This is a genomic window from Arthrobacter sp. 10N43, from assembly GCF_056394525.1.
In genome coordinates this window covers 1-56,482 of record NZ_JBFTIA010000011.1, presented here as the reverse complement: position 1 = coordinate 56,482, position 56,482 = coordinate 1, and the positions used below count along the sequence as shown (strand labels likewise).

The 56,482-nt window shown below is 63.8% G+C and carries 49 protein-coding genes and 1 pseudogene (1 of these 50 cut by a window edge); 27 read left to right on the top strand and 23 right to left on the bottom strand.

Annotation, left to right across the window (positions count from 1 at the left end; all coding sequences use genetic code 11):
* Both AC1DDO_RS18180 and AC1DDO_RS18175 read right to left on the bottom strand, forming a co-directional pair.
* Positions 1 to 832: the 5' portion of an ABC transporter permease gene (locus AC1DDO_RS18180; RefSeq protein WP_476945611.1), read on the bottom strand. Its footprint begins 185 nt before the window's first position; the window shows 832 of its 1,017 coding nt (coding positions 1-832); its start codon is at positions 830 to 832; its stop codon lies off the left edge, out of view.
* A 96-nt stretch (positions 833 to 928) separates the two neighbouring features.
* Positions 929 to 2,329, bottom strand: coding sequence for an ABC transporter substrate-binding protein (locus AC1DDO_RS18175; protein ID WP_476972460.1), 1,401 nt, complete (start codon positions 2,327 to 2,329; stop codon positions 929 to 931).
* Between the two features lie 313 nt (positions 2,330 to 2,642).
* Between AC1DDO_RS18175 and AC1DDO_RS18170 the strand changes: the two genes are divergently transcribed.
* Complete coding sequence (locus AC1DDO_RS18170) at positions 2,643 to 3,515, top strand: LysR family transcriptional regulator (protein ID WP_156945017.1); 873 nt, start codon at positions 2,643 to 2,645, stop codon at positions 3,513 to 3,515.
* A 255-nt stretch (positions 3,516 to 3,770) separates the two neighbouring features.
* On the opposite strand, the gene AC1DDO_RS18165 is transcribed toward AC1DDO_RS18170, so the two are convergent.
* Positions 3,771 to 3,953: a hypothetical protein gene (locus tag AC1DDO_RS18165; protein ID WP_476952663.1), complete on the bottom strand. Its 183-nt coding sequence runs from the start codon at positions 3,951 to 3,953 to the stop codon at positions 3,771 to 3,773.
* Between the two features lie 83 nt (positions 3,954 to 4,036).
* The gene (locus AC1DDO_RS18160; RefSeq protein WP_043433997.1) at positions 4,037 to 4,654 is read right to left on the bottom strand and encodes a TetR/AcrR family transcriptional regulator; all 618 of its coding nucleotides are present in this window, start codon (positions 4,652 to 4,654) and stop codon (positions 4,037 to 4,039) included.
* A 115-nt stretch (positions 4,655 to 4,769) separates the two neighbouring features.
* Here AC1DDO_RS18160 and AC1DDO_RS18155 point away from each other — a divergent pair, with 115 nt between their 5' ends.
* The 4 genes from AC1DDO_RS18155 to AC1DDO_RS18140 all read left to right on the top strand — a co-directional run bounded on the left by AC1DDO_RS18155 (position 4,770) and on the right by AC1DDO_RS18140 (position 8,237).
* Positions 4,770 to 5,669, top strand: a complete 900-nt coding sequence (locus tag AC1DDO_RS18155; RefSeq protein WP_043433978.1) for a carbon-nitrogen hydrolase family protein — start codon at positions 4,770 to 4,772, stop codon at positions 5,667 to 5,669.
* Positions 5,670 to 5,679: 10 nt separating this feature from the next.
* Entirely contained in the window at positions 5,680 to 7,110 is a 1,431-nt protein-coding gene (locus tag AC1DDO_RS18150) for an APC family permease (RefSeq protein ID WP_084475808.1), read from the top strand.
* 364 nt (positions 7,111 to 7,474) lie between these two features.
* Positions 7,475 to 7,753 (top strand): hypothetical protein, encoded by a 279-nt coding sequence (locus AC1DDO_RS18145; protein ID WP_043433975.1) that lies wholly within the window; start codon positions 7,475 to 7,477, stop codon positions 7,751 to 7,753.
* A gap of 91 nt (positions 7,754 to 7,844) precedes the next feature.
* Positions 7,845 to 8,237, top strand: a complete 393-nt coding sequence (locus AC1DDO_RS18140) for a RidA family protein (RefSeq protein ID WP_028275097.1) — start codon at positions 7,845 to 7,847, stop codon at positions 8,235 to 8,237.
* A 246-nt stretch (positions 8,238 to 8,483) separates the two neighbouring features.
* On the opposite strand, the gene AC1DDO_RS18135 is transcribed toward AC1DDO_RS18140, so the two are convergent.
* The 7 genes from AC1DDO_RS18135 to AC1DDO_RS18105 form a co-directional block, all read right to left on the bottom strand.
* Entirely contained in the window at positions 8,484 to 9,710 is a 1,227-nt protein-coding gene (locus tag AC1DDO_RS18135; RefSeq protein WP_476952666.1) for an MFS transporter, read from the bottom strand.
* Complete coding sequence (locus AC1DDO_RS18130) at positions 9,688 to 10,584, bottom strand: dihydrodipicolinate synthase family protein (protein ID WP_476952829.1); 897 nt, start codon at positions 10,582 to 10,584, stop codon at positions 9,688 to 9,690. The genes AC1DDO_RS18135 and AC1DDO_RS18130 overlap by 23 nt, the downstream gene beginning before the upstream one ends.
* Positions 10,585 to 10,725: 141 nt before the next feature.
* Positions 10,726 to 11,457: an EamA family transporter gene (locus AC1DDO_RS18125; protein WP_476972459.1), complete on the bottom strand. Its 732-nt coding sequence runs from the start codon at positions 11,455 to 11,457 to the stop codon at positions 10,726 to 10,728.
* 246 nt (positions 11,458 to 11,703) lie between these two features.
* A complete protein-coding gene (locus AC1DDO_RS18120; protein ID WP_476972458.1) occupies positions 11,704 to 12,429 on the bottom strand; it encodes a B3/B4 domain-containing protein in 726 nt (241 codons plus the stop codon).
* A gap of 7 nt (positions 12,430 to 12,436) precedes the next feature.
* Positions 12,437 to 13,042, bottom strand: coding sequence for a helix-turn-helix domain-containing protein (locus AC1DDO_RS18115; RefSeq protein WP_476952669.1), 606 nt, complete (start codon positions 13,040 to 13,042; stop codon positions 12,437 to 12,439).
* A gap of 457 nt (positions 13,043 to 13,499) precedes the next feature.
* The gene (locus AC1DDO_RS18110; protein WP_476972457.1) at positions 13,500 to 15,326 is read right to left on the bottom strand and encodes an FAD-dependent oxidoreductase; all 1,827 of its coding nucleotides are present in this window, start codon (positions 15,324 to 15,326) and stop codon (positions 13,500 to 13,502) included.
* A 151-nt stretch (positions 15,327 to 15,477) separates the two neighbouring features.
* Positions 15,478 to 16,818, bottom strand: a complete 1,341-nt coding sequence (locus AC1DDO_RS18105) for an MFS transporter (protein WP_476952670.1) — start codon at positions 16,816 to 16,818, stop codon at positions 15,478 to 15,480.
* Between the two features lie 149 nt (positions 16,819 to 16,967).
* On the opposite strand from AC1DDO_RS18105, the gene AC1DDO_RS18100 reads away from it, so the two are divergent.
* Both AC1DDO_RS18100 and AC1DDO_RS18095 read left to right on the top strand, forming a co-directional pair.
* Complete coding sequence (locus AC1DDO_RS18100) at positions 16,968 to 17,831, top strand: sugar phosphate isomerase/epimerase family protein (RefSeq protein WP_476946710.1); 864 nt, start codon at positions 16,968 to 16,970, stop codon at positions 17,829 to 17,831.
* Positions 17,828 to 18,643: an SDR family NAD(P)-dependent oxidoreductase gene (locus AC1DDO_RS18095; protein ID WP_476946711.1), complete on the top strand. Its 816-nt coding sequence runs from the start codon at positions 17,828 to 17,830 to the stop codon at positions 18,641 to 18,643. Before AC1DDO_RS18100 ends, AC1DDO_RS18095 begins: the two co-directional genes overlap by 4 nt.
* On the opposite strand, the gene AC1DDO_RS18090 is transcribed toward AC1DDO_RS18095, so the two are convergent.
* A complete protein-coding gene (locus AC1DDO_RS18090; RefSeq protein ID WP_476868212.1) occupies positions 18,604 to 19,641 on the bottom strand; it encodes a LacI family DNA-binding transcriptional regulator in 1,038 nt (345 codons plus the stop codon). The genes AC1DDO_RS18095 and AC1DDO_RS18090 overlap by 40 nt on opposite strands.
* A 182-nt stretch (positions 19,642 to 19,823) precedes the next feature.
* On the opposite strand from AC1DDO_RS18090, the pseudogene AC1DDO_RS18085 reads away from it, so the two are divergent.
* A pseudogene (locus AC1DDO_RS18085) lies at positions 19,824 to 20,219 on the top strand (aminotransferase class III-fold pyridoxal phosphate-dependent enzyme); the annotation flags it as partial.
* 344 nt (positions 20,220 to 20,563) lie between these two features.
* On the opposite strand, the gene AC1DDO_RS18080 reads toward AC1DDO_RS18085, so the two are convergent.
* On the bottom strand, positions 20,564 to 21,340 hold the full coding sequence (locus AC1DDO_RS18080; protein WP_476972456.1) for an SDR family NAD(P)-dependent oxidoreductase: 777 nt from the start codon (positions 21,338 to 21,340) through the stop codon (positions 20,564 to 20,566).
* A gap of 213 nt (positions 21,341 to 21,553) precedes the next feature.
* Between AC1DDO_RS18080 and AC1DDO_RS18075 the strand changes: the two genes are divergently transcribed.
* Both AC1DDO_RS18075 and AC1DDO_RS18070 read left to right on the top strand, forming a co-directional pair.
* A complete protein-coding gene (locus AC1DDO_RS18075) occupies positions 21,554 to 21,991 on the top strand; it encodes an FAD-binding protein (RefSeq protein WP_476972455.1) in 438 nt (145 codons plus the stop codon).
* The gene (locus AC1DDO_RS18070; RefSeq protein WP_476972454.1) at positions 21,903 to 23,171 is read left to right on the top strand and encodes an FAD-binding oxidoreductase; all 1,269 of its coding nucleotides are present in this window, start codon (positions 21,903 to 21,905) and stop codon (positions 23,169 to 23,171) included. The genes AC1DDO_RS18075 and AC1DDO_RS18070 overlap by 89 nt, the downstream gene beginning before the upstream one ends.
* Before the next feature lie 60 nt (positions 23,172 to 23,231).
* Here the strand turns inward: AC1DDO_RS18070 and AC1DDO_RS18065 are convergent, their stop codons facing one another.
* Positions 23,232 to 24,206, bottom strand: a complete 975-nt coding sequence (locus tag AC1DDO_RS18065) for a helix-turn-helix domain-containing protein (protein WP_476972453.1) — start codon at positions 24,204 to 24,206, stop codon at positions 23,232 to 23,234.
* Between the two features lie 579 nt (positions 24,207 to 24,785).
* Between AC1DDO_RS18065 and AC1DDO_RS18060 the strand changes: the two genes are divergently transcribed.
* The 3 genes from AC1DDO_RS18060 to AC1DDO_RS18050 all read left to right on the top strand — a co-directional run bounded on the left by AC1DDO_RS18060 (position 24,786) and on the right by AC1DDO_RS18050 (position 27,453).
* Positions 24,786 to 25,364 (top strand): TetR/AcrR family transcriptional regulator, encoded by a 579-nt coding sequence (locus AC1DDO_RS18060; RefSeq protein ID WP_476946715.1) that lies wholly within the window; start codon positions 24,786 to 24,788, stop codon positions 25,362 to 25,364.
* A 458-nt stretch (positions 25,365 to 25,822) separates the two neighbouring features.
* Positions 25,823 to 27,043 carry an acetyl-CoA C-acyltransferase gene (locus AC1DDO_RS18055; protein WP_476952673.1) on the top strand — a complete coding sequence of 407 codons (1,221 nt, stop codon included), beginning with the start codon at positions 25,823 to 25,825 and terminating at the stop codon, positions 27,041 to 27,043.
* Positions 27,040 to 27,453, top strand: coding sequence for a PaaI family thioesterase (locus tag AC1DDO_RS18050; RefSeq protein ID WP_476946717.1), 414 nt, complete (start codon positions 27,040 to 27,042; stop codon positions 27,451 to 27,453). Before AC1DDO_RS18055 ends, AC1DDO_RS18050 begins: the two co-directional genes overlap by 4 nt.
* 142 nt (positions 27,454 to 27,595) lie before the next feature.
* Here the strand turns inward: AC1DDO_RS18050 and AC1DDO_RS18045 are convergent, their stop codons facing one another.
* From AC1DDO_RS18045 to AC1DDO_RS18030, 4 genes are all read right to left on the bottom strand, one after another.
* On the bottom strand, positions 27,596 to 28,915 hold the full coding sequence (locus AC1DDO_RS18045) for an NADH:flavin oxidoreductase (protein WP_476952674.1): 1,320 nt from the start codon (positions 28,913 to 28,915) through the stop codon (positions 27,596 to 27,598).
* 134 nt (positions 28,916 to 29,049) lie between these two features.
* A complete protein-coding gene (locus tag AC1DDO_RS18040) occupies positions 29,050 to 30,078 on the bottom strand; it encodes an ABC transporter permease (RefSeq protein WP_476952675.1) in 1,029 nt (342 codons plus the stop codon).
* Positions 30,075 to 31,034: an ABC transporter permease gene (locus AC1DDO_RS18035; protein ID WP_476946719.1), complete on the bottom strand. Its 960-nt coding sequence runs from the start codon at positions 31,032 to 31,034 to the stop codon at positions 30,075 to 30,077. Before AC1DDO_RS18035 ends, AC1DDO_RS18040 begins: the two co-directional genes overlap by 4 nt.
* Complete coding sequence (locus AC1DDO_RS18030; RefSeq protein WP_476946720.1) at positions 31,031 to 32,539, bottom strand: sugar ABC transporter ATP-binding protein; 1,509 nt, start codon at positions 32,537 to 32,539, stop codon at positions 31,031 to 31,033. Before AC1DDO_RS18030 ends, AC1DDO_RS18035 begins: the two co-directional genes overlap by 4 nt.
* Before the next feature lie 126 nt (positions 32,540 to 32,665).
* On the opposite strand from AC1DDO_RS18030, the gene AC1DDO_RS18025 reads away from it, so the two are divergent.
* Positions 32,666 to 33,925, top strand: a complete 1,260-nt coding sequence (locus tag AC1DDO_RS18025) for a substrate-binding domain-containing protein (RefSeq protein ID WP_476972452.1) — start codon at positions 32,666 to 32,668, stop codon at positions 33,923 to 33,925.
* Between the two features lie 563 nt (positions 33,926 to 34,488).
* Here the strand turns inward: AC1DDO_RS18025 and AC1DDO_RS18020 are convergent.
* Positions 34,489 to 35,508, bottom strand: a complete 1,020-nt coding sequence (locus AC1DDO_RS18020) for a dihydrodipicolinate synthase family protein (RefSeq protein WP_476952677.1) — start codon at positions 35,506 to 35,508, stop codon at positions 34,489 to 34,491.
* 27 nt (positions 35,509 to 35,535) lie between these two features.
* Complete coding sequence (locus tag AC1DDO_RS18015) at positions 35,536 to 36,549, bottom strand: ornithine cyclodeaminase family protein (protein WP_230008245.1); 1,014 nt, start codon at positions 36,547 to 36,549, stop codon at positions 35,536 to 35,538.
* Positions 36,550 to 36,693: 144 nt separating this feature from the next.
* On the opposite strand from AC1DDO_RS18015, the gene AC1DDO_RS18010 reads away from it, so the two are divergent.
* The 10 genes from AC1DDO_RS18010 (at position 36,694) to hxlA (ending at position 47,717) form a co-directional block, all read left to right on the top strand.
* Positions 36,694 to 38,070: an aldehyde dehydrogenase family protein gene (locus AC1DDO_RS18010; protein ID WP_476946722.1), complete on the top strand. Its 1,377-nt coding sequence runs from the start codon at positions 36,694 to 36,696 to the stop codon at positions 38,068 to 38,070.
* 106 nt (positions 38,071 to 38,176) lie between these two features.
* Entirely contained in the window at positions 38,177 to 39,679 is a 1,503-nt protein-coding gene (locus AC1DDO_RS18005) for a bifunctional 3-(3-hydroxy-phenyl)propionate/3-hydroxycinnamic acid hydroxylase (protein ID WP_476858222.1), read from the top strand.
* 41 nt (positions 39,680 to 39,720) lie between these two features.
* Complete coding sequence (locus tag AC1DDO_RS18000; RefSeq protein ID WP_476868224.1) at positions 39,721 to 40,659, top strand: VOC family protein; 939 nt, start codon at positions 39,721 to 39,723, stop codon at positions 40,657 to 40,659.
* 30 nt (positions 40,660 to 40,689) lie between these two features.
* Positions 40,690 to 41,721: a fumarylacetoacetate hydrolase family protein gene (locus AC1DDO_RS17995; protein WP_476944186.1), complete on the top strand. Its 1,032-nt coding sequence runs from the start codon at positions 40,690 to 40,692 to the stop codon at positions 41,719 to 41,721.
* Positions 41,718 to 42,569: an ABC transporter substrate-binding protein gene (locus tag AC1DDO_RS17990; protein ID WP_476946724.1), complete on the top strand. Its 852-nt coding sequence runs from the start codon at positions 41,718 to 41,720 to the stop codon at positions 42,567 to 42,569. The genes AC1DDO_RS17995 and AC1DDO_RS17990 overlap by 4 nt, the downstream gene beginning before the upstream one ends.
* Before the next feature lie 89 nt (positions 42,570 to 42,658).
* Positions 42,659 to 43,675, top strand: coding sequence for a fumarylacetoacetate hydrolase family protein (locus AC1DDO_RS17985; protein WP_476952678.1), 1,017 nt, complete (start codon positions 42,659 to 42,661; stop codon positions 43,673 to 43,675).
* Positions 43,675 to 44,283 carry a cupin domain-containing protein gene (locus tag AC1DDO_RS17980; RefSeq protein ID WP_476858218.1) on the top strand — a complete coding sequence of 203 codons (609 nt, stop codon included), beginning with the start codon at positions 43,675 to 43,677 and terminating at the stop codon, positions 44,281 to 44,283. The genes AC1DDO_RS17985 and AC1DDO_RS17980 overlap by 1 nt, the downstream gene beginning before the upstream one ends.
* Positions 44,280 to 46,250 (top strand): acetoacetate--CoA ligase, encoded by a 1,971-nt coding sequence (locus tag AC1DDO_RS17975; RefSeq protein ID WP_476952679.1) that lies wholly within the window; start codon positions 44,280 to 44,282, stop codon positions 46,248 to 46,250. The genes AC1DDO_RS17980 and AC1DDO_RS17975 overlap by 4 nt, the downstream gene beginning before the upstream one ends.
* Positions 46,251 to 46,391: 141 nt before the next feature.
* Entirely contained in the window at positions 46,392 to 46,982 is a 591-nt protein-coding gene (hxlB, locus tag AC1DDO_RS17970) for a 6-phospho-3-hexuloisomerase (protein WP_476952680.1), read from the top strand.
* Between the two features lie 111 nt (positions 46,983 to 47,093).
* On the top strand, positions 47,094 to 47,717 hold the full coding sequence (hxlA, locus tag AC1DDO_RS17965) for a 3-hexulose-6-phosphate synthase (RefSeq protein WP_476946726.1): 624 nt from the start codon (positions 47,094 to 47,096) through the stop codon (positions 47,715 to 47,717).
* A gap of 1,185 nt (positions 47,718 to 48,902) precedes the next feature.
* Here the strand turns inward: hxlA and AC1DDO_RS17960 are convergent.
* Positions 48,903 to 49,826, bottom strand: a complete 924-nt coding sequence (locus tag AC1DDO_RS17960) for a LysR substrate-binding domain-containing protein (protein ID WP_476952681.1) — start codon at positions 49,824 to 49,826, stop codon at positions 48,903 to 48,905.
* 134 nt (positions 49,827 to 49,960) lie between these two features.
* Between AC1DDO_RS17960 and AC1DDO_RS17955 the strand changes: the two genes are divergently transcribed.
* From AC1DDO_RS17955 to AC1DDO_RS17945, 3 genes are read left to right on the top strand one after another with little or no spacing between them, the layout of a single operon-like run.
* Positions 49,961 to 51,256, top strand: a complete 1,296-nt coding sequence (locus AC1DDO_RS17955; protein WP_476946727.1) for a cytochrome P450 — start codon at positions 49,961 to 49,963, stop codon at positions 51,254 to 51,256.
* 26 nt (positions 51,257 to 51,282) lie between these two features.
* The gene (locus AC1DDO_RS17950; RefSeq protein ID WP_028276580.1) at positions 51,283 to 51,606 is read left to right on the top strand and encodes a 2Fe-2S iron-sulfur cluster-binding protein; all 324 of its coding nucleotides are present in this window, start codon (positions 51,283 to 51,285) and stop codon (positions 51,604 to 51,606) included.
* Between the two features lie 15 nt (positions 51,607 to 51,621).
* Positions 51,622 to 52,860: an NAD(P)/FAD-dependent oxidoreductase gene (locus AC1DDO_RS17945; RefSeq protein WP_476946728.1), complete on the top strand. Its 1,239-nt coding sequence runs from the start codon at positions 51,622 to 51,624 to the stop codon at positions 52,858 to 52,860.
* Between the two features lie 232 nt (positions 52,861 to 53,092).
* Here AC1DDO_RS17945 and AC1DDO_RS17940 read toward each other — a convergent pair whose 3' ends face one another.
* Together AC1DDO_RS17940 and AC1DDO_RS17935 are read right to left on the bottom strand one after the other, a co-directional pair.
* Positions 53,093 to 54,496, bottom strand: a complete 1,404-nt coding sequence (locus tag AC1DDO_RS17940; protein WP_476952830.1) for an MFS transporter — start codon at positions 54,494 to 54,496, stop codon at positions 53,093 to 53,095.
* Between the two features lie 616 nt (positions 54,497 to 55,112).
* Entirely contained in the window at positions 55,113 to 56,300 is a 1,188-nt protein-coding gene (locus AC1DDO_RS17935; RefSeq protein ID WP_476868233.1) for an oxidoreductase, read from the bottom strand.
* Positions 56,301 to 56,482 lie beyond the last annotated feature (182 nt).

The following is a 56,482-nucleotide window of genomic DNA, read 5'->3' as shown; positions in this document are numbered from 1 at the left end:
TTCCGGTCAGGGCGTAGGCGGCAGCCATTCCGGCAATAGACAGGACTGGTGGCAGAGCATTTTTCAGGGCCAGGCGCCAACGGATGGCGGTGTCCCTCAGACCGTAGGCCCTGGCGGTGAAGATGTAATCCTGGTTCATGACATCGAGCATGGCGGCCCTGGTCATTCGTGCAACGAGTCCGAGAGGATATGCGGCCAAGGTGAGGGCCGGCAGTATCACGTGCTGCAAACCATCGGTGAAGGCCACGCCGTTGCCGGTGATCATGCTGTCTAACAGGGGAAGCCCGGTCACGTGAGAGATGGGGTTGGAGTATTTGATGGAGTTGCTGAATTGCCCAGTGGCCGGAAGTATGCCCAGCCCCCCAACGAACAACAGTTGAAGGAGCAGTCCGAGCCAGAAGGCGGGCACGGAAATCCCTCCGATGGAGAGGAAACGGATTGCTCCGTCGATGAATCCGCCAGGACGGCGGGAGGCAACCACGCCCAAGATGACCCCTGCCGAAACAGCGAGAACCATGGCAAACCCGATGAGTTCCAATGTGGCTGGGAGGCGGGTGAACAGCTCATCCAACACGGGGCGTTTTGTGGCAAGAGACTGGCCCCAGTCCCCGGTGATCAGCTTTGCGACGTAGTCGAAGTACTGTTCGAGGATCGGACGGTTAAAGCCGAGGTGCTCCCGGACCCTGTCCAGCTCGGCTGGGGGCGCCTTCGGGCCGGCGTAGATGACGGCCGGGTCGCTGGGAACGATGCGGGCAAGGATGAAGACGATCGCGGTAAGCACGGCGAGAACCAGCACCGAGGTGATGAGCCGCCGGGCGACGAAACGCAACATGGTTCTCCTTTTCTTGATTGGTGTGGCGGGATGGGCGGGCAGGGCAAGGGCCCGGGCTTTGTTGGTGCAGCCCGGGCCCTGCCTGCGTCGTATCGTTTAGGCGGCGCGTTTGATGGGGGCGAAGAAGGCCGTGAACGGGTAATTTTCGTTGTAGGCGGGAACTTCCAACCCGGCCGGAACGACTGAGACTGTGCGGGCATCGTAGAGGAATGCGGCAGGTGCTTCCCTATAGAGGAGGTCCATGGCTTCCTTATAAAGGCCCTGGGCTGCGTCCCTGTCCGTTCCCGTCAAGGTTGCCGCCTTGTCCACCAATTTGTCGTACTCCGGGGACTTCCAATAGCTCAGGTTGAAGGATGGCTTTTCGCTGGAATGGAACAGCGTCGTGAGATTGTCGCTGCCGGCGTCGCTGTAAGTCGGCCAGTAGTTAAGTACAAAGATGTCCTGGGCGCTCTGAGGATCAGCCTTTGCGCTGTCCCATTGCTGGTTGAAAAGTTCGGCTTTCACGTCCAGCTTCACACCGATTTTGGCGAAGGCGTCCTTGATCAGCGGCACGAACCGCGCTTCCGCGGGATTCTCGGAGGCGTAGGTGAGTTTGAGGTTCATGCCGTCGGCATGACCAGCTGAGGCCAATAGTTGCTTGGCCTTTTCCAAGTCCTGGGAGTACTGCGGGACGTCCTGGCTGTAGGGGAAGATGCCGCTGGGAGCAGGGCCGTGGGACTGCGTGCCGTAGCCCTGCCCTCCGATGTCAATGATCTCTTTGTACGGAATCGCGTAGCTGAGCGCGCGGCGGACCTCCGGGTCGTTGAGTGGTGCGCGGCTGGTGTTAAACATGGCCAGGAAGTTGAACGGTGAGTTGAAGTCTTTCACCGTGAACTTCGGATCGCTGGCCAGGGTCTTGAGGTTTTCCAAGGGAATGTTGGTCGCGTAGTCCACCTCACCTGCGGTCAGCATCTGCTGGGCCGTGACTGCGTCCGGGGTGATAGAGATGTCGACAAAGTCGAAGTGCGATGCAGCCTTTTTGTTCCAGTAGCCGTCGTACTTCTTCAGCACGACCTTAGAGCCGGGCTTGTAGGAGCCGATGGTGTAGGGGCCGGAGCCCGCGTCGATTCCGGCCTCGAAGTACTTGTCATTCTTGGCGGATGCGGCCAGGGCCTTCGGGGCAACGATCCAGGCGCCGTAGGTCGAGGAGGCGACGAGGTCCATCGGCGCAGCGTACTTCAGCTGCAGCGTGACAGTGGAGTCGTCCGGGGCGGTAACGCTCTCCACCGGTGCCCAGATGAAGGATGCGGCTGCATGGTCCCTGGCAGCGTCGATGCTGGCTTTGACCGCCGCGGCATTGATCGGCTCGCCGTCGTGGAAGGTGGCTCCGGAGCGGATCTTGAATGTCCAGGATTTTCCGTCTGCACTGGCGCTCCAGGACTCGGCTATTGCCGGGGAATACGCTTCTGCGGAACCTGCAGGGTTCTTCCAAAGCAGGGGTTCGTATATGTTGCCCATGTAGAGGGCTTCGGTGGAAAACGAACGAACCGGATCCCACGTGGTAATGGCTGCAGATGCGGCCACAGAGAAAACGTCGGGGCCGGAAGAAGCTTTGGGTGCGGCAGGACTGCATCCCGCCGCGCTAAGGGCAACGACGGCGGCTGTGGCCGTGACAAGCACCGTCCGAGCCGGGTGTGGAAATGAGAGTGCCAACAGAGACTCCTTGAAGAAGGGTGGGAAGTGTGACGAGTCTAACTAGGTGTACCTATACCTGGGAAATGCCTATCATGAGTAAAACTCATACCTTGGAGGCATAGTGGACTTGAGGCACTTGACGTATTTCCTGAGCATCGTTGATGAAGGATCAATCAATGCCGCTTCACGCTGTTTGCGGGTGGCCCAACCCTCTTTATCCCGGCAGCTTCGCTCCTTGGAGCAGGACCTCGGGCTCACCCTCTTCGATAGGTCAGGAGCAAAATTGTCGCTGACCGCGGCGGGCACTGCGTTTCTGCCCATCGCCAAGGACCTGGTCACCCGCGCCGCCCAGGCCAAATCATCCGCGCGGGCGATGGCCGGAGGTTCGGTGCAACGGCTTACGGTAGCGGCAGCCTCTGCCACCGTCGCCGACATCATCGCCCCTTTCATTGTCTCGCAGGGGCCCGATGGAGTCCTGACCAATGTTGTCGAGGCGACCCCTGAGTTTGTCTACTCGGCGTTGCAGGACGGTAAGGCTGACTTCGCTCTGGGAACAAAGCCCCCACCATCCGAGCTCAAATCGGTTGTAGTTGGCAGGGCGTTCCTTTGGGCCCAGTGCAACGCCAAACACCCTCTTGCCGGGAGGGAGAAAATCAGCCTCCAGGAACTCGTCCAATGGCCTCTCATAACCATGACCGCTGATTTTGGTGTCCGCACAATGTTCGATGATGCTGTCAGCACTGAGCGCCTCACCTACACGACCGGATTTGAAGTACGCTCGGCCGTGGTCGGCCAAGCCTTGGCAGCCGCCGGCAAAGGCATCTGCGTGCTCTCGGATGATCCGAATTTCGGGGTGCACGCCATGCCCATCACTCATCGGGGAAAGGACCTCGTGTTCACTCTTTTCGGTGTCTGGAATCCGCTGCATTTCGCCGCGCCTGCGATAAGGGAGTGCCTGCAGAACCTTTCACGTTTCACCTCGGAGCTGTACCCCGCCGCTCGAATATAGAGGGGATGCAATCCTCAACTCTCGGCCCTGGTGGTTGAGCGGCCTCTCGAACTCTGAGTGCTAAAAGCTCACGAGATTCGCGGGGCGTGGCTCCGGGGGCAGTGGCCATCGACAGGAGCTCTCGAAGCTACTTCCACTGCCTATAAAACGCCGATACTGGACCTTTCGTGAACCTGGGGGAGTGATCGAACCAGGCACTCTTCGCCCACGCAGGAGGATGGGTGCGAGAGCCTGGCTAGTCTTCCTTGACTTCTTTCAGGACCGCACGCGCAGCTGCCGCGTCGTGAAGCTCGGCAGGTACTTCTCCTGTTCTTCGATCCTGCGCCGGTACAAGTCGTGGGCGGCCTGTTTTGTGATCCCCAGCGATTCGCGGATCTGGGCCCACTTCGGTCCGGATACCGCGACATCCTTTGGGGTCAACGACCCCGAGGACTGCATCGCCGGAGCATACCGACGCACCGGGGTGCGCGCCCGATGAGTCGCGCCCGTCAACTTGCTTGTGTCCGCTGTTGCTCGGGGAGTCAGCTGAGCTGCAAGTTGTTGCCGGTCTTGGCTTTTACCATGTTCGTCGCGTAGCTGATCAGGAATTCGTACTCGTCTTCCGGCGTCAGGTCGCCGAGGAGTACATCCATTACGAGGCCGTCCTCGAGGGCTACGAAGCTCCGTGCCAAGAATCCGGCTGGCGCTGAGAGGGTGAAGGCATCCTCCTGCGCGCCTCGTTCCAGGATCCCTTTGTAGAGGTTCGTTTGACGCTCCACGAACGCCATCTGCTGCCGAGCGGCTGCCTTGTTGCGCAGATAAACTGGGATGAGTTCCACGAGAATCCGGGAAGCGGTTTCGCTTTCCCCGGGCCAAGGTACGCCTGAGTGGATGCAGGCCCTCAGTTGCGCTTCAGGGTCGCTTTCGGCTTGGATGCGGGCCTCCCGGCGGTCACAGTACTCCGTCACGCCTTGATGGAAGACCTCGCTGAAGAGCTCGTCGACGTCCCGGTAGTAGTACAGCACCGCAGCCGGGGTGACGCCGGCCTCGTTGGCAATGTCGGAAAGGCGGGCCGCTGATGACCCTCTGTCCAGCAGGACTCGTCCTGCTGCTGCTACGAGTTGATCCCGGCGGGCTGTCTGATTCCGTGGTCTTGCCATGCTCACCATGCTTTCACACTGGCCTCGAAGTGACCCTTGACACACCCAAGTTCGTTAATTATTCTTTAATTAATCTTTAGTTAATGAAATCTCCCACGATAGGAATGCTACCGTCATGACTCGACTTCTCCCTCTGGCTCTTGTGCAATCACCTGCTGAGTCCTTGACTGATTTTGCTGCTGGTCTCGAGCGAAGGGTCAAAGCGCATGCCGTCGCCGACCTTTTCGTTTACCCGGAGCTTCACTTGAACACGGTGGATTCTGCCGGGTTTGTGGACCGGCAGGCCTACATGGAAGCCTCGGCAGAACCTCTTGATGGCCCGCGCGGCCGTACCCTTGCTGAGCTTGCCGGAGACCTTGGGATCTGGCTTTTGCCTGGCAGCGTGCTTGAACGTGGTACGGACGGGCATATCTACAACACCGCCGTTGTCTACTCTCCACAAGGAAAAGCAGTAGCCGCGTACCGAAAGATCTTTCCCTGGAAGCCCTATGAGACCGTTTGTTCCGGTAAGGACTTCGTGGTCTTCGACATGACCGGCTACGGCCGCGTCGGTTTGTCAATTTGCTACGACGCCTGGTTCCCCGAACACAGCAGGCATCTGGCCTGGATGGGGGCAGAGCTCGTTCTCAATGTTGTCCAGACGCCGACCAACGATCGTGTGCAGGAAGTTGTTATCGGTCAAGCCAATGCAATCGTGAACCAGAATTTCGTTGCCAGTGTGAACGCGGCGGGCCCGCACGGGGTTGGACGTAGTTTCCTGGTTGATCCTGAAGGCCGCGTGCGAATTTCGGCAACCGGGCCCGAAGACGCGACATTGGTTGATGTGATCGACCTGGACCAGGTAGGGAACGTCCGTCAATATGGCACAGCGGGCGTCACCCGCCCCTGGGACCAGTTCGCTGAAAACGACGACAGCATTCCATTGCCGCTATACGCCGGCCAGCTTGATCCCCGCCTTTGGCGGCAGACCAACGCCCCGTCAACCCTGACCAACCTCAGCACTGCCCCAGCCTAAGGAACTCCCCATGTCCGCTGAGAACATTAAACTTACCCCCAAGCTATCCCTGCTATCGGTGGTCGTGTTCGGCTTGGCCTATATGGCCCCGGGAATCGTAATGACGATCTTCGGTATCATCTCCTCCACCAGCGACGGAACAGCCCCGACAGCATTCGCCCTCGCCACGGCCGCGATGCTGCTGACTGCCCTCAGCTACGCGAAAATGGCAAAGATCTTTCCGAACTCGGGATCAGCCTACGTGTATGCACGACGGCTCCTCGATTCCCGTGTCGGTTTCCTCGTCGGGTGGGCAATCCTCCTCGACTACCTCTTCCTTCCCACCGTGGCCTGGCTGTTCCAATCGTTCTACCTTGCAGCGCAGTTTCCCGGCATCCCTGTCTGGGCCTGGCTCGCTCTGAACGCTGGACTGACAACGATCATCAACGTCACGGGAATCGTGCTCACTGACCGTGTCAATAAAACGCTGACCCTTCTGGTTGTTACCCTCATCGGGATCTTCATCGCCTACTGCCTGGCCTACCTCGGGGGCAACCCGCCTGCGTCGTTCACAGACCCCTTCTGGAACAATGCCACGACGGTCGGCGGCGTCGCTGCCGCAGCCGCTATCGCGGCCTACGCCTTCCTGGGATTCGACGCCGTCAGCACACTCAGCGAAGAAACCAAAAACGCCCAGCGCAACATTCCCCGCGCGATCCTCCTGACCGTCCTCGTCGGCGGAATAATCTTCGTCGTGGTCTCCTACATCATGCAGCTCGTTCACCCAGGCGGAGACTTCGAGCACGCAGCGACCGCAGCATACTCCATGCAGGTCCTCGTCGGCGGGCAGTTCTACGCCAACATCACCAACATGCTCTTCATCATCGGCGGGTTCGCATCGGGCCTCGCCATCCAGGCCAGCACCAGCCGACTCCTCTACGTCATGGGCCGCGACGGAGTCCTACCCCGCAGGCTCTTCGGACGCCTCCACCCCCGAACCAAAACGCCCATCTTCAACCTGGTCCTCGTCGGTGCCGTGGCCATGCTGGCACTGAACATCTCTTTGGAAACGGCAACCTCCTTCATCAACTTCGGAGCCTTCCTGGCATTCACAGCCGTCAACTTCTGCGTCATCGCCTACTTCATCCGAAACCGCCGGCAAGGCAAAAAGCTTTCGATCATTGGCTTCATCGTCCTACCAATACTGGGCGCCGCGGTCGACATCTACCTTCTAACCCAGCTCAGTCCCATCGCCATCACCATCGGCTGCTGCTGGATCGGTCTGGGAGTTGTTTATCTAACCTTCCTCACCAAAGGATTCCGCAAGGAACCACCAGAGATGGACCTCCACGACCGTGAGAGGCAGCCGGGCGAACCCACCAAGGAGGTTCAGCAACCAAACGCTGACGACACGCGGTCAACTAAGCGGAATGCCAGCCAGGCCCAGCCCACCGAAATCTAACCCCCACCACCAATACAAGGACGGGCCAGGCACCAGTGCCCAGGCCCGTCCCTCTGTGTGGCGGGTGCCATCTCGAGAAACGGGACCTAATCAGCGCCATTGCCACCGTTCCCTTTCACACCCGATCGGCGCTCTCCAAAGTCGTACCGTTCCGTAGTGACAACCCACTGCATCCCGGGCTGCGGAACCGCCACCCGGGATGCGGTGCAAGTTCGGTGGCAAACCTCCGGTCAAGAGAATCCGATCGGGCGCGTATGCCATCGCTGAAAACCATTTCTTCGTCCCAAAGATCCGATTCGCTACGTGCGTGCCCACATCATGAGCATCAAATCAAAGGCGATATTAAGAGCAAATCAGGAGTCCAATGATCATCACGATCGAGGCCGGCCGCTACTTCCACATCACAGGCCTATCCCCGACGGAAATCGCAGACAGTATCAACACGGCTGTAGAGATGGCCCGCGACCACTCGATGACAGAAGGATGGCAGGGCATTCTCGTCACCCGCCACGGACCTGATATGTACACAGTGAACCTCAGCGCTGATGTTCCCTACGGAGTAACTGTGGAACGGGACCTGCCGCAAGAAGTCCCGAGCAGGTGCCGGACGGCTGAGAGCTCACCGCAGCCGTGCCGGCAGTAGACTGAAAATCAGCGAGCGGACTGCCGTGGTAGCCGGTCGCCGGCCGGTACGCTCCGGCAGCGCGCGTCGTCCGACGGAGAGGACCTCAGCGATGGAACCGACCTATGTGATGGCCGAGAGCGCCCCGGCGCCCGTGGGCCCCTATTCCCAAGCGTGCGGTATACCGAATGGCCTGCTGTTCCTTTCGGGGCAGACGCCCATCGACCCGGCGACCGGGCAGCTGGTCGGCGGTGGCATCGAGGAGCAGACCGCACGCGTCTTCGACAACCTTGGCCTCGTCCTCGAGGCGGCCGGCAGCAGCTGGCGCGATGTCGTCAAAGTCAACGTCTTCCTCGTCGACATGGACGACTTCGCAGCGATGAACGCCGTGTACGCGAGGTACTTCGACGGCCAGTACCCCGCGCGCACGACGGTCGCCGTCGCCGGGCTCCCGCTTAGGGCGCGCGTCGAGATCGAACTGCACGCGATGCGCCGCGTGGGGTGATCCAAACGCACGACCACCTCGATACGCTCACTCCCGAGATCATCGACACAGCCAGAGAAGCCCTACTCGTCGGCAACTAAGCCCTGCGAATTCACTGCCAAATAGCGCTGCGATCCACAAAATAACCGTGTGAATCGCAGAGCTATTTGGCGTTGTCTTGGCGGCGCTTTTTGGCGCGCGCCTGATGCACCCCCCCCGCCGGGCTGCGGGCATGTCGGGGTGAGGGTGTTGTTGAATTCAGGCGGGCTAGTGCTTGGACCAGCGTGGACGGGAGCGCTCGATGATGCTGGTGGTCGCAGCAACTGCTGTGAGGGCTGTCGCCAGCAGAAGTGGTGCCCAGACCGTCTGTGCGATGGTTGCACCCGCGACGGCTGTTCCGGCGGATCCTGCTGCGATCTTGAGTGCGCCTACCCAGATGAAGATTTGGCCGCGGGCCTCGATGGGTGCGTATTCGCTTCGCGCGGCGAGGGTTGCCGCAAAGAACATTGCGTTGGCGATCCCTGCCAGGCCGAAGGCAATGAGGGATGTGGGGAGTGTCGGAGTAAGCATCGCGAGTATCAGCGTTGCCGCGACGAGTGCGGAGAGGGAGCTCATGAGAGGGTCTGCGTCGCGGCGAAGCGGTCGGAGCATGAGCCCTGCTGATCCGAGGAGATTCCCTATCCCGTAGGCTGCGACCAGTGTTCCGGCGGCCGCGGCGCCGCCGAACGCGGGAGCTGTGGCAACGGCGTAGATCGGTAGCGCGGCGACAGAGAATGCGACGGTCACGGTGAGTCCGAGTGTGCGGCGCAGCGGACCACGTTCCCATATGAGGCTCAGTGTTCGTCCGGGTGATGGCACCTCAACGGCCTTGTTGGGCGGCTCTTGCTTGGGGAGTGCGAGGACGGCTCCAGCACCAACGACGGCGGCTCCGGCCAGAACGAGTGTCGCGGTGAGTGCGTCGGATGCTGCCGCGATCCATGCGACTGCTGCGGGGCCGAGGGTGCCGCTGAGTCCGTAGCTTGCGACGTCCCAGCTTTGTGCTCTGCGTTGGCTGCGCAGTTCGGGGCCGGCGATGGAGGGCAGGCGGCTGCTGATCCCGCCGGTGAGCATCGGCCCGAAGATGCCGGAGACGAAGAGCAGCATGGCTGGCCAGATCGGCCAGGCGACGGGCAGGAGCAGTGCAGCAGCACCGAGCAGCACCCCGTGGAGGACGGCGGAGCACGCGATGACCTTGCGTCCGTCGCGTGCTGTATCCAGGCGCCGTGCGATGAACGGGCCAAGCAGGTGGGGTGCGGTGATTGATGCTCCCAGGAGCCCGGCCAACCAGCCCGGCATCCCGCCGGCGTGCGCGAGCAGCACGATAGCGACCACTGCGCCCCCGTCTGCGCTGCGAACCAGGGTCGCGGCAAAGACATAGCGCGCCAGCGCCCCGGCCCGGCGGTCCTCCCTGTAGGGAACGCCGAGGCCAGCGCTACGGGTTGAGCCCGAGCTCATCGACAACCCTGCCAACATGGGCACGCTGCTTCTCGGTCAATCCCTGGATGGGAAGCGGCAGGCACGATTTCGAGGCCAATCCCAGGTGTTCCGCTACTGCCGCAACGACCCGGATACTCCCGCCAAACTCGGCAAACGACTCCCACAACGGTGCAAGACGTTCGGACTCCGCGAACGCTTCGGAGACCCGCCCTTCCAGCGCGGCCCGGGTGATCCGCAGCGCCAGGGCGGGCAAAGTGCCGCCGATGACCGAGTACCAGGCATCGCACCCGGCAGCCAGGCCGGCGGCGGCCTTGGCGTCGCCGGAAACTCCGATGGTCACGTGCGCCGGGACGGCGGCGCGGATTTCCTGCACCCGCGCCTGTGCCTGCTCCGGATCGGCCGGCACGCCCGGGATTTTGATGGAGGCGATACCGGGCAGTTCCGCGATGCGTCCGTAGAGCTCGGTCGTGAACGTGAAGTGGGTAGTGCCTGGGTTGTCATAGACGATGACGGGCAGCGACGAGCCCGCGGTGACGGTCCGGAACAGTTCGAACACATCATCGTCGGTGAGGGGCTGATACGTCATCGGGGCGAGCAGAACACCCGAAGCTCCGGCCCGCTCCGCGTTCTCAGCGTTGGCCAGGACGTGTGAGGTCCGCAAGGCCCCGACACCAATGAACACGGGTGTATCGCCGGCGTGCTCGACCGCCAGGCGGGCGACACGGCTCCGTTCCTCGCCGCTCAGGTACGCGTAGGAGCCGGTGGATCCGAGCGCCGTGATGGAGTCAACCTTCGCCTCCGAGAGCCGTTCGATCAGGCGAACGAAGGCATGCTCGTCAACAGCATCATCTGCCAGAGGGGTCAGGGGGAAGGCACTCAAGCCGGTGAACATGGTCATAAATCCTTTGTTTGAATCACAGGGAAGTAAAGTCAGAGGCGCTCCCTGAGCGGACTGAGCTGCGGGGGCACCGGCAAACAGGGAATCCTCGCGCAGCGACAGTCTTACGGACCTGCATGGCTGGAGGACTGTGGCCTACTTCGGCCCTTGGCCGATGAGGTCGGGGGCGATGCGGGCGCCGGCGTGTTCGCGGGAGCGCGGTCGCCGTCGGCCACCGCGTTGCGCGGCGGCCCCTGCAAGGACGACGAGCGTGATGCCACCGAATTGGGTGAGTGAGGGCTGCTGGCGCAGCACGAGCAGCCCGAGGAGCACCCCGATGGCGGGTTCGAGGGCCATCAGGGTACCGAACGCCGTGGGCGTCATCCGGCGCAGGGCGAGCATCTCGAGCGCCATTGGCAGCACCGGCATCAGGACGGCCAGTCCGAAAGCGACGGAGAGGACACCGAGGTTGAGATGTCCGGCGGACTGCGGGATGCCGACGACCGCTGCCGTGGCAGCTGCGACGGGAACGGTGAGTGAAAGCGCACCGATGCCCGTGAAGCGGTCGCCGATCCGTTGGGTGAGCACAATGTAGACGGCCCACCCGACGGCCGCGAGCCCTGCCAACCCGATACCGGCGAGGTTGATCTCACCAGCCCAGGGTTCGGTCAGAAGGACGACGCCCAGCAGCGCCAGGGCTGGCCAGATAAGCGACCGCGCGCTGTGGCTGCGCACCGCGGCGACAGTCAGCGGGCCGAGGAACTCGATCGCGACGGCGGTGCCGAGCGGGATACGTTCGATGGAGGCGAGAAACGCGATGGTCATCAGTCCGGTGGCGACACCCAGCCCCAGAAGCACGGGGACGTCGGGGCGGCGTAGTGCGCGCAATGGGGGTCGGGCAACGGCCAGGAAGACGAGCGCCCCCACACTGAGTCTGAGCCAGGCGGTTCCGGCCGGCCCCACCGCCGCAATCAGATCCACTGACAGGGCCGAACTCAGCTGAACCGACAGCATGGCCGCCACGGCCAGCCCCCACGGCGGAACGGGAACATTCTTGGGGACGCGCTGGCTCACGGCTGGCCCTTTCGGGCCCGCCGGTCACCGATCGCGCGTGTCCGGGAGTGGACGAGCATGTCAGTCTCCTTCATTGACTGCAGTGCCGGCGGCTATCAGGCGGCGGGCGACCCTGACGTCGGGACCGAGCCGGGTCAGCCGGGCGATCAGGTCCTCGGCCGCGGCGTGGAGCGCCTCATCGGTCATGGGTTCGAGCGCGTCGAGGATGAACAGCGCGGAGGTGGTGTGCTCGCCGAGCTGGGTGCGGCGTGCCTGGCGCCAGTTCCAGCGCCGGCAGGTCACGCCGCCGTCGTCGCACCACACCACCTCGCCAGGTTCCGGGTGCTCGATCACCGTGGCGCCGTCGGCGGCGGTATCGAAGGGCTCCGTGCCGGTGGCGCGGACCAGCCGCGGCGCACCGCTGTAGCGGGTCAGATCCTCCCCACCCAGAGGGACCTGGTGGAGCACCGAAACCGCGTTAAAGAGATCGGTGAGACGGTTCACCCGGGGCAACCCGGACACCGCCCGCCGCAGGAGCGCCTCCAGGCTGTTGCGCGTGCGGTTCGGTTTGGCGCCGAAGCCCTGATAAGCCTCGCGCCACGCAGCCACGTGTGGGAGCTGCTCAACCGGCCGGCCGTTGAGCAGCTCCCGGGCCGCGGATTCCGCCGCCTGGAGCATCTCCTCACCGGCCTGGTCACTCGGGCCAGGGACGAGTCCGTCAACGGCCAGCAGCAACGCCCGGTAGTCGGGCCGCAGCGCGAACACGGCGGCGTCAACATGGCCGCCGTCGAGAAATTCCTGAAGCATGCCCGACTCAAGCATCGGACGCCTCCGGCCGGTGTCCCGTCCCCACGCCCGGCTCGAAGACGGCCAGGGAGAACCTCGCCGGCTCCGTGCCCGGATTGGCGTAAGAGTGTGCCACGTCGCCCGGGAACGTCACCGCATCGCCCTCATCGAGGGTGAGCAATTGACCTGCGACCTCCACCGTGACCGTGCCCTGCTGGACCTGCAAAAGCTCCTTGGTGCCCGACGTGTGGGCCTCGCTCACATGACGGTCGCCGGGACCCAGCGTCCAGTCCCACAGTTCAACCACGTCCGGCGGTTCGGTGCCGGCCACCAACACCCCGCGCCCGCCGGACTCACCGCTCCACAACGCAGCGCCCTCACCACTGCGCGTGACCTTCACCGGCTTCGGGCGAGGTGGCTCGACCAACGCCGGCAGCCCCACACCCAGCGCGTCGCTGATCCTCAGCAGAGTTCCCACGCTGGGATTCGCGGCACCCTGCTCCACGTTGACGACCATCCTGCGGCTTACCCCGGCAGACTCCGCCAGCTGATCAAGCGTCCAGCCCCGCGACTGCCTCTCCTGCTTAACTCGGGCGCCGATTGCCAGCGCCAAGCTCGTTGTACTCTCATCCATAAGTGCATCATACTGCACTTTGAGTGCATTATCTAGAACACCTAAATGCGCTGTTACCGTCACGATCGTCACCGGTTGGGGCCAGTTTCAGTTGCTCGCCCGGGGCCAGAAATACTTGACACAATCAGGCCGGCAGTCGGGTAGCTGTAGATCCAGTTCCCCTCACGTCGAAGTGATGCCGTATGTATATGTGGAAACACTGAACTGGTCATCACGGAAGGGGAGTTCTAGCGCCTACTTCCACTCCCGTGTTTTTAACTCCGATAATGAAGATTCCGTAAGGGTGGGTCGTAACCGACGAATCTTCGCCTTGCGCTGCCACTGATGGTGCGATGCCTCAGTGGTTCAGCAGGTCACATCGTCATTGGGGAGGGCCGACGCCCTCCCTGTGGAACCGCGTTTGGGGAGCCCGCCGTCTTCCGGCGTTGGGCCGCGCCGGGGCGCCATGAGGTGCTCGTTATCGCTGGTATGCGGAAGGCTGCCGGGCTGTGGCGTCCTGTTTTTTCTGGATTGCTTGTGCCATTGGCGCGGGGTCGTCTTCATAGTCGGTGGCCCCGGCCAGATCGCGGCCGGCGATGTAGCCGAATGTCAGTGCGGGTCCCAGGTTGATGCCGCCGGCAGGGTAGTGGCCGCCCATGACCGATGCGTGATCGTTGCCGGCTACATACAGCCCCGGGATGGCTTCGCCGTCGTTGTTCAGGACGCGGGCGCGGCCGTCCGCGTCGAGGCCGGCGAAGGTACCGAAGCTTCCTGGCACTACCTTGACCGCATAGTAGGGGCCTTTTTCAAGGGGTGCCAGGGATGGGTTGGGACCCACGTTCGGATCGCCGCCGTAGCGGTTGAATTCGGTGTCCCCTCTCCCGTAGTCCGGGTCCACGCCTTGGCGGGCGTGTTCGTTGAAGCGCTCCACGGTGTGCCGCAGGGCGACTGGGTCGATCCCGGATTTGGTGGCGAGTTCTTCAATCGTGCGGCCCTTCTTCAGGTAGCCCGAGCGCAGGTAGGGAAACAGCGGCACGGGCAGCGGTTTGGCCATGCCCAGTGGGTACTTGCGGACGAACCGGGTGTCGGCGATCTGCCAGGACTGCACCGCCTCGCCCTCGGGCGTGGCGTCGATCAGTGCGGTGATGTAGTCGTAGTAGCCGTTGGCCTCGTTGACGAACCGTTTGCCGTTGGCCCTTACTCCGATGGAGCCGGGCTTGGCGCGGTCCATGATGTGTGGGAATGTGCCCGTCCGGCCGTTGCGGTAGGGCACGAGCGAGACCGGGCACCATGCAGCGGCTGACTTCACATTGGTTTTGAACCGGGCGCCGACGGACTGGCCCAGCGAGATGCCGTCGCCGTTGGCTTCAGCCGGCGCCAGCGTCCAATGCTCGCGGCCGGTAGGGGTTTTGGGGAACAGTTCTTTGCGTCGTTGAATATCGTGGGGGAATCCGCCGGTTGCCAGCACCACGCCGCGGGTTGCTTTGATGGCCAGTGTGCCTTCGGGGGAATCGACGAGGGCGCCGGATACCCGCCCGGTGCCGTCGGTCAGCAGGCGGGTAACGGGTGTGGAGACGCGGATGTGGACGCCGAGGTCGTCGGCGGACTTCATCAGCCGGCCGGTCAGGGCGGTTCCGTTGACCAGTTGCATGTTCCTGCGGTGGACCAGAAGATCCCAGACGTGCGGGGTGAAGCGGCGTGCGGCGTGGAACAGGCCGATGATGCGGCCCTGTGACGCTGAAAGGAATTTGGTGAGGTCGGGGCCGGCCATGATGCCCATGCCCAGAAACGAGGTCTCATAGAGCTGGTGGCGCATCTTGGCGCGTACTTCGGGTTTGATGCTGCGGGCGTTGATGGGCTTGGGCCCGACCGAGCGGTGGCCGGTTCCGGCTCCCGGTGTTTGGCCGTAGATGTCCTTGATATTCTCGCCTGGGGTGAACTGCAGGCTGGTTTTGTTCTCGAAGAAGCCCACCATGTGCGGCACGGCCTCAAGAAATGCTTCGACCTTCTCGGTCTGGTAGTCCGGGCCGAGGCGGTGGCGCAGGTAGGTGCGGATGGCTTCCCGGTCCTCGCTGACGCCGGCAGCTTTCGCCAACGGATTTGCCGGGGTCCAGGCCCAGCCGCCGGACCAGGACGTGGCGCCCCCGCAGACCGGGGCCTTCTCCACGACGATGACTTTCAGGCCGTGGTAGGCGGCCGTGACCGCTGCGGAAAGCCCGCCCGCGCCGGAGCCTATGACGAGGACGTCGCAGTCCAGGGTCTTGGCGGGGGCTGTGGTCAGGTCATCGGATTCTGTGGTGTTCACTCGGCTCTGGCCTTAATTGTTGGCTGTATCTGTGGTCTGTGTTTTGTGTGCAGGGGGTGAATGCGTAGCAACTGGCGTCCCGGTTGCCGGTTGCCGCACACTCGTCTTCGCTTCGCCGCTGGTTTGGGCGCGTCCTGCTTCTTGGGTGGGTTTAGCGGTGTTCCTTGTTGGCCCACTTATAGGACCAAAGGCTGGACACCAGGGCTATCAGGCACAGCCCGGCAAGCAGTGCCGCGGCAGGGGCCCAGCTGCCGCTGCTGGCCATGAGGGCGGTGGCGATCAGCGGGATGAAGCCGCCCACGGCCCCGGCCAGTGCATAGGCAAATCCTGCGCCGCTGTAGCGGATCCGGACGTCGAACATGTCGGTGAACCAGGTCTGCTGAACGCAGGTGGAGATGTTGTGCCCGAGATTGATCAGGACGACGAAGCCCAGGATCATCGGGATCAGTTCACCGCTTTCCAGCGCCGCGAAGAACGGCGCGGCTGAAAGGGCCGCGGCGAGCGGGCCGATGATGTAGAACCACTTCCGGCCGTACCTGTCCGCGAGGCGTCCCCAGAGTGCCAGGAAGGGGATGGCCAGGACCATGGCGACCATCGAAGCGGTCAGGACCGTGGAGGTAGGGGTGTGGGTGAAGTTCTTGACGTAGGCCAGGGAGAAGGTGAAGCCCATGTAGAAGGTGCTCTGGTCCACCATCCGCATGCCGATCACAGCGAGGATCTGCTTGGGGCTGGTCCGCAGCGCTTCGGCCAACGGTGCGCGCGCGGCCTTGTGTTCTTCCTTGGCGGCGGTGAACTCCGCCGACTCGGGTACGCCGGCACGGATCCAGAGGCCGATCAGGGCGAAGAGGATGCTGATCAGGAACGGGAGCCGCCAGCCCCAGGCGAGGAACTGTTCCGGGGTGGTCAGGGCGGTGACCAGGGAGAACGCTGCGGTGCCGAGCAGCAGTCCGACGAAGGAGCCGATCTGCACGCCGGTGGCGAGGAAGTTGCGTTTGCCTGCCGGCGCGTTTTCTACTGCCATCAGGGCCGCGCCGCCCCATTCGCCGCCGACGGCGATGCCTTGGATGGCCCGCAGGGTCACGAGCAGGAGGGGTGCGGCGACGCCGATCGCGGCGTAGGTGGGGAGCAACCCGATGGCGGTGCTGGCCAGTCCCATCATGATGACGGTGATGAAGAGCATGGTGCGGCGGCCGTACTTGTCGCCGAAGTGGCCGAAGATGGCCCCGCCGATGGGGCGGAACAGGAAGCCGACGGCGAACGAACCCATGGAGGCCAGCAGCCCGGCGACCTGGTTGTCCGAGGGGAAAAACAACGGCCCGAACACGACGGCGGCAGCGGTGCCGTAGAGGAAGAAGTCATACCAGTCGACGACGGCGCCAACGGTGCTGGCCAGCGCTGCCCGCCGTCCTGCCCTGGCACTGAAGACGACGGGCGGGTGGTTCAGGGCGCCCATGGTGGTACCCCCGGTGCTCGAAGTGTGGGAACTAGGCATTGCGGTTCACCGCAACCTTTCTGTTTGCTCGGCTGCACCTTTGCGGGCGAGCGGATTGAGTGCTTTAATGACTACGTAGTCATTTAGTGATTTAGATCATACGCACACCGCTTGATGGCAGTCAACACTTAGCGAGCAGGATGGAAGTTATGAATAGAACGATTGGTCTGGCGCACTTGTCGGCGCTGCATTTGAGTCCGCCGGACCTGGTGGAGGCAGCGGCAGATGCGGGCTTCACCTCGGTCGGGGTCCGGGTTCACCCGGCCACCCGGGGTGAAACTCAGTACCCGATGGCTGCCGGTTCGTTCATGTCCGCGCAGACCATCGAACGCCTGGCCGGTACGGGCCTCTCAGTCCGCGACATTGAAGTATTTACCCTGGACGGACACCGCGGCCGCGAGGAATGGGAACCGGTCCTGGAGGCAGGAGCGGCCCTCGGCGCGAGCGTTCTCAACGTCATCGGCGGTGATCCGGACCGCGCCCGGCTGACGGACAGCCTTGCGGCTCTGGTTGACGATGCCGCCCAGTACGGAATCCGTCCGTCCATCGAGCCGATCTCCTATCAGCCGCTGGATTCCGTACCCGCTGCCGGCCTGCTGGTCGACCGGACGGGGTGCGGCATCATGCTGGACGCGCTCCATTTCGTGCGGGCGGGCAGCCAAATTGAAGACCTGAAAGCCCTGCCTTCCGGCGCGGTCACAGTCATCCAGCTCTGTGACGGCCCGGCCGAAACCCCGGCACTGCCGGTCCCGCACTGCATGCCGCTGGGACAGGACGTGAACGGATCCGCGCGGCAGATCGAGTCGCGTGCGAAGCGGCTGGCCCCCGGGGAGGGAGTGTTCCCTCTCCGGGAGATCCTGGCGGCACTGCCTGACGCGCCCATCAGCGTCGAAGTCCCTGACGTCTGGGCCGTCGAGACCGGCGGCACAGCCGCACACCTCAAACACATCCACACCGCAACCGGGATTCTGATCGGCTCACCCCTGAAAACTGAAATGGAGAGAACATCATGAGCGAACTCACCGACGTGACAACACCGGGGGCAGCCGCAGGCAGCACCCCGCGGCCCCGAACCGCCAGCGCCGAGATCTATTGGCCCGGCCGTTTCCGGGATCAGGTCATCCTGGTCACCGGCGCCGCCGGCGGGCTCGGATCCGACACCGCGGACCGGCTCACACGCGAAGGCGCCACTGTCGTCTGCACCGACGTCGCCGACGGCGGGCTCGGCGACGGAAGCAGCCCCGCCAACTGCATGGCACTGAACGTCACCAGAAGGACCGATTGGGACCGCACCGTCCAGACAGTACTGCAGCGGTACGGCCGGATCGACGGGGCGCTGTTCGCCCACGGAATCCAGGGCCCCGAGGTCGCGGTGACCGAAATGCCCGCCGACGGATGGGCTAGGACCCTGAGCGTGAATCTGGACGGCTGCCTGCACGGCCTGGCGAGCCTCCTCCCCGCCCTCACACAGCAGGGATACGGCCGGGTGGCCATCCTGTCCTCAATTTCCGCCCGTGAAGGGAACCCGCACCAGGCCGCCTACTCAGCGTCCAAGGCCGGACTCGTGGCCCTGGTCAAAACGGCAGCAAAGGAAGTCGCGCCTTTCGGGGTTACGGTCAACTCCATCGCACCGTCCATGATGAAGACCCGGCTCCTTGAAGACCTCAGCCCGGAACGGAACGCCCAGCTGCTCGCCAAAGTCCCCATGGGCAGGGTCGGACTGCCCGAGGAATTCTCCGCCCTGGCCACGTGGCTGCTCTCGACCGAAGCGAGCTACGTGACCGGTCAGACGCTCGACCTGAGCGGCGGCCGCAATACCGCCTGAGGAGGCGGCGCGGTCGTCCCCCGTATTTCCAGCCTGACCGGAAATACGGGCTTCCGCGTCTGGCTGGGAGGCCCGCCCTCGATTCTCCCGGCCAGGCGGTCGACCGCCTCGTACGACATCTCCGCAATGGGCTGGTGCACCGTGGTCAGGTTCACAAAAGCCCAGCGGGATGGCCCGGAGTCATCAAATCCCACAATCGACAGCTCCTCCGGAACCCGAAGGCCCAACTGGGTTGCAGCGTCCAACGCAGCAAACGCAAAAGCATCCGTCACGCAAAACAGTGCCGTAGGCCTGTCCTGGCGATCAAGCATCTCCAGGGCCGCCCGCACCCCGTCCTCGTGCGTCAGGCGGAGGTGCTGAATCCAGTCCTCGCGTACCGGGATGCTGCGGCGCTCCATCGCAGCGCGGACACCATCCTCGCGGTCACGGCCATTGGACCGGTCACGCAAAGTGGACAGCACGCCGATTCTCGTGTGCCCCAGACCCTGCAGATGGGAAATCACCAGCTCACCCGCGCCCCTGTCATCCGCCAGGACCGCCTCGACATCGACGCTGACATCATCACGGCTCAACAGCACCACCGGCGTCCCGCGGTCAAGGACCCGCCGGACCGCGGCAGAACCCTCCCTCGCCGACACGAAGATCATCCCGTCAACCGTCGCACGGTCGAGCACATCAACAGCCTCAGGATCCGGCGAAATATCCGGGTCCCGAATCAGCACCATCCGGTAACCACGCTCCAGCAACCGATTCTGCAACGACTCCACAATGACCGGGTAGATCGGGCTGGTCAGATCCGCGACCACAATGCCCACCGCGTGCGTCCGCCGGGTCACCATCATGCGGGCCGCTGCATCCGGTACATAGCCTAGTTCCCGCGCCCCGGACAAAACCCGCTCCTTGGTAGAAGGCGCGACAGCCGGATCCCCCCGCAAAGCACGTGAAACCGTCGACTGCGACAATCCAAGATGCCGGGCCACATCAACACTGGTAACCATGGCCTAATCGTATTTCACCCACAGCGCGCCAATGGCGGAAGTCCAGGCGCGACCAAGATGACTTGAAAAGGAAAGCCTGATCCAGTCAACCATTACTGGATCAGGCCCTCCTCAATGGGCCCACGACACCATCAGGAGGACTCGGCCCTCTAGATTGCCCCTGACGACACTTTCAGGAGTATCGGGCCCTCTGCGACCAGCGCAGCATCATGCTGATCCCGGATGAAGTCATGGCAGGGTTCGGCCGCGCCGGCGACTGGTTCGCCCTCGACGCCTACAAAGTCCGGCCGGACCTGATCACCTTCGCCAAGGGCGTCAACGCAGGCTACGTTCCCGTCGGCGGTGTCATCATCTCCGAAGAAATATCCGCAACGTTCGACGAGCGCGTGTTCCCCGGCGGACTGACCTACTCCGGCCATCCCCTCGCGGCCGCGTCCATCGTGGCCTCCATCGACGCCTTCGAAGAGGACAACATCGTGAAAAACGCCGACGCGACCCGCTATCTGAAGGAATGGCTGGTTGCTCACCGTCGGCTGGCGGCGGTCACCAAGGGCGGGCCGTTAAGCAGCCAACCGCGCAACAAGGCCAGAAGATCATTGAGTATTCGAGAAAACTGGAATGCTCGGTGATTCTTTGGCTCCTATGGGCTGATGGAACCCGCAATGAATCCCTTCACCCCCGGCTCCGGCGTCAAACCACCTGCCCTCCGTGTCTGAACGATTAGTGAGGAACGAGCGAGGTCCATGCCTCCAGAATTGTTCGGGGTGAGGTCTTCGACGATCCCCTTGGCCCGAGTCAACAGAGTCTTTGAAGGCGATATGCCGGAGTGTCTTACATCGATGTAGCCAGCGGAATCATCAGCGTTCACAGTAGGTGTTGGTCCACGGCCAGGTGGCGACGCATAGGCCGGTCTCGATCGGACCTACATCATCGCGCTGGCTCCGCCGTCTACGACCAGGTGGGATCCCGTGACCCATTTCGCCTCCTCGGAGGCGAGGTAGAGGCCTGCATACGCGACGGCGAGTGGTTCCCCAGGTTTGCCGTCAATCGTGCGCTCGATGATCGGGGCGACAGGCGCGTTCTCGCCGAATTCCTCGAACATCGCGAGTACCGGCGGAGTCGCCATGACACCAGGACTCACGCAATTGACGCGAACGCCGACGGCGACACCCTCGGCGGCGAGCTGCCGAGTCAGAGCGATGACGGCCCCTTTCGCGGCAGCATGGGCGGCCTGCGGCAGGGCCCGGGCACCCTGGATCCCGGCGCCCGAACCGATGTTCACGATCGCACCGCCGACGGCGGCCAGGTGCAGCCAGGCGCTTTGGCAGGCATGCCACACCAGGTCCAGCTCGTTCTGGATGGTCGACCGGTAATCCTCGCCGCTCATCTGGGCGAACGGCGCGAATTTCGGCATGCTGGCGTTGTTGTAGAGCACGTCGATGCGGCCGTGGCGTTCGATCGCGCCGCCGACCCAGCGATCGATGTTTTCCCGGGTGCCCAGGTCCAACGGGGCGCTTGATTCGATGGCGCCCCCGTCGGCCTCCACCAGGCGGACCGTCTCCGCTGCTCCGTCGGTATCGAGGTCACAGCCGACAACAGTGGCGCCCTCGCGGGCGAATAGCCGGGCGGTAACCCGGCCCATTCCGCCCCCGATGCCTGTCAGCAGAACGACTTTTCCTTCCAGACGACCACCAGCCATGGTTCCTTCTCCATTCATCTCGTCCGATGTAGTGAGCCCATGCAACCACAGCGCGCAGGGGACCGGAGGCCGGAGCGGTGTGATGGTGCAGTTCGTGCACACTTCTGTGCACGGACTGCACCATGGGTCCGCAATCTCCCCACCCCGGCACCAGATGGCGCAGGATGAGCAGCACGTGTTACGCACGACACACCGCATCAAAGGAGATGATGAATGATGAGTATCACCCCCGATACGTCGACGCGCCCGCTCCCACCCGGCGTCACCGAGTTCGACCTCGAAAAGGCACTCGCGGCGTTCGCCGCCGCGATTGGCGAAGACAAGGTCGCAAGCGACGCCGAGTGGCTGGAAGATTTCCAGGATCCCTTCCAGGTTCCCGGCTCCGCCACGAATCTCCCGTCCGCAGTCGTCAGCCCAACGAGTACCGAGGACGTCCAGGCAGTCGTTCGGATCGCCAACGAGTATCGCATCCCTTTGTGGCCCATCAGCCGCGGCAAGAACAACGGCTACGGGGGGAGCCGCGCCCCAGGTGCGCGGCACGGTGATGCTCTCGTTCCGGAACATGAACCGCGTCCTGGAGATCAACGAGGAGCTCGGCAACGCGATAGTGGAGCCTGGCGTGAGCTGGTACGACCTGCACGAAGCGATTAAGGCCGGCGGACACAACCTCGTCGCCTCCATCGTGGACATCGGCTGGGGAGGCGTCGTCTCGAACACGCTCGAGCACGGGCTCACCTACATGCCGTACTCGATCGACCAAGCCTCACATTGCGGCTTCGAGGTGGTGCTCCCGAACGGCGACCTCATGCGCACCGGCTCGGGTGCAATGGATAACAACCCGACCTGGCCGCTGTACAAGCGCGGCCTCGGTCCGACGTCGACCGAGATGTTCATGCAGTCGAACTATGGCATTGTCACGAAGATGGGCTACTGGCTGATGCCGAAGCCAGAGGTATACATGCCGCTGTGGCTGCGCGTCTGGGATGAGGCGCAGACGCCCGCCGTGGTCGATGCGCTGCGCGAGCTCATGCTGGCCGGCACCATCGACATGCGCCCGCAGCTGTCGAACACCCTGTGCATGGCCTCGATGCTCACCACACGCGCCGAGTGGTACACCGGTGAGGGCCCGATGCCGGAGGAGATCATCGACAAGATCGCCAAGGAGATGGGACTGGGCCGCTGGATGATGCGCTTCGCCCTCTACGGCGACGAACCGGTCGTCGACCACAACTTCGAGAAGCTCAAGGCGCGCTTCCTGCAGATTCCGAGCGTAGATATCATGGGCCAGAAGCACGGGGCAGACGCCTGGGAGACGCTGCCCAACCCGCACGAGCGGGTGCAGATTGGGGTGCCGAGTCAGGATCTCTACAAGATGGCCGGATGGTCAGGCGGCGAGGAGGGCGGCCACGTCGACTTCTCGCCGGTCATCCCGCTCACGGCCCAGCACGCGATCGCCGCGCAGAAGCTGATGGCCGAAATGTGCGCCGAGGCCGGCCTTGACTTCCTAGGTGGCATGCTCCCGATCAACGCCAGGTCGACCACGTTCATCAACGTGATCCCCTTCGACACGAAGAACCCTGAGCAGGTCGCCAAGGCGTACGCCCTTGCCAAGCGCATGGTCGCCGAGGCCGGCAAGCGCGGCTACGGCGAATACCGGGCGCACCTGTCCTTCATGGATCTCGCGGCCGACCAGTTCGGCTTCAACGACCACGCACTGCGACGCTTCAACGAGACGATCAAGGACACGCTCGACCCGAACGGGATCATCGCCCCGGGCAAGTCCGGGATCTGGGGCACCCGCATGCGGGAGGCCGGTTTCCCGCAGGCGTGATGGCGCATCTTCGGGGAGCCCCCGCCCTGCCCAACGGGCAGGTGCCGGGAAGACCCCGCCCTAACAAACGGGCGGGGTCTTCCCGGCAGGCTCCGCCAGATGCCTGGCTTCCCGCGGGGCACAGCCGTGGACCTCGCGAAAGGCTCTGCTGAAGCTTGCCGGATGGCGGTATCCCCACCTCGTCGCGACCGTCGCGATCGTCGTTTCAGGGGACCGCCGCAACTCGCTCACGGCACCCTCGAACCGGCGTTCGCGGATCCAGGCCGACACTCCGGTGCCGGAGGCTGCAAAGAGTTTGTGGACGTAGCGCGTGGACACGTAGTGGGCCTGCGCGATCCGCTCTGGCCCGAGTTCCGGGTCGTGCAGGTGGTCCATCACGTACCGCTGCATCCGAGCGAACAGTGTCTCAGGTCGGGAGCGCGGATCGGAAGTCTCCTGCGCGCCGTACATGCTGCGAAGCAAGGGCAGCAGCATCTCTGCAGCGCCTTCCCCGTCAGGGCTCAAGAGCCCGCCGCCGCTCGTTGTGGTTCGGGCTAGCTGGACGAGGAACGGGGTTCCCGGCCCAGTGAGCCGTCCCTGACCCGAATCCACCCGCGTCGCGGAACGCCGGGCGATGCCCTCGGCCTGCGCCCCGATGAACCACTTGGGAATGCTGAATACGACCACCTCGAAACCCTCCCGGCCCTCAAAAGTGGAAGGCCGCGACGTATCCTGGCACGCAATGTCACCGGGGCGAAGAAGGCAGCTGCGATCCTCCTGTTCGATATGTACGGCGCCCCTGGTCATCAGATACAGCAAGATACACTCCGGATCGGCGGTCGCAATCATCCGCTGCGTGCGTGCCACCCGGTGCGCAAGTCCTTGGATGGACCGGACCCCGACCGGCCCGACCTGGCCACCGGCCAAGCGGGCCTCGAATGACGGCGCCCCGAACGATTCGACCTGCATCGGGAAGAAGCGTTCGGCGATTCCCGCCGACCAGTAGTCCCGGCGCTCGGCCGGAGGAACCGACCGGGTATCGAGTACGGAAGTCATCCGGTCCACCTCAGATAAGGTTCCGTGATAGATCTGCAGTGTAGGCGAGCAGATGCCGAGCAGGGAAGGGCGGGCGTAGCCGTCGGCCCCGGGCTGGATCGACGTCGGGAACGCCGGGTCGATTCCGTGCGGCGCCGATGCTGCCGGCGATTGGAGGCCCCGACAGCCCACGACAACCCGAGCTGACCGCCAAGTCCCTCGCCAGGGCCGAACCTCCGGCTTCCATGACCTCCGTGGCAGAAGACGCAGTCACGGCACCTCCCTTAAAGATTCGATCCGTTTCGTACTGAGTGTAAGGTGCGTCAGAATTCCATGCAAAGATGCCACGTCACCTCGTCGGTGGGTTACTGAAGAATGCCCGAAGGTCGCGGGCCTGAGTGGGAATCCGTGGCAATCCGTTTCGTGGCCCCAGAAGACCCTTTGCTGCCAGGCCACTTGGGGCGTTGTTGTTCCTATATACACAGGCTGACGCTTTTGCCGGGCCCCCATCGCCAGTACCTCGCGATACCCGGAAGATTGAAGCATCAGGTGTGATCGTGTACGTTTCGTATTGGATGGCTAAGCACGTATGGTTGACCCATGGCAATCAGAAGCGAAGAAAGTCGTCGGGCCATTTTGGAAGCAACCATGAAGTTGCTCGAAAATTCGGGGCCTGACGGATTTACGGTGCAAAAGCTCTCGATCGAGCGCATTGCCCGTGAAGCCGGCGTCAGCAAGACCACTATCTACAGGTGGTGGTCGAGCAAGGTTGCCGTGGTTATCGATACATTCCTGGACAACCATGTCGCGCGTACTCCGGTGCGCCAGGATGTCCCTGCCATCGACGCGCTTCGTGAGCACATGGCCTCACTTGCGGAGGTCTACGCGGGCAATGAGGGCCGGCTCGTGGCGCAACTCATCGGTGAGTGCCAGGGCGACGAGGCGGCGATGGCTGAATTCAAGAAACATTTCTGGATCCCGCGCGCGCTGGTTGTTACGTCCCTGGTTGACCGGGCCATAAGCGAGGGGTCGATGCGCAAGGATCTCGACGCCCAGGTCGTCACGGAGCTGCTCTATGCTCCCGTGTACTTCCGTCTGCTGTTCCAGTCTGGTCCCCTTGACGCCAAGGCCACCGATGCCATCATGCAGACCGCACTTGAAGGGCTTGCTGCAGGGTAGCGGCCCCAAGTACTACCTGTTTCCCGTCCGAGTCCATGGGCCCGATGGGCTCCGTGACTAAAAACTTGAGCCTATAACCTTGGGTTCCCGCGGCATGTTGGGCGAATAGTATGCCGGTGTCGGCTTTGGCCGGGGAGCGGCCCGGCCCCCGCGTTGAGTGGCGGGCACCTATTTGAGGGTGCGCAAGAAGTCTTCGGCGTCGGTTCCGGTAGGCGGCGACGGCCTGTCATCTCCTGCGCCTCCTGAGGCATCTTTGCGACATGCTCGTGGCGCCCCTTGCCTCCCTGATTTCCCTTTCCTGTGTCCAGTGTGGGCCTGTGAGGCTTCGGCCTGTGCAATACGATACGGTTCGTATATATTTAATTCGACGTTAGATGTGAGGAGTCTGACCCTGATCTGTCCCTGCCCGTGGAGCCAGCCCGTTAGGGAAGCTGTCCACACTGAGAGGAAACATCATCATGAAAACCGCCATCGCGCCGAATGACGCGGTCGTCGTCGCCTATCGCAGGACACCGATCGGCCGTGCCCGCAAGGGATCGCTGGCCGGTGAGCGACCGGAAGACCTCGCGCTGGCAGCCATCCGGGGAGCGCTCTCGGCCGTTCCACAGGTTGACTCCGCCGAGTTTGCGGATGCCTACGTGGGGAGCGCGGTACCGCAGGGCGCGCAGGGCGACAACATTGGCCGCCGCATCATGGTGCTTGCAGGGATGGACAGCGTCCCCGCGGTCACAGTGAACCGCTTCTGCGCCTCCTCGTTGCAGGCCACCGCGATGGCTGCCCAGGCAGTGCGGGCCGGCGACGGGGACGCGTTCCTGGTCGCGGGCGTCGAATCGACCACCTCGACACCGCCCGCGGTTGAATCACCCCACCCCGCCTTCGCGGACACGGCACGGCGTGCCGATGGCATCTTCCAATCCGGCCAGGCGTGGGTCGACCCCCGGAATCAAGGGCAGCTGCCCGATGTGTACCTCCCTATGGGCAAGACCGCCGAGTTCGTGGCCCGTCAAACCGGCACCACGCGCCGCGACCAGGACGAATGGGCGCTGGAGTCCCAGCGCCGGGCCGAACGGGCGATCGAGTCCGGGTACTTCGCGCGCGAGATCGTGCCGGTGGCCACGGCTGCCGGCACGGTGGTGCGCGCCGATGACGGCCCGCGTCCGGGCACCACTCTCGAGGCCCTCTCGAGCCTCAAGCCGGTGTTCCACGAGTCCGGAACCGTCACCGCGGGCAACGCCAGCCCGCTCAACGACGGCGCGTCAGCCCTGGTGGTGATGAGCGCCCGGCGCGCGGGCGAACTGGGGTTGAAGCCGCTGGCCCGCATCCTGGGCAGTGCCGCAAGCGGCCTCTCGCCGGAAATCATGGGACTGGGTCCGGTGGACGCATCCCGCCGGCTGCTGGATCGTTTGGGCCTGTCGATGGGTGACATCGACATCGTCGAGCTGAACGAGGCCTTTGCCGCCCAAGTGGTTCCCGTGGTGCGGAAGCTGGGCGCAGATCCCGAGCGGGTCAACCCGTTTGGCGGGGCGATCGCCTTGGGCCACCCCTTCGGTGCGACCGGCGTGCGGCTGGTCGGAACGCTCATCAACGGACTGCAAACCACGGACGGATCGCTCGGCCTGGCGACGCTCTGCGTGGGCGGCGGCCAGGGCATGGCGATGGTAGTGGAGAGGTTGTCGTGAACCAGCCAGCGATCATTGCCGACCCGGCCCGCTCGATGCTGGCCGCCGACCGGAGCCTGGACGGGCTCGGCATCCAGGTGTTGCGCGCCAGCGAGGGCCGTGCCACGGCCGTCCTCCGGGTCACGCCCGAAATGGCCAACGGGCACGGGATTGCCCACGGTGGATTGGTCTTCGCGCTGGCAGACACCGCGTTCGCTATGGCCGCAAACACATTCGGCGCCGGAATCGCGACCGCCGAGGCTTCCATCTCCTACATTTCCCCAGCCTGCATCTCGGAGGAGCTGGTCGCCTCCGCTGAAGTGACCTTTCACGAGGGCCGCCGGATGATAGTGGATGTGGTGGTGCGGGCGGGGGAGCGGACTGTCGCCATCTACCGCGGAACGGGCAGGGCGCTGCGCCCGGCGGACTGAGGCTTCTTGAACAGCTGCCGATGTGGGGCGGCAAGACATGCGTGTGTGCCCGGGCTCCAAGTCGGAGTCCGGGCACACACGTATTTGTACCAAGGTTGCCGCGCCGGCTCCCGCCACGGGTGGGGCCGGCGCGGCGCAGGTGTCAGCTCTTGGATGCCTTCGGGCCGGCGGTCGCCAGTTTGTCGGCGATGCCCATGAGGACCGGTGACCCCGTCGCAGCGATCAGTAGGCCCTGGACTGGACGCTTAAGCTTTACCGATACAGGTTCCTTGGCCCCCGCAAGGACCGCTTCGCGTCCCATGGCCGGGTTCTTGTGGCACCGGACCGGCACATTGAAGATCAGGCGGCGCAGGCATGAGTTGTCGTGGTCGCACCACACGATCTCATCCTGTCGTCCCTGGAGGACCTTGTTGGGGAACTCCGGATCGGCCAGCATTTGCCGCGCCAGCATGATTGCGTCCGCGAACCCGGCGGTGATGGCGTCTGCACACTGTTGCGGGTCGAAGGTGCTGCTGAGGAGCAACGGGACCTCGGGCATGGCGGTGCGGAATGCTTGCGGCTCGCCGTGCTCCAAAATGGCGCCTGAGTGGGAGGTGACGTTGTTGTCCATCGACTCGTAGTTCGCATCGCTCAGGGCGATATATCCCACGCCTTCCTTTTCAATGATCGCTGCAACTTCGGCGAACCCTTCGGGTCCCTGGCCATCGGGAAGGTGGTCGTTGGTGCTCATCCTGAGGCCCACCGGATAGTCTGTTCCGACTTCGGCCCGGATCGCCCGAATCGTGTCCGTGAGGATGCGGGCGCGGTTTTCGGCGTTGCCGCCGTATTCGTCCGTCCTCCAGTTGGTGCGCGGTGAGAGGAAGGAGGAATAGAGGTAGCGCATGTGTGCGCCCAGCTCGATGCCGTCGAAGCCGGCCGCCTTGGCACGCCGCACTGCGGCGACGGCCTGCTCCTGGACCTCGCGGATTTCCTCCTTGGTGATCTCCTCCGGCGTCGGGTTCGTTCGGCCGCCGGGAATGTAGAAACCGTGCGGCAGGCGGGGTGCGGCCATGCGGACGGGCTTCGGGCTCGCGGCCCTAGTGGGCCGGCCCTCGCCCGGCACGCCCATGGCGCCGAAGCTCGGGAAGATCTGGGCGAAGATGGGTGCATCGTGCTCGTGCACGGCATCGACCATGCGCCGCAGACCTGGAATGAACTCGTCCCGGTCGAAACGCATCAGGGGCTGGAACGGTGCCTCTTGGTTCCCGCGCTCGGTGGCCACGCCTCCACCGATGATCAGCAGCCCTGCGCCGCCGCGTGCCCGCGTAGTGAGGAACGCGATGGTCTGATCGCTGGGATGGCCGTCCTTCGTCGGCTGAAGTACGGCCATCGGACTGAGCACAAAGCGGTTCTTGATTGTCAGGCCGTCGATTTTCCAGGGGCTGGAAAGCACTTCGGCGACGGTTGCTGTCTCGGGGGACATTTATTCTCCTTGGTTTTCAGTTGGACCGGGATGAAATGATTCATCCAAAATTGACATTCGACTCGGCGCGTATCGTATCGTGATGAGCGCGTGTCGCAGTGGAACGGCGAAAGTAGCGGAAACCGGACCAGGCCTCAGAACCTGTCTCGGACGTGGCGTTCCCGACCGTAGAGCGACACCACAGCAAGGATGATGACCCCGAAGACGATGCGGCTCTGGGCTTCCGTCAGCCCATTGCTGACGATGATCGTTGACAAGAGGGTGAGAGTGAGTGCGCCCAGCAGCGTCCGGGTGTAGCTGCCGCGAATCGAGCCGAAGATCGAGCCGCCGACGAGGACCGCGGCCAGGCCGGAGAACAGGTAGGGTTCCCCGATGGTTTGCGACCATCCCGCGCCGAAGGATGCGATGAAGATGCCGGCAACCCCGGCCAGGGCTCCGGAGGCTGCAAAGACCATGGTCCACACGGCAGCGGTCCGGACCCTTGCCAATTGAGCGGCCCGGAAATTGATTCCCGTCGCGTAGAAGCGACGTCCCGCCGCGGTGCGATTGAGGAAAAGCCATATTCCCACCCCGCAGAGAAGCACGATCAGGATGATCGGGGGGAATGGCAGGCCAAGGGTGGTCCCCCTTAGGCTGGCCAGGGAACGCAGCGCCTCCGGCGGGGCGGAGGAATAGTCGCCGTCGGCGAGGAACAGGGTCGCGCCCGTGATGGCCGCGCCGGTGCCCAGCGTGACGACCAGTGGCTGGACCGCGAAGCGGTGGCAGATCCAGCCGATCAGGGCGCCGACGCCGCCGCAGACCACGACTGTGATCAGCAGGGCTACGACCGCAGGGACCCCGAGCTTACCCGCGACGTTCGCCGCCATGAATGTACCGAAAAGGATGTAACCCGGGGCCGCCAGGTCAAGCCCGCCCAGGATCACCACAAGCGTCTGGCCCATGGCTGCCAGGGCCAGCAGGGACGTGATGACCAGTATCGAGGTGATTGACCTGGGGTTTGCGATTGCCGGTATGGTGATCACCAGCCAGGCCGCCAGGGCCAGCACGACAAGGACCTGCAGGGCCGGTACCTCGAAGACCCAGGCCCTGAACCTGGTCCAGGGTCTGGGCCGGACCGTCGGTGCCTGGGTTTTTGGTGCGGGGGACAGGGTGTCACTGCTCATGATGCGTTCCTCTTCAAGCGGGGGGCCAGCAGCGTCGCGCCCAGCACGACGCCAACGACGAGGACGGCGCCGTAGGCAAATTGGATGAGGCTGGGTGCCACGCCCGAGGCCGTGAGCAACTGTTGCAGCAGATAGATGGAGACCGCCCCGAAGAGGGCACCCAACAGCCCGCCGCGGCCGCCGGCCAGGCTCGTTCCGCCCAGCACGGCCGCGGCGAGCCCCAGCAGGGCATAGGTGGATGCGAGCGAAGACTGCGATGACTGCACGATAGCCGTCAGGGCGATTCCCGCGATTCCGGCGAAGAGGCCGCCGAGGGTATAGGCCAGGATCCGGATTGCCTTGATGTTCACGCCGGAACCGTAGGCTGAAACATCACTCTCGCCGGTCGCGAGGAGATTGCTGACGAAGGCCGTGCGGCGCAGGGCGAACCAAATCAGCCCGGCGACGCCGATGGTCAGGAGAGCGCCCGGGACGATGCCGATGCCCCCGGCGAAGACCTCCGTCCAATTATTCGGGGCGGCCACCGGATTCTGGGCGATGGTCAGCGACAGGCCAACGAGCAGGAACAGCATCCCGGTGGTTGCGACCACCGGATGCAGGCGCACGACGGCGACCAGGATTCCGTTCAGGGCTCCGATTCCGGCGGCCACCGCCAGGATGATGGGTGCCGCGAGATGCCAGTTGCCCAGCCCCGCGGGAATGAGGATGGCGACGAACAGGCAGTTGCTGAAGGTGGCCAGGGGACCGACCGAAATGTCAATGCCACCGGCGAGGATCGAGGGCGTGGAGGCGAATCCCACCAGCACGAACGGCGCCAGCGTTGCCAGGGTGCCGGGGAGACGCGCGGGGGAGAGGAAGGACGGTGAGACGATCAGGTTCAACACCAGCAGCACCAGTGCGAGCAGCAGGGCAAAGGCGAAAGGCCAGCGCTGGAACAGGGGGAGGACGCGGTTCATGTATGCACCTCTGATTTCTGGCCGAAGTATGCGGCGACGATGGACTCGGTGGAAAGCTCGGAATGGGGGATCTCGGCAAACACTGATTGGTCGCGGAAAACCAGGACGCGGTCTGCGAGGTCGACGAGTTCGTCGACCTCGCTGGAGAGGACCACGACGCTCATGCCTTCGGCACTGAGCCGGTCCAGGATTGCGTAGATCTCCCGCTTGGTCCCGATGTCGACCCCTCGCGTGGGGTCGTTAAGCAGCAGGACCCTGGGGTCCGTGGCAAGCCAGCGGGCCAGCAGCACCTTCTGCTGGTTGCCGCCGGACAGGGTTGAAATTGCATCCTGCGCGGCGCCGAAGCGCAGTGACAAGGACCGAGCGAACGCATCGAACCGCCTGGCGATGCTGCGGGTGTCCAGCAACCCGCAGCGACGGTCCTCCCCCAGGGTCGGGAGTGCGAAGTTCTCCCGGATCGACATGGACTCGAACAGTGACTCACCGCGACGCTCCCGAGGCAGGTACGCGACCCCCAAGGCATCCCCGTTCCGCTCGGTAAGGTCTGCGGCGCCCTCGGGCAGGAGGCGAACAACCCTGCCCGGCCCGGCAGCCACGCCGGCCAGGCGCTTGATGAACTGGTCCTGTCCGTGGCCTTCAAGCCCGGCGAGGCCCACGACCTCACCGGCGCGCAGCTCGAAGTCGATGGGTGCCGAGGCCGGTGCCAGACGGACGGCGGATCCCCGAAGGATGACGTCCCCGGGGTCGTGCGGCTGCCGCCGGGTCTCGTTGTGGCCGGAGTTTCCGGTCATGTCCGAGATCAACCGGTCGACGGACAGGTCCGAACGGTCCACGGTGGACACGCTCCGGCCGGACCGCAGAACGGTGACCCTGTCCGAAATCTCCGCGACCTCGTCCATCCGGTGCGAGATGAACAGGATGGCGGTCCCCCCGGCCGCGAGTCGGCGCAGCTCGACGAAGAGCCGATCACGGGACCTAACGTCCAGGGAAGCCGTTGACTCATCAAGGATGAGCACCTTGGGCTTTCGCACGAGCGCCCGCGCAATGCAGATGGACTGCCGCTCGGAGAGCGAGAGTTGGCCGGCGGGAAGATCGAGGGGTACCTCGCCGGCGATACGCGAGAGGACATCTTGCGCTATTGATCGCTGCTCGGCGCGGCCCAGCCGGCGACGGAACGTCCCGTGGGACCCGAGCCAGACATTCTCGAGGACCGACTGGCTCCCCGCGGTGAGGACCTCTTGGAACACCGCCGCAATCCCCAGGTCCATGGCCTGTCGTGGCGATCGGCTGTTGACGGGGACGCCGTCCAATGTGACGGAGCCGGCGTCAGGACGGTGCACCCCACCCAGGATCTTTACGAGCGTGCTCTTCCCTGAGCCGTTTTCGCCCAGGAGCGTGTGGATCTCGCCCGGCCGGAGATGGAGGTCACCGTCGATAACGGCGCGCGTGGCACCGAACCGCTTGCTCACCCCGGCGAGCATCAGGCCGGATGGTTGGTTGTTCACGGCGAATCTCCTTTGAATGGCCGATAAATGTGTCTCAGGTCATATTCGAAACTAGACGAATCGTACCGCATGTGCCTAACCTGATGCCATACGATACGAATCGTTTTATATGGCAGGAGATAAACCATGAAGAAGACGACCTTTTTCCCCCGCTTCTCGACGGTCGGCGCCGCGATTCTGGGGGCCGGCGCCCTCGTCCTGACGGGCTGCTCGGCATCGGCGCCAGCGGCCCCGGGCTCCTCCGGAGGGGCAACCCCCGCCAAGGTGTCGCCGGCGGCAGCCGGGACCTGCGGGTCGCTGCCTACGGGTAGGGCGAACGATCCGAACGGCCTGCTGTCCGGTTTGCCCAAGGAGATCGCCGCGGGCTACAACCTCTACCCCTACGAGATCCGGAAATCGGCATGGGCCGACTATAAGTCGAAGAAGACTGAGGGTTTCACGGCTGCGATCGTGGGCATGCCACCTGCCAGCCCCTTCATTGCCTCCATGTCGGAGGCGATCCGCACGAGCCTGAAGGCCAATGGTGTCAAGATCGTCGGCGACTTCGCCCCAGATGACCCGTCGAACGTGCCCCTGCAGCTTCAGCAGTTCAACGAAGCGCTCTCGCTCAAGCCGGACGTGATCATCTACACCGCCATCGCACCGGAGCCGTCCGTGGGCTTGGCAAAGGCCGCCCATGACGCCGGCATCCCGCTGGTTGCCGCCCAGGTGCCGATCGATTCCGAGTACGCCGTGAGTGTGACGAGGAATACCCCGCTCGCTATCGCCCAGGTCACCGCCGGCACCGTGGCGTCAATCGGGGGCAAGGGCAACGTCCTGCGCGTCGACGGCATCCCGGGCATTCCGGTCTCGACCTTCGCGGGCCTGGGCATCGACGCCGTCCTGGCTAACTGCCCGGAGGTCAAGGTCGCCGGGTCGGTCACCGGCTTCTTCCAACCGGCCACGGCCCAGGCGGAGGTCCAGAAGTTCCTTGCGACCCACCCTGCCGGGGTTGACGCCGTCTTGCAGGCCGGAACGATGGGCGTCGGCATCCGCAACGCCTTTGTGGAATCGGGCATGGAGGTGCCGCCGATCGCGGACGACGGGTCCAGCCAGGGATTCTCCTCCTGGGCGCTGGCAAACCCCGGCTACCCCTACTTCGGCACCACGACCCCGTCCGTGCGCACCGGTGAGACAGTGGTCGATGTGGCCCTGCGCATCCTGAAGGGCGAGGGACCGAAGATCAACCAGATCGTTGAACCCTCGGTGATCGTCTCCCGGGAGAACCTCGCCAAGGTCGCGGACCCCTCGTGGGACCACAATGATCTGACAGACCTGGCCGGCGACCCGGCGGACTACCTGCCCACCGACCGGCTCAACGCATTCTTCTCAAACCCCGGCGCATAGGGGCGGTGCGAGTCATGAGCACGAGCGATGACCCTCCACCCGGCCTGCCGATGTCCGGGTGCCGGGTGCCGGGACCAACGCCGGGCCGGTGAACGACTCAACGCGTTCTTCGGATAATCCCGGGGCCTGACGCCGACGCAGGAGCACACTCATCACCGGTCCTGGACCGGAACCGAGGGCCTCTTCCGCCGGGTGGATGTCGAATCGACATCCACCCGGAAGGGGCCCTCGCCTGCTGTTGGGCTGCACGGTGAACGCGCCGGCCGGCGCGGAAGCCAGGATTCAGGGTACGCGGCCGCACGAGAACCGTCCGTCCTGCAGACCCCGGCCGCTTGCCTGTTTGTAGTCCGTTTCGGCGGCCGACGCACGATCCCGTTCCCTGCGTCGTCTGATTTCGTCAAGGGTGGCCCGCGGTCGCCGGATCGGTTCCGGTGCTGCATCTAGTCATTCAAGGTCATTCAAGCCGTTTTCACGCGCAAAGAAGCCCCTTGGGACACTGAACCAGCATGCCGGTTCAGTGGTCCAAGGGGCTTTCCAATGCCGGCACTCCGCCGGACGGCCGCTTAGGGGCTGACGCGTCCGCGCAAGAATTCCGAGTCCGGGGAATCGGTGACGGGCAGTCCCGAGGCTTCCAGGCTTGCGCGCAGCTGCTTCATGAAGCGGTCGGGAAGTCTGACTGCCGGCGGGCGCAGGGCGCCGCCGTTGAAGCCGGAGAGCCACTCCTGGTACTTCCACTGGGTGCGGTTGATGGAGCTGGTGCCCGGGGTGGAAGTGGACGATACAGCCATATTGGCGGCCCGGGCCGGCTGGACCTCCCAGTAGCGCTTCATGGCTTCTTCCCATTTGCCGGTGCGCGCCAGTTCGAAGGCCTTGGGGTAGTAGTCTCCCATCCAGTTCGTGTTCGCGGTGCCGGAGAACTGGACGTCCAAGACCGACATGAGGGGGATTATTTCGGCCTCGATGGGGCAGGAGATCACTACTTCATCGCGGAAGTGGTGGTACATCTCCATGACTCCGGGGATGCCCGGGTAGCCCTGTTCGGCCTTGATGGCGACGATGCTCGGCATCGCGTCGAGGACGCGGCGCACGAAGTCCACGCTCATGCCTGCGGGGTGGATGCGCTCGAAGCCCCAGGCGGGGAGCGGGAACAGCATGGTGGCCAGATCGGTTTCGTCGGTGAAACGCTTGGTGTAGTCGAACACCTCGTCGTACGAGGTCGGCCAGAACGATGAAGGGTAGGCCAGCAGCGCGCGGTCGGCGCCGGCCTTGGTAGCCAGGTTTGCTGCATGGATGTTTTCTTCCAGGGTGCCGAAGATTGCGTGGAAGAAGAGGGCGAAGTCCGGGCCGGCTGCTTCGCGGGCGATGGCTGTGATTCGGGCGTTCTCCTCCGGGGTGATATTCGCTTCGGCGATCAGCAGGGAACCCTTGTAGCCACGTTCCTTGAGCAGGAGGATGTCGTGGCGGATCGCGTTTTCGTTGATGGCAGAGAAGTCCGGGGTGAAGGACGGGTGCGTCACCGCGACGGTGCCGACGAATTTCTCCCGGGCCCAGGAGCGGGCTTCGGATTTGGTGTATTCCACCATGTTGTTCTCCTTTATTGTCAGTGGGGTCTATTTGCGGCTGGTGACGATGCCGACGGGCAGGACGGTGCCGATGCCCTCGGCGCGGGCGCGGTTAACGAGCATCTCGGCAACAACGATGTCCTGCAGGCCGGAACCGGTCGACTTGTAGATACGGATCCCGTGCTCCGCGTCGATGGCGGTTTCGCCGGTCAGGACGGCATTGAGTGTGACAATGAGCGAATCGACATCGACGCCGTGTGCCCGGGCCGCGATCATGTCCCCGCTGCCGTGCACGACCTCGTCACGGGTGTCCACCACGACGACCGCGGCGCGGGCGATCAGCTCCGCGGGCAGCTCGCGTTGTGCGGGGGTCGTGGAACCGATCGAGACCACCGCGGCGTTCGGGCCGACCCATTCGGCCAGCAGCGTAGGGGACTCGTCGCGGGAGCGTGCCGCGCACAGGATGAGATCCGCGCCTTCCGCGGCCTCGCGGGCCGAGCCGACAGCTCGTGCGGGTGCGCCGAACGTGCCGTCGAACTCGCGTGCAAAGGCCTCGCGGTTGGCAGGGGTCGGACTGAACACACGGATGTCGGCGAACTCAAGCAGGTGGGAAAAGGCTGTCAGGTGGGAACGCGCCTCAAAGCCGGAGCCGATCACACCGACGATCAGCGGCCGCTGCGGCACGATCGTGGAGGTGCCCACGGCAGTGGTCGCTGCGGTGCGCAGGCCGGTGACGCGATTTCCGTCCACGAGAGCCACCAGATCCGCGGTGTCCTTGTCGAAGAGTGAAATCAGATAGCTGACGCGCAGGCCGTCCGCGAAGGACCCGGCGATTGACTTTGCGCCGAACAGTTGGCCGTTGGGCGGCACCGAGGGCATGATCCGCAACCATTCGCGAGGTGTCTGGGCGAAGATCCTTCCCGGTGTGCCGCCCTCGTCGTCGGGGGCCTTGTAGGCGGTGCGGATGGCTTCGATCGCCCCGGCCCAGTCCGAAAGGCTGGCGACGTCGGCGTCGGTGAGAAAGAGCGGAAGATTGTTCGGTAACTCGCCATTGGTGCTCACGGGGGCACTCCTTGGATGTCGGGCAGCCGGTCCACGGGCTGCGGGCGTGGGTGGATTTACTGAGTAGACCCAAATAGTATCCGATACGAATCGTATCCTATATAGTCGTGACAGAGAACACGTCTCCAGGAAAGGATCCCAACCATGGCAATCGCAACCGTCAACCCGACCACCGGTTCGACCGAAATGATCATTGAGCCGCACTCGGCCGAGGAAGTCCAGGATCGCATCGCGGAAGCCGCCGAAGCGGCGCGGCTCCTGCGCGGCAGCACGTTCGCCCAGCGTGGGCAGTGGATGCTCGCCGCGGCGGACATCTTGGAGGGTCAGGCGGAGGGCCTGGGCGAATTGATCACCGTCGAGATGGGCAAGCCGATTGCGCAATCGATTGCCGAGGTGCACAAGTGCGTCAAGGCCATGCGTTTCTACGCCGAGCATGCCGGGGAATTCCTGGCCGATGCCCCGCTGGCGGACCCGTCAACTGTCGGCGCAACCCGCGCGTGGACTCGCTACGAACCGCTGGGCACCGTCCTGGCGGTCATGCCCTGGAACTACCCCCTCTGGCAGGTCATCCGGTTTGCGGCCCCGGCGCTTATGGCGGGCAACTCCGGCCTGCTCAAGCATGCCTCGAACGTGCCGCAGGCGGCGCTCTTCCTTGACACGCTCTTTGAGCGGGCAGGGTTCCCGCGCGGCTCCTTCCGCACTCTGCTGATCGGCGGCTCCGAGGTGGCCGGCGTCCTGGCCGATACGAGGGTCAAGGCGGTCACCTTGACGGGTTCCGAGCCGGCGGGGCGCTCCGTTGCCTCCATTGCCGGGGACCATGTGAAGAAGGCCGTGCTGGAGCTCGGTGGGTCGGACCCTTTCATTGTCATGCCCTCGGCGGACGTCTCGGCCGCGGCGGCGACCGCCGTGCGTGCGCGGATCAGCAACAACGGCCAGTCCTGTATTGCCGGCAAGCGCTTCATCGTGCACACCGAGGTCTATGACGCGTTCGCCGCCGAATTCGTGAAGCTGATGTCGGAGCTTGTCGTCGGGGACCCGCTGGATCCCGCGACCCAGGTAGGGCCCTTGGCCACCCTGTCAGGGCGCGATGAGCTGGCCGGGCTCGTTGAGGACGCCCGCGCCCTGGGTGCCCAGGTGCTGACCGGCGGGGTGACCCCCGGGGGCCCCGGCTTCTTTTACGCCCCCACGGTGCTCGCCGGGCTCAGCGACGGGATGCGGATCATCCAGGAGGAGACCTTTGGGCCCGTCGCCTCGCTCTATCGTGCGGCGGACCGCGAGGACGCCCTGCGGATCGCCAATCAGACCACCTTCGGGCTTTCCAGCGCGGTCTGGACCAGCGACGCCCAGGAAGAGGAATGGTTCACGGCCAATCTTGACGCCGGCGCGGTGTTCGTCAACGGCATGACCGTCTCGCACCAGGAGCTTCCGTTCGGCGGGATCAAGCGCTCCGGGTTCGGGCGTGAGCTCGCCGCGGACGGCATCCGGGAGTTCTGCAACCTCAAGACCGTCTGGAAGGCCTGAGTCGCAAGGCTAGACGCGCATTCAAGCCCACCCGTGCCCTTGTGCGGCTAAGTGATGCATGTTACTTTTTATTCGAAACGATACGTACTGAACTTGAAGGAGCAAGATGGCTAACGTCAACGTCGACGTGGTAGTGATCGGGGGAGGGCCTGTAGGAGTCACTGCGCTGGCCTTGCTGGGGCGCGCAGGTCTGACCGCCATCGGGGTGGAGCGTGATGTCCAGGTTTGGCCAACTGCCCGCGCCGTGCACTTTGATGGTGAAACCTTCCGCACCCTCCAATCGCTGGGAGTCGCCGAGCGCTTTGCCGAGGTAACTTTGCCGATGTCCTCCTTCCACATCGAGAACGAGGAGCGGGAAGTCCTGGTGTCCTTGCCCACGGGTCAGTTTGGCACCCAGGGTTGGCACGACGATCTCACCTTTCACCAACCGGACATCGAGGTCCTGCTGCGGGATGTCGTGGAAGAACTTCCCGGCGTCGAGCTCCGCCGAGGCACCAGCGTGCTCTCCGTGCGCAATGAGGGACCGGGCGTTGAGGTGGCGGTGCGTGGCTCCGACGGCGCGGAATCCTTAATTCGCGCCCGCTGGGCCATCGCAGCGGACGGGGCACGTTCACCAAGCCGCCAGGCGCTGGGCATCGAGTGCGAAAAGCTGGGCGAGGATGCACAGTGGCTTGTCGCGGACGGCATTTTGGAAGAAGGCCCCGGCCTGTCTTCCGACATGATCTTCCTGGGTCATCACACAAGGCCCGCCCTGTGGATCCGCCTCCCCGGCAAACGGGTGCGGATGGAGTTCATGTTGATGCCGGGGGACGACCCCGAGGAAATTGCCACCCCTGCGGGTGTGGAAAAGATCAGCCACGGCGTGCTGCCGACAGACAGATTCACTGCAGACCGGCTCGCTATTTATACCTTCCGTGGCCGCATCGCACGGCAGTGGCGCGCCGGGAACATCTTCCTGGCGGGGGACGCAGCCCACCAGGCGCCACCGCTTTTTGGTCAGGGCCTATGCGCCGGAATACGCGACGTGGCCAACCTGGTGTGGAAGCTCGATGCCGTCAAGCGCGGTGCGGCCGACGACAGCCTCCTTGACACCTACGAGAGTGAACGCATGCCGCATGCACGGTTCTGGGTCGAGCAGGCAACCCGGGCGGCGGGCTTCATGCAAACCACCGACGCCGACACCGCGAAGCAGCGTGACGCCTTCATCCGCGCAAACCCCGCCGCATCCGCACCGATCTCACCCGCGCTGGGCCCTGGCCTGCACGACGGCGGCACCGACGAACGCGCCGGCCGGCTCGGCATGCAGCCGATCCTCGCCGACGGGGTGCGCCTGGATGACATGGTGGGAAGCCGTTTCCTGGTGGCAACAACCCGCGAGCTCTATGCCGCGGTCCCGGCCCCACTGCGGGAACTACTTGAGGAACATGCCGACGTCGTGGTCCTGTTCGATCCGGCCAAGGTCGGCCAGATCCTTGCCGCCGCCGGCGCCCAGGCGGTCGTCGTTCGCCCGGACCGCTACATCCTGGGCCTCGGCGACACCCCCGAGGCCCTGGAGCGCCTCATCCGCAGCATTCCGCAGGCCGGCCACAACGTGCCGGCACGCATCTAAACCCACATCCGCGTCAAACGGACAGAACACAGGAGACCATCATGGCATTCAGCCCCATCACACACCTGAGGCACTTCGACATCGCGGTGCCCGACTACCAGAAGCAGGTTGAGTTCTACAAGAACCACTGGGGCCTCACCGAAATGGAGAACGACGGCGGCGTGACCTACTTCGCCGCCGAGGGATCCCCGGAACAGTATTCGGTCCGCGTGCGCGAGGCCGATGAGAAGCGCCTTGACATGGTCGCGTTCGGCGCGGCGGACAAGGCCTCGGTGGACCAGCTCGCCTCGGACCTCATTGCCAAGGGCGTGAAGCTCATTGGCGAACCCGATGACGTCAAGACCCTCGGTGGGGGATACGGCTTCCGCTTCTTCGACTTGGAGGGACGCACCATCGAGGTCTCCTCCGATGTTGAGGTGCGCAAGCACCGCAAGATCGAGGAACGCGAGGCGATCCCGGTGCGGCTCTCCCACGTGGTGCTCAACTCCCCGGAACCGGAAAAGATGCGCGCCTGGTATGAACAGCATCTGGGCTTCCGTCTCTCCGACACCCTGAACCACCCGCACATGGGCGACCTCTTCTACTTCATGCGCTGCAATGCACAACACCACTCCATAGCGATCTCCCGCGGTCCGCATGCCTCGCTGCAGCACGCGTCCTTCGAGCTGCGCGGCATCGACGAGTACATGCGCGGAAGCGGCAAGCTGCTGCGGTCCGGGTTCAAGAAAATCTGGGGCCCTGGCCGCCACAAGGCCGGGGACAACACCTTCACCTACTTCCACGATCCCAACGGGAACACCATGGAATACACCACCGAGCTGGATTCGGTGGATGAGGATACCTGGCATCCAAGCATCTTTGACACGCGCGACCCCGAGACCTCCGACCAATGGGGAACCGGCGGCGACATGGACGAATTCATCGCCCGCGAAATGTTCAACGACCGCGACAAGGGCCTGTACGTGGCCCCACCGGTATAGCGGCAGCAGACAATGACTAATGGAGGATTCATGGAAGAGGCACGCGTGAACGGATTCATGCTGGGCACTTTCGAGGACGGCGGGGAGGAGTTTCCCGGTGTGGTCTTCGGCGACGACGTCGTTGACCTGCGCACAGTGGTGCCGGGAATCGGGCGGATCGGGGACCTGTTCGCTGACTGGGATGCGCACCTGGACGCCCTCGAGGCCATCGACCCGGCAGCGGCGGGCGCACGCCCGCTCGACGGGCTGCGGGTGCTGCCGCCGGTGCAGCCGGTGGGCACCATCATCGCCGCGGGGGCGAACTACCGTGAGCACGTCCTGCAGATGAGTGTGGCCCACAAGCTCGGCAAGGAAGGCGCCGATGCGGCGCAACTGGCCGCCGACGCCGCAGCCGAAATCGACGAGCGCGGCCGGACGGGCGACCCCTACGTCTGGACCGGGATCCCCTCGGCGGTCTGCGGCGCCTACGATGACGTGAAGTTGCCGGATGTCGGCGGAAACGTCGACTGGGAACTGGAGCTTGGCGTGGTCATCGGCCGCAGGGCGCACCGGGTCGCGGCCGAAGACGCTTTCGACTACGTGGCCGGGTATACGATCGTCAACGACATCACGGCGCGCACGCTCGTACCGCGCAACGACATCGCGATGATGGGCACCGACTGGTTCCGTGCCAAGAACCAGCCGACGTTCTTCCCCACCGGCCCCTACGTGGTGCCGAAGCGGTTCGTCCCGGATCCTGCGAAGCTCCGCATCCGCTTGAGCCTCAACGGCACGCTGATGCAGGATGCCTTGGCCGATGACCTGCTCTTCGACATCCCGAGCCTGATCGCCTACGCCTCCTCGGTGGCCGTGCTGCTGCCCGGCGATGTCCTCATCACCGGTTCGCCTGCGGGCAACGGTTCGCATTGGGGCCGTTACCTGAGGGACGGCGACGTGATGGAGGCGGAAATCTCTGGTCTCGGCATCCAGCGTTCAACGGTCCGTGGGCCTAGCGGGCAGTTGCCTCCCTGGTATGTGGATCGCCCGGACGCGGTCGCCGCGGCCGGCGGGGCCGCCCCGTGATCCTGCGTCAAAGCCACTTCGTTCCGCCGGTGTCCTATCTGCTGGCGGCCGAGCTGGGATTTCTGCGCGGTGTTGAGGTGCTGCCCACCCGGACGCCCTCGAGCGCGGAGCAGCTGCGGGCCCTGCTTGCCGGGGAGCAGGACATGGTGGTCACGGCTATCGACAACCTGTTCGAATGGACCCGGGCCGGCGCCGACGTGCGCCTGGTTGCCCAGGTCGAGCAGACCACGCAGCTGGGCATCCATGCAGGCGGTGACGTGGAATCCCTCGCGGACCTGGCCGGGTGCCGGTTCGCCGTGGACGCCCCCGACAACGGTTTCGCGCTCATCGCCAAGCACCTGCTACGGGACGCCGGCGTCGAGGTCGACTACGTGGTGGTGGGCGGCGTTCGCGAACGCTTGGACGCGCTGCTCGGCGGCCAAGTGGACGCGACCCTGCTCGGGCCGCCGTTCGACAAACTGGCCGAAAAGGCCGGGATGCGGCGCGTGGTGGACGTCAATGCCCTGCTGCCGGAACTGCCGGGCCAAGGCCTGGTGGTCCGCGCCGAGCTTCTCGCTTCCGCAGAGCTGGAACGCTACCTGGGCGCTTTGGTGCGCGGGGTGGCGGCCGGAGAGTCGATGACCGACGCGGAGGGAATCGAGTTGCTTGAACGCTGCGGCTACCAGGCGGCGGCCACGGCGGCCTGGGGCGCGCGCGCCCGCACGCTTGCGGTGGATCAGCGCGGACTTGGACTGCTGACCGGGATCCGTCGAAGCCTGGGCATGCTTCCGCCGGACATCGGGCTGGAGGAGCTCTGCGACGGCGAACCACTCCTGAGGGCCACCCGGGCCGCCACGGTCGGTAACTGAGCGTCACCCCCACGAACTTGTCTATTGCAACCCCACCAACCCAATGCGATACTGTACGTATCGTATGTTTGATGTCCAAAGGAGCAACCATGAAACTGGGACGTATAGCAGTGCCCACGCCCGACGGCGAGCAGATTCGACTCGTCGCGGCCCAGCCGGAGCAGGGCCGGGTTATTGACCTTGCCCGCGCCTATGCCTTGACGCTGCAGCGCAAGGCTGCCGAGCCCGAGCGCGCCCGGGATCTCGCCCTGGCGGTGCTTCCCGGAAGCCTGGCGGCGGGAATCGGCGGAGGCGCCGTATTCCTGGACGCCGCACACGCTGCGCTTGCCGCGGCCGACGACGCTTCGCTTGCCATCGATGAGGTCTCGTGGCGGGCGGCGGTCGACGCCCCGGTCATTCGCGACGGGCTGACCTTCGAGCAGCACATCCAGAACTTCCACCGCATTGTCGCCAAGGCACAGCCGGCAAGGTCGATCTACGAGCGTCCGGGGTATTTCAAGGGCACTACGGCCATGTCCTATGGCCACAACCAGGTTCTGCCCTACCCCGACTTCACCGAAGCCCTCGACTGGGAACTCGAGGTCGGCTACGTCGTGGGCAAGTCCGGAAGCGACCTGACCCCGGACACGGCGCTGGACCACCTCTTTGGCATCACCGTCTTCAACGACTTCAGCGCACGCGATATCCAAGGCGCGGAAATGGCGATCGGCATGGGCCCGCAGAAGTGCAAGGACTTCGGCTACGGCATTGGCCCCTGGGTCACCACCATGGACGAAATCGATTCCATCGAGGGACTGCGCGGCCAGGTCCGCGTCAACGGGGAGGTGCTCTCCGACACCAAGGTCGAGGACTTTGTCTACACCCCCGCAGAGCTGCTGGCCTACGTCTCGATCTCCGACCGCCTGCAGCCGGGCGACATCATTGGATCGGGCACGATGGGCTTCGGCGCCGGCGTTGAAATCGGAAAGTTCCTGAAGCCCGGCGACGTCATTGAACTCGAGCTCGAAGGCGTCGGCACGTTGCGCACACCGATCTCCACCGAACGCCAGAAGGCTCCCTGGTGGCCCGAGCCGCGCACCTACCCGCACGAAGAATGGGTGGTCTGATGACCCGCCCCCCAGTACGCCGCATCGTCACCGGGCACGACGACCAGGGACGCGCCATCATCCTCTCGGACGGTGCCGCGCCCAACCACTGGTCCTCGGAAGTGATTCCGGGATTCGGTGCCACCGTGCCCTGGCTGACCGCGGCCGGACGCATCGACCACGTCACCGACGCGGACCCGGCCGCGGCCGACGCCGAGATTCCCAGCTTCCCCGCTGCCGGCGAGACGATCCTGCGCATTGCAGACTTCCCGCCGGACGCCGTCTATCCGGACGAGGCGGGTTCGGTGATCTTTAGCGAGCTCGACGGGCACGACGAGGCCGAAGCAGGCGCCGAGCACAGCGGCTCCAAGCACTTCTGGTTCCATCGCACCGACTCGCTGGACTACGCTGTCGTGCTCGAGGGCGAGATCACGCTGCTGGTCGACGAGGGTGAGGCAACCATGCGCGCCGGCGACGTGGCCGTGCAACGCGCCACCAGCCACGCGTGGTCCAATCGCACCGACCGCACGGCCCGGGTCCTTTTTGTGTTGATCGGAACCGAGCCCCTCACAGCATCCCAGATCGCCGAGCGACGCAGGGAAGCTTCCCGGCCCTTGGAGAGCGCATGATCCTCAACGCCCACGCCGCAGACGGCGAAGTGATCTGGGAGCCCGACCTCGAACGCAGCGCGGAGACCGGCATCGGGCAATTCGCCGCCTTCCTGGGCCGGCAAGGCATTGATGTCAGTGCAGGCTACGACGAGCTCTGGCAGTGGTCGGTGGATGAGCCGGAACAGTTCTGGGAACTCTTTGCCCGGTTTGCGGGAGTCGAGTTCGGCGGTACGGCAGGACCGGTCTGCACCACTGACGCCATGCCGCACACGCGGTGGTTTCCGGGACGCACCCTCAATTTCGCCCGGCACCTGCTGCAGGGCCACGAAGGAATTGCGCTGGTGGGCATCGCCGAGGACGGGACGCGCGAAGAGGTCACCTGGGACGCGCTGAGGCGCGAGGTGGCATCCCTCGCCGCGCACCTTCGGGACCGCGGGGTGGGCCACGGGGACCGGGTCGTCGGAATCCTTCCGAATGTTGCCGAAGCCGTCGTCGGGCTGCTCGCCACTGCCACTATCGGTGCTATTTGGTCCGTCTGCGCCCCTGAGTTCGGCCCGGGTGCGATCGTTTCGCGGTTCGCCCAGCTCGGTCCAAAGGTCGTCATCGCCGCGCCGGGCTACCGGCTCGGCGGGAAAGACCGGGACCGCCGTGGGGAGCTGGGGGAGATCTTCGCTCAACTTCCCACCCTCGAGCACATCATCTGGGTGGGGCGGCATACATCTGTCCCGAGTGTCCCAACCCGGGTTCCGGCCGTGGACTGGACCCAGGCCGTGGCCGAACCGGCGGAGCTCGTCTTCGAGGACGTCGAGTTCAGCCACCCGCTGTGGGTCCTGTTCTCCTCCGGGACAACGGGCATTCCCAAGGGCATCGTGCACGGGCACGGCGGGGCGCTTCTTGAGGAAATGAAGATGCTCCTCATCCACTCCGACCTGCGGCCCGGGGACCGCTATCTCAACGTGGCCTCTACGAGCTGGGTGCTGTGGAACGCGCTCGTCTCCGCACTGGGGGTGGGGGCGACGGCGGTACTCGTCGACGGAAACCCCACCTTCCCGTCCATCGACCGGGTGTGGCAGATTGCCGCAGCCGAGCAGGTCGCGGTCCTCGGTGTGGGTGCGGGATTTGTACATGCCTGCGCGAAGGCGGCTCTGGTACCGATGCGCGACCACGACCTGGACGCCCTGAATTCCCTTCAGGTCACTGGATCGCCGCTTTCGGCCGACGGTTATCGCTGGGTCTACGGCAATGTGGGTGACATCTGGTTGAGTTCGATGAGTGGTGGCACCGACATCGCCTCCATCTTCGTGGGAGGATCCCCGACATTGCCGGTCCATGTCGGCTACATCCAGGCTCCGGCCCTCGGAGTGCGCGTGGAGTCGTGGGATGAAGCCGGCAATCCCACCCGGGGCAAGGGCGAACTGGTAGTGACCAGGGCAATGCCCTCGATGCCGCTGAGCTTCTGGGGAGACGATGGCAGCAGGTACCACGAGAGCTACTTCGCGATGTACCCGGGGGTGTGGCGGCACGGGGACTACATCGAGTTCACGCACCGGGGCATCCTCATCCACGGCCGTTCCGACTCGACCCTCAACCGCAACGGGCTGCGGCTCGGTTCGGCAGACATCTACACGGTGGTCGAATCGCTGCCGGAAGTCGCCGAGGCCCTGGTTGTCGGTGCGGAACTGGGCACTGACTACTACATGCCGCTGTTCGTCCACCTGGCCGACGGTGCCAATCCGGACGTGACCCAAGAGGCGATCACAAGATCAATCCGTGAGAACCTCTCCGTCCGATACCTGCCTGACGAGATTGTCTTCATGCCCGGAATTCCGCATACCCGCACCGGAAAGAAGCTGGAAGTCCCCATCAAGCGGCTTCTGCAAGGAGCGCGGCTGGAAACGGTCGCGGATCTCGGGTCGGTGGATGATCCCGTGCTGTTGGAAGAATATGCCCGGTTTGCCCTTGAACGGCAGACGATATCACCGTAGGCGGCACCGCTACTGGCTTCCGACAGGTTCGGCCCGCCGTAATGGGTGGTGGGCGCCGGGAAGTATCGAGGATAAGACATCAAGCGACTCAACGGCTGGCTAAATACTGCTCACCCCGTCAAAGGAGAGACATTGGGAACCATGCCAACAGCAACACCTGTCAGTCAAAAAACCGCGGGCGCCATCGGCCACAGCCTCACTCTGATCCGGGGCGAGGTTGGAGAGACGGCAGACTGCATCAATGAACAGGAACTTGCTCACCTGGCCACCCATCTCACCACCGTTAACCGGGTGTTCGTTGCAGGGGCAGGCCGCAGTGGACTGGTTCTCAGGATGGCCGCTATGCGGCTGATGCATCTCGGCCTCACGGTCCACATCGCAGGGGACGCCACCACTCCTGCAATCCGCGCCGGGGACCTGCTGGTGGTGGCCTCTGGATCCGGAACAACCTCAAGCGTGGTGAAGGCGGCAGAAACTGCGGCAAAGGCCGGTGCAAAGGTGGCCGCATTCACTGCCAACACAAACTCCCCACTGGCTGCAGTATCCGACGTGCTCGTGGTTATCCCGGCCCCGCAGAAAGCCGACCACCAATCGGGTGCGTCTCGGCAATATTCCGGAAGCCTCTTCGAACAGGTGCTATTCCTCGCCACCGAAGCGGTGTTCCAAGCCCTCTGGGAGGAAACCTGCATTTCTGCCGAACAGCTCTGGACCCGGCACGCCAATCTCGAATAGCAGGACTCAGGATGGCGACGACGGAGGCGACGACTGATGCAGCGGAAACACCCGTCAACAACTCACCCCTGAATTCCTTTTGCCCAACATTTCCTAAAGAAAGAGCCGATCATGAAACTCCAAGTTGCAATGGACCTCCTCACCGTCGAAGACGCCCTCGAATTGGCCGCCAAAGTAGCCGAATACGTGGACATCATCGAACTCGGAACACCCCTGATAAAGGCTGCAGGCCTCTCCGCTGTCACCGCCATCAAGAATGCCCACCCCGACAAAATCGTTTTCGCTGACATGAAGACCATGGACGCCGGAGAATTGGAGGCCGACATCGCCTTCAAAGCCGGCGCCGACCTGGTATCAGTCTTGGGCAGTGCAGACGACTCGACCATCGCCGGCGCCGTGAAAGCCGCCCGTGCGCACGGCAAAGGCATCGTTGTGGACCTCATTGGGATATCCAATAAAGTCTCCCGCGCCAAGGAAGCGCGTGCCCTTGGCGCGAAGTTCGTGGAATTCCACGCCGGCCTTGATGAGCAGTCACAGCCCGGCTATGACCTCAAGGGGCTCCTGGCCGCCGGCGAAGAAGCGCGCGTCCCCTTCTCAGTAGCCGGAGGAGTAAACCTCTCGACGATCAACGCTGTCCAGCGGGCAGGGGCGGACGTGGCCGTAGCGGGCGGCTCAATCTACGGAGCCGCGGATCCCAGCCTGGCCGCCAAAGAACTGAAGGCCGCCATCATCTGACGCTTCCTTTCCATCACCTGCGGCGGCCGCACGTGCAAAACGTGCGGCCGCCGCATCCAACCCACTCACAAGGAACCGGAGGGACAAAAAGTGAGTATGCGATGAATGCTGGAGCCACGCTTCAGCCACGGCCCACCCAGCGGCCCATCCACCAGTGGGAATACCTGAGCCCAGGCGACGGCGTCGAGGTGTGTCTGGGGGATCTCCAGTACGCCGGATGGGTAGACGCGGTCGGAGACCGCGGGCATCTGATTTGGGTGATCGAGAACGGAACGGCTGACCGCCGGCTGTTCCTGCGCGGGGATGGCGTCACACTATGTCCCATCTGACGCTACTCCCCAACCCGAATCCGACCAGATCCGCGGTACACGATCAAAGCCCTTCCCTCCCGGAATATTCGGAAGAGTGGCGCGAGGTGTCCACTGCTGACCCAAATCTTGTCGACAAGTTACTGAACGAGGCTGAGTCGTCGCTCGTCGAAGTGGCTCTGAGCCGCCGGCCCGCCGGCATTTTGGTCACCCGCCATCACGCAGGCCGGTACGTTCTAGAACTCAGTGAAGAAGTGCCGTTCGGGGAATCCCGGGAGCGGTCCGCCTGGTAAGAGAGCGTTCCTGCTTCCGGAACCACGTGGTCATTATCCAGGCGTCCACTCGAGAGCCAGCACGCAACGCAGCCTGATCCTAGGAGCAGACCGGCGAGCACTGTTGAGGCCCAGAAGAAACCGCACCTTCGGGCTGATAGCCGCCAGCCAGAACCTCGGCGCCCTTGACGCAGCGCGGGGGAGCAGATGGGCCAGCAGGCAACGGGCGGGCCACCGACACCCACACTCGCCCAGACAGGATCAGGAATTGCTTTCGAATTCATCGATCGTTATGCGCCCGCCGAGACGTGGAATTCGTCCTCGCGGCGGGCAGGGCGTTTGAGGATCTCGCTGCGATAGCGCGCAAACGGGAGGACTGGGCCACCAAGCGATCAAGCCACCCAATAGACGCACGCCCTTTGAGAAGGTCTCGAATCGATGTCGGTGATTACCCCTGGGAGGTCGGCTGACTGACCTACTGATGCTGAGGACGTCTCCAAACTTCGCCGGGCTCGAGCCCGCGCAGAGGATCTCACTGTTGAGTCCGTCCAGGAATGGGGCGGGCGCCGACCCTTGCTCGTGATTCTTGTGGCACCCGGCGGTCGCTATTCGGGTTCAATGGCGTCCAGGACCTCGACTGCATATTGGATGACAGCCAGTGCCCGGGCAGTCAGCATCGTTTCTTTGGGCCAAACTGCAACAACAGAGGTCTGGCCGGCGTGGGGACGAAGGTGCCTGGTCACGAGTCCCTTGCCCTCGCTGGAAACCGGGATCTGATTCGGCCGCGACATCAAGAGGCTGTAGCCGAGCCCCCGCCCGACCATCGCCCGGACAAGATCAATTTGCGGGACTACTGCACCCACGTTTGGCTTGAGCCCACGCTGAGCGAACATCAACTGCGTATATTCCGTACTGGGGGCCGTGTTGAGCATGATGAGTGGCTTGGCCGACAGATCAGCGAGATCCACATCATCTTCTTCAGCAAGTGAATCGTTGGCCCCCAGAACGGCCATGACTTCGGTCTTGTAGATGACCCTGCGCTCAACGTCCGCTGGCAAGCCAATGTCATAGACGATGGCCGTGTCCAGGGTTCCATCTTCAAGCGCCGGCAACAGGTCAGAGTGGTCCCCTACCGTGATGCTGATTTCGACCTTGGGGTGCAGGCTCGCCACGCCCTCAAGCACGGCGGGCAGGACGTTGCTTGCCAGGCCCGTATAGCAGCCCAGCGACACCGGCCCCTTCAGCTCGCCGCGGATCTCACCCAATCCTTCTGCCAGCGCACTGGCCTCTCGAAGCAGCTCCCTGGCCCGCTTCGCGAAGTGGCGCCCAGTCGGCGTCAGGTGCATGCCCCGGGCCTTCCTCCGGATGCACAGTTGTTCCCCCAACGCTGCCTCCAGCTCGCTGACGGCATGCGAAAGCGCGGATTCGGAGATGTGAAGCTGTTGCGCCGCGGATCCCAGGGTGGTGTGTTCCGGCAGCGCGGCGAAGAGCTCGAGCTGACGAAACGTGAATTTCGGCACGAAAATCACTTCTCCTAAAGAATCGAAATACTTCCGCTGATATTCGCAGTTTACTAGAGAAATATTGCCTGTGACACTGATTACACAAAGAAGTGCCAGCAGGACCGGCTACACAACGACGTGCCAGTAGGAGTAAGACAACAATGACGACACCAGCCGCACAGTGCCCCTACCACGGGAACTCGGAGACCCGAAGCGATGACGCGGCCTCGGTGCCCGGCAGCAGCGATCAAGCTCGCACCACCGCTTCGCAGGACGCCGTCGACTACGCCGTGGCTGACTGGGTTGACGTGGCTGAACTTGCATCGAATCCCTACCCGACCTATGCCCGGCTGCGGGCAGAGTCGCCGGTCGCCTGGGTTCCGCAGCTTAACAAGTTCCTCGTCACCAACTACGCCGGCTGCCACACGGTGGAACAGGACCAGGAGATCTTCAGCGCCAACGTTTCCGGCGCCACGATGACCCGGGCCATCGGTGCCCAGCCGATGCTGCGCAAGGATGATCCGGAGCATTCAGTAGACCGGGCACCGGTAAATCCTGTGCTTCGTCCCAAGTCCATCAAGGAAGTCTGGGGCCCGGTCTTTGAGCGCAACGCCGAAACCTACCTTGAGAATGTCGCCGAGCTTGGCCCAGAGGAGGCGGACCTCAACCGGGACTATGCCGCCCCTGTGGCCTCGCAGAACCTCATCGACCTGCTGGGGCTGAAGGATGTATCAGTGGAGCAGGTCCGCCGCTGGTCCCACGACTTCATCGCGGGCATGGGCAACGTCCTGGACGATCAGTCGATCTGGGACCGGTGTGACGCTTCGACCGCGGAGGCCGATGCTTTACTCAAGGAACTGATCCCCTACTACCGGCAGAATCCGGATGCCTCGATGGTGTCCGCGTTCGCAAACAGCGGGCTGCCAACATCCAACGTTGCAGCGAATGTCAAGCTGACCATCTCCGGCGGAATGAACGAGCCCCAACACATGGTCACCAACATGGTCTGGGCCCTCAGCAACCACCACGAACAGCGGGCGCAGGTCCTCGCCGACCCCTCGTTGTGGGCGTCGGTGTTTGACGAAGCCGTCAGGTGGCAATCACCGATCGGCATGTACCCGCGCCAAACGACCCGGGAAACCGTCCTGGAAGGGGTCCGGATCCCCGCAGGCGCCGGGATCGGCGTTGTCGTTGCATCCGCCAACCACGACGCCGCCCACTTCGGCGCCTCTGCAGCAGACTTTGATATCCACCGGCCAAAGCGCCCCCACCTCGCTTTCGGCAGCGGCGTCCACCTCTGCGCCGGGCACTGGGCCGCAAAGACCTCCATCGGTCAGATTGCCGTACCGATGGCCTACAAGCGCTTCCCAGGGCTTCGCGTAGACGAACGGCGGAATGAAAGCTGGGACGGCTGGGTCTTCCGCGGCCTGACCAGCCTTCCCGTCACCTGGAACTAAGAGCACCCCGAATACAAGGAGCAACGATGCCCACCGTCACCTACACCCAGCCAAACGGCACCCAGCAAACCCTCCAGGTCGAGGAAGGCACAACACTGATGCGCGCCGCCGTCAGCAACGGCATTGACGGCATCATCGGCGAGTGCGGAGGGCAGGCCATGTGCGCCACATGCCACGTCTACGTGCGGCCGGAATATGCCGAGGCGCTGCCCGAGATCAGCGACGACGAAGACGAAATGCTCGACTGCGCCACCGCGGAGCGGATGGACAGCTCACGGCTGGGCTGCCAGATCAAAATCGACGCAGAACTCACAGGGATTGTCGTCGACATCCCTGCCGGCCAACTCTAGAAGCGGGGCAATGACATGAGCGTTGTCATCATTGGCGGCGGACAGGCCGGCCTACAGGTCGCCGATACATTGCGGACCGAGGGGTACGGGGGCGAGATCCATGTGATCGCCGAGGAATCCGGACTGCCCTACCAGCGCCCGCCGCTGTCCAAGGACTACCTGGCCCCGGGCCAGGAGCCGGCTCCCTTGCCGCTGCGCGGAGCTTCCTTTTTCGTGGACAAGAACGTCACACTCCATGAAGGCGCCCAGGCACTCGCCATCGACCGGGCGGAACGGAAGGTCAAGCTCACCGAAGGTTCACTCGACTACGACCACCTCGTCTTCGCGACCGGTGCCCGAAACAGGATGCTGAACTGCCCGGGCGCATCCCTGTCCGGCATCCATGGACTGAAAACCCTGACAGATGCAGAAGCGCTGCACACGGCGCTGCCCACCGCCCGCAATATCGTCATCATCGGTGCCGGATTCATCGGACTGGAATTCGCCGCCGCCGCCCTGGCCCACGGATGCGACGTGACCGTACTGGAATTCGCGCCTCGCCCGATGGGACGTGCACTGACCCCCGTCATGGGTGAGTGGTTCGCAGCCGCCCACCGTTCACAAGGCGTCGACCTGCGCCTCGGCGAAGGCATTGACCGCTTCGAGCCCGGCGCGGATGGCCGCGTCGGAGCCGCAGTGTCCACCACAGGGGCTTCCTATCCTGCTGATCTGGTCCTCGTGGGCATCGGCGTTCAGCCCAACGACACCCTGGCCTCGGACGCCGGCCTCGAAACCAGCAACGGCATCGTTGTCGATGAAACGCTGCGCACAGCGGACCCTGCCGTTCTGGCGATCGGCGACTGCGCCAGTTTCCCCAGCGCACACGCCCAGGTCCGTCTGCGTCTGGAGTCGGTCCAGAATGCCACCGATCAGGCCCGTCATGCCGCACGCACGGTCCTAGGGGCTAACCACCCGTACACGGAGCTGCCTTGGTTCTGGTCCACACAGGGCCCATACCGGCTGCAGATGGCAGGGCTCGCACGACCCGATGACGACACGCTGGTCCTGGGTGATCAGGCGGCAGCTAAGTTCTCCGTCCTCTGCTTCAGGGACGGCGTCCTCACGGCTGTGGAATCGGTCAACGCGCCCGCGGACCATATGGCCGCCCGCAAACTACTCGCCGCCGGCACGGGCATCACCCGCGACCAGGCAGAAACCGAGGGGTTCACCCTGAAGGCTGTCGCAAGCACCCAGTTAGTCCCAGTAGTCGCCTGACAGGGATTACCCGTCTCCGCCCCGACAAATCCCCCCGTGATCATGGTGATGATCCCGATTTCAAGGGAGAAGAATTTTGTCAGCACAAAGAAGTGCCGCGCCCCTGTGATGTGGGCGCCGCTCGTGGCCGCAATGAGTTGAACTGGCTGTTTTCGGGGGTGTGTACATTGTGCACATTTTGGGTGTCGGATCGGGCCTCAGCGACCCGTCATGAAACCCCCGGGCTAGGGTCTCAGAGCTTTTCGCCGTTGGGTGCCGCCACCAAGAAGGAGACGAGGCAGGCTGCGGCTGCAATGCCGACGGAAACCCATAACGCGGGAGCATAGCCGACGGAAGCCGCCTGGGCGGCGAATGGTTGCACAAGCACGACGCCGAGACCGGCGCCAGTGCCGAAACTGGCACCATTAAGGCCGGGCAGTGCCGCGGGGGCCTCCCTGGGGGACAACACGACAGAGAGCCCGTTAAGACTTGTAAAGAGAAAGCCTGTGTAGGAAATGCCAAGGGCGGCAACAGCGAAAATAATCACAAAGAGATTGTCGGAGAAAGCCGCTGCGACAATGCCGAAGGCCAGACTGAAGCCTGCTCCGAGCCGCAGGGTTAGGAGCCACCCGCGGCGGTCGGCGATCCAACCGGCCAGGGGGGCAGTGCAAACGCCGAGCAGAGCTGGCGGGGCCAGGAACAGCAAGGCCGCAAGGGAGGGATTTAGTCCGAAGCCATGTTGGAGGTCCTGGCTAAGAACCACCACGGTGAAATTAAGCATGGCGAACATGCCGGCGAGGGCGAGCAGGCTGGTAGCGATAACAGGCCAGAACTGCCGGGAACGCAGGTAGTGGACGGCGATAAGGGGGTGCCTGCGCCTCTTTTCTATAGCCCAGAAGGCCGCGAAAGTGACCACTGTTCCGACAAGAAGTGCCAGTGAGATCGGAGACGTCCATCCCGCGGAGGAACCTTCAGAAACGAAATATGTCAGGAATATCAGGAACACGGAGAGGGAGCCGGCACCCGACCAATCCATGCTGCCGCTCACGCCTTGAGGCCGGCCTTGAGGGACAACCTTTAGGATGCACACGGCAGCGATTGCTGCCACGACCAGCACCACGACGAAAATTGATCTGAAGCCGAGGGCTTCGGTCAGGAGTCCACCGGCGAAGCCGTCCAGACCGCCGACTCCACCGCTGATCGCTGCCACAATACCCAGCGATACCCCAAAGACTCTCGCGTTCAGGTTTTCGTTGAGGACGATGTAGGCCAGGGTGAACATGGCGCCGCCTGCTCCCTGCAGGATTCTTCCCATAACGAGCAGGGGCAACGTCGGAGCCACTATGCCCAGGATGGTGCCGGCAACAACGGTGCCGAGGGCTACAAGCATGGCGGCACGGCGACCGATGAAGTCGCTCCAACGTCCGATGACGGGCACTGCAATTGCGGCGGAGAGAAAGAACATCGATTGAAGGGGTGCCGCGCCGGCCGGTCCCTCACCGAAGGCGGCGGCCATCTGAGGAAGTGCCGGCGTGACCATGCTGGCGGTCAGCTGAAAGGTCACCGTGGCCACGATCAGGGTAGAAATCAACCTTGTCGCACGCCAGCCGTCGATCTTATGTTGTTCAGAACTTGTGCTGGGATCTGTGGTTGAGATGTTCACATAAAACTCCTTTGTGATGCCGGGGATCCGGCGTGCGGCAGCAAGCCGCTGAATATTGTGATGTCGGGACCTACCTGAAAAAATTGGCACCACGAGTGGGCAAGCGCCCTGAGAGCATGCCCTTGGTCTAGGAACACCAGCTTCAAGGCCGGAAGTTTTGCCTGCTCCACGGAGTTGGTCGCTCAAGAAGTTAGCGTCTCCCAGAACCGCCGGGACTGGGCGGTGATGTGGTAGGGGATAACAGCTGCCGCCGCGGATTCTGTCGGCGCGGTGACGTTACTGCTCGCGTCCGGAAAACTTGATCAGGGATGACAGTGTGATCTGTGATCCGATGAGCGGCGATAGCCTGAAGCTTGCCGGCAGATAGTCGGTATAGTCCTTGAACGGTGCTTGTGTCAGCCAAGCCCCTGCTATCCATATCTGCTCTGGACTCGGACCTGTGAAGGCAGCCCTTCGGGAGAGCGCCTACCACATCGGTGCCGGTATTTGCATGGCTGAGCAGACCGGTCAGTTCGGATGAAGCACGCGCAACGGGTCTTCGTGGTTACCCATCACGAACGCTCAGACGTTGCCACGGCTTAGGATGCTCGCCGTCGCGAACGGCTCTGCCTTAGACGGTCTTTCTCGACTGGTCCACGAGTTGACCTTCGTGCACGTAGGATTCATATGCTTCGCTGAGATCGACATACTTGCGAAAATTCCGGAGGTCAGACAACTGGTTGTTACGAACGCGAGCAACGAAGTCAGTATTCGCGATTTGCGCCCGGCCTACGCCAATAAAGTCGAAGTCAGCTGCTGTGAGGCCGCGTCGGACCCGAGCCAGGTCCTGCTCGACCTGAAGCTCGGGTTCCTGATCATCGAAAATGTCCTGGGCGAGATCCGTACTTAGGCCGACACTGCCGATGGCGATGACCGGGACGGTAGTCATGGTCTTCACCCACGAAGCAAGGCTGCGCTCTGGGTCTAATTCAGGCCATGCCGGGGCATCAAACCGGCGTGTGGATACGTGGAACAGGTTCACTCCGGCTCGCTCAAGGCGCTGGATGAATGGACGGAGGTCATCTGGATGATCAGCGATCCTGGCACCGTAGTCCACTTCCTTCCACTGTGAGAACCGGAATGAAATTATGAAGTCTGCCCCTGTTGCCTCACGAATGGCAGCTACGATCTCCTCAGGAAAGCGTGCGCGCTCGACTAAGGTCGCCCCGCCATATTCATCTTCGCGCTTATTCGTTTCATGCCAAAGAAAGAGGTCCAATAGGTATCCGTGGGCGCCATGGACTTCGATGCCGTCCGCTCCTACCTCTTGGGCGATAATGGCGCTCTGCACATATGCTGCCTTTGTGTCTTCGAGGTCCTGACTGGTCATCGCTAAGCCGTTAATGCGACCCTCCTGAACCAAGCCGGAGGGGCTTAGTGAGGGGTAATTCGGAAAAGGATTTGGGATTCCATCGACTACTAGCCGCAAAGCGCCGGGATGCCATAGTTGCATAAGAAATACCGCGCCTGTTGCCGTTACGGCCTTCGCGACGCGACGCCAGCCCTCTGCGGTCTCTTGGCCGATGATGCCGAAAACGGGCTGCCAGTAGGCCGCAGGATGATCTGGTGCTGCCCCTTCGGCGATTATTAGACCTGCGCCATCTTCGGCACACTTTCGCAGGGTATCTGCCATGCCAAGGGTCGGCGCATAATCACGCGTTTTCCGTTGCATCGCTGGCAGTACAAAACGATTACGAATCCATTTCTTATTTACCAGTAACGGTGAGAATAGTGGATCCGGATTACATTTTTCTGACATTTATGGCACCTCTCCGTTGAGTGTGGCTCGAATTGAGTATTTGAAGGTTTGGAAGCCACTCGATATTGCCTTCCGGGGCCAGTGATATTGCCGGTGGGGGCCAGCGGGCGGGGTTGTGGGGGCCACTGGCCCCCACCGACGTTTTCTTACTGCTTCATGGTGGCGTGTTGGCGCATGTTGTG

What these genes read in the sequence shown, in the direction of transcription:
- AC1DDO_RS18175 (WP_476972460.1), bottom strand. Translation starts at nt 2,329, where the DNA reads ATGGGCAACATATACGAACCCCTGCTTTGGAAGAACCCTGCAGGTTCC.
- AC1DDO_RS18165 (WP_476952663.1), bottom strand. Translation starts at nt 3,953, where the DNA reads ATGCAGTCCTCGGGGTCGTTGACCCCAAAGGATGTCGCGGTATCCGGA.
- AC1DDO_RS18160 (WP_043433997.1), bottom strand. Translation starts at nt 4,654, where the DNA reads ATGGCAAGACCACGGAATCAGACAGCCCGCCGGGATCAACTCGTAGCA.
- AC1DDO_RS18155 (WP_043433978.1), top strand. Translation starts at nt 4,770, where the DNA reads ATGACTCGACTTCTCCCTCTGGCTCTTGTGCAATCACCTGCTGAGTCC.
- AC1DDO_RS18150 (WP_084475808.1), top strand. Translation starts at nt 5,680, where the DNA reads ATGTCCGCTGAGAACATTAAACTTACCCCCAAGCTATCCCTGCTATCG.
- AC1DDO_RS18145 (WP_043433975.1), top strand. Translation starts at nt 7,475, where the DNA reads ATGATCATCACGATCGAGGCCGGCCGCTACTTCCACATCACAGGCCTA.
- AC1DDO_RS18140 (WP_028275097.1), top strand. Translation starts at nt 7,845, where the DNA reads ATGGAACCGACCTATGTGATGGCCGAGAGCGCCCCGGCGCCCGTGGGC.
- AC1DDO_RS18135 (WP_476952666.1), bottom strand. Translation starts at nt 9,710, where the DNA reads ATGAGCTCGGGCTCAACCCGTAGCGCTGGCCTCGGCGTTCCCTACAGG.
- AC1DDO_RS18130 (WP_476952829.1), bottom strand. Translation starts at nt 10,584, where the DNA reads ATGTTCACCGGCTTGAGTGCCTTCCCCCTGACCCCTCTGGCAGATGAT.
- AC1DDO_RS18120 (WP_476972458.1), bottom strand. Translation starts at nt 12,429, where the DNA reads ATGCTTCAGGAATTTCTCGACGGCGGCCATGTTGACGCCGCCGTGTTC.
- AC1DDO_RS18115 (WP_476952669.1), bottom strand. Translation starts at nt 13,042, where the DNA reads ATGGATGAGAGTACAACGAGCTTGGCGCTGGCAATCGGCGCCCGAGTT.
- AC1DDO_RS18105 (WP_476952670.1), bottom strand. Translation starts at nt 16,818, where the DNA reads ATGCCTAGTTCCCACACTTCGAGCACCGGGGGTACCACCATGGGCGCC.
- AC1DDO_RS18100 (WP_476946710.1), top strand. Translation starts at nt 16,968, where the DNA reads ATGAATAGAACGATTGGTCTGGCGCACTTGTCGGCGCTGCATTTGAGT.
- AC1DDO_RS18095 (WP_476946711.1), top strand. Translation starts at nt 17,828, where the DNA reads ATGAGCGAACTCACCGACGTGACAACACCGGGGGCAGCCGCAGGCAGC.
- AC1DDO_RS18090 (WP_476868212.1), bottom strand. Translation starts at nt 19,641, where the DNA reads ATGGTTACCAGTGTTGATGTGGCCCGGCATCTTGGATTGTCGCAGTCG.
- AC1DDO_RS18080 (WP_476972456.1), bottom strand. Translation starts at nt 21,340, where the DNA reads ATGGCTGGTGGTCGTCTGGAAGGAAAAGTCGTTCTGCTGACAGGCATC.
- AC1DDO_RS18075 (WP_476972455.1), top strand. Translation starts at nt 21,554, where the DNA reads ATGATGAGTATCACCCCCGATACGTCGACGCGCCCGCTCCCACCCGGC.
- AC1DDO_RS18070 (WP_476972454.1), top strand. Translation starts at nt 21,903, where the DNA reads ATGAACCGCGTCCTGGAGATCAACGAGGAGCTCGGCAACGCGATAGTG.
- AC1DDO_RS18065 (WP_476972453.1), bottom strand. Translation starts at nt 24,206, where the DNA reads ATGACTTCCGTACTCGATACCCGGTCGGTTCCTCCGGCCGAGCGCCGG.
- AC1DDO_RS18060 (WP_476946715.1), top strand. Translation starts at nt 24,786, where the DNA reads ATGGCAATCAGAAGCGAAGAAAGTCGTCGGGCCATTTTGGAAGCAACC.
- AC1DDO_RS18055 (WP_476952673.1), top strand. Translation starts at nt 25,823, where the DNA reads ATGAAAACCGCCATCGCGCCGAATGACGCGGTCGTCGTCGCCTATCGC.
- AC1DDO_RS18045 (WP_476952674.1), bottom strand. Translation starts at nt 28,915, where the DNA reads ATGTCCCCCGAGACAGCAACCGTCGCCGAAGTGCTTTCCAGCCCCTGG.
- AC1DDO_RS18040 (WP_476952675.1), bottom strand. Translation starts at nt 30,078, where the DNA reads ATGAGCAGTGACACCCTGTCCCCCGCACCAAAAACCCAGGCACCGACG.
- AC1DDO_RS18035 (WP_476946719.1), bottom strand. Translation starts at nt 31,034, where the DNA reads ATGAACCGCGTCCTCCCCCTGTTCCAGCGCTGGCCTTTCGCCTTTGCC.
- AC1DDO_RS18025 (WP_476972452.1), top strand. Translation starts at nt 32,666, where the DNA reads ATGAAGAAGACGACCTTTTTCCCCCGCTTCTCGACGGTCGGCGCCGCG.
- AC1DDO_RS18020 (WP_476952677.1), bottom strand. Translation starts at nt 35,508, where the DNA reads ATGGTGGAATACACCAAATCCGAAGCCCGCTCCTGGGCCCGGGAGAAA.
- AC1DDO_RS18010 (WP_476946722.1), top strand. Translation starts at nt 36,694, where the DNA reads ATGGCAATCGCAACCGTCAACCCGACCACCGGTTCGACCGAAATGATC.
- AC1DDO_RS18005 (WP_476858222.1), top strand. Translation starts at nt 38,177, where the DNA reads ATGGCTAACGTCAACGTCGACGTGGTAGTGATCGGGGGAGGGCCTGTA.
- AC1DDO_RS18000 (WP_476868224.1), top strand. Translation starts at nt 39,721, where the DNA reads ATGGCATTCAGCCCCATCACACACCTGAGGCACTTCGACATCGCGGTG.
- AC1DDO_RS17995 (WP_476944186.1), top strand. Translation starts at nt 40,690, where the DNA reads ATGGAAGAGGCACGCGTGAACGGATTCATGCTGGGCACTTTCGAGGAC.
- AC1DDO_RS17985 (WP_476952678.1), top strand. Translation starts at nt 42,659, where the DNA reads ATGAAACTGGGACGTATAGCAGTGCCCACGCCCGACGGCGAGCAGATT.
- AC1DDO_RS17980 (WP_476858218.1), top strand. Translation starts at nt 43,675, where the DNA reads ATGACCCGCCCCCCAGTACGCCGCATCGTCACCGGGCACGACGACCAG.
- AC1DDO_RS17975 (WP_476952679.1), top strand. Translation starts at nt 44,280, where the DNA reads ATGATCCTCAACGCCCACGCCGCAGACGGCGAAGTGATCTGGGAGCCC.
- hxlB (WP_476952680.1), top strand. Translation starts at nt 46,392, where the DNA reads ATGCCAACAGCAACACCTGTCAGTCAAAAAACCGCGGGCGCCATCGGC.
- hxlA (WP_476946726.1), top strand. Translation starts at nt 47,094, where the DNA reads ATGAAACTCCAAGTTGCAATGGACCTCCTCACCGTCGAAGACGCCCTC.
- AC1DDO_RS17955 (WP_476946727.1), top strand. Translation starts at nt 49,961, where the DNA reads ATGACGACACCAGCCGCACAGTGCCCCTACCACGGGAACTCGGAGACC.
- AC1DDO_RS17950 (WP_028276580.1), top strand. Translation starts at nt 51,283, where the DNA reads ATGCCCACCGTCACCTACACCCAGCCAAACGGCACCCAGCAAACCCTC.
- AC1DDO_RS17945 (WP_476946728.1), top strand. Translation starts at nt 51,622, where the DNA reads ATGAGCGTTGTCATCATTGGCGGCGGACAGGCCGGCCTACAGGTCGCC.
- AC1DDO_RS17935 (WP_476868233.1), bottom strand. Translation starts at nt 56,300, where the DNA reads ATGTCAGAAAAATGTAATCCGGATCCACTATTCTCACCGTTACTGGTA.